The organism is Vibrio viridaestus (genome assembly GCF_003856525.1).
Lineage (GTDB): Bacteria > Pseudomonadota > Gammaproteobacteria > Enterobacterales > Vibrionaceae > Vibrio > Vibrio viridaestus.
Genome location: NZ_RJVQ01000003.1, coordinates 634385 through 692055, shown reverse-complemented (window position 1 = coordinate 692055; position 57671 = coordinate 634385). Strand labels below are relative to the sequence as shown.

At 42.9% G+C, this 57671-nt stretch carries 48 protein-coding genes (1 of these 48 cut by a window edge); 33 read left to right on the top strand and 15 right to left on the bottom strand.

Translation table 11 applies throughout. The features are described 5' to 3' along the window. Positions 1 to 182: the 5' portion of a LysR family transcriptional regulator gene (locus tag EES38_RS10695; RefSeq protein WP_124937168.1), read on the bottom strand. It extends 730 nt beyond the left edge of the window; only the first 182 of its 912 coding nucleotides appear in the window; the start codon lies at positions 180 to 182; its stop codon lies beyond the left edge, outside the window. A gap of 119 nt (positions 183 to 301) precedes the next feature. On the opposite strand from EES38_RS10695, the gene EES38_RS10690 reads away from it, so the two are divergent. The 8 genes from EES38_RS10690 (at position 302) to EES38_RS10655 (ending at position 7279) form a co-directional block, all read left to right on the top strand. Then, positions 302 to 778 carry a hypothetical protein gene (locus tag EES38_RS10690; RefSeq protein ID WP_124937167.1) on the top strand — a complete coding sequence of 159 codons (477 nt, stop codon included), beginning with the start codon at positions 302 to 304 and terminating at the stop codon, positions 776 to 778. Next, positions 775 to 1338 carry a peroxidase-related enzyme gene (locus EES38_RS10685; RefSeq protein WP_124937166.1) on the top strand — a complete coding sequence of 188 codons (564 nt, stop codon included), beginning with the start codon at positions 775 to 777 and terminating at the stop codon, positions 1336 to 1338. The genes EES38_RS10690 and EES38_RS10685 overlap by 4 nt, the downstream gene beginning before the upstream one ends. Positions 1339 to 1348: 10 nt before the next feature. Further along, on the top strand, positions 1349 to 2818 hold the full coding sequence (locus EES38_RS10680) for an NAD(P)-binding domain-containing protein (RefSeq protein ID WP_124937165.1): 1470 nt from the start codon (positions 1349 to 1351) through the stop codon (positions 2816 to 2818). 31 nt (positions 2819 to 2849) lie between these two features. Beyond that, positions 2850 to 3821: a Bug family tripartite tricarboxylate transporter substrate binding protein gene (locus EES38_RS10675; RefSeq protein ID WP_208020428.1), complete on the top strand. Its 972-nt coding sequence runs from the start codon at positions 2850 to 2852 to the stop codon at positions 3819 to 3821. Positions 3822 to 3898: 77 nt separating this feature from the next. Further along, positions 3899 to 4372, top strand: coding sequence for a tripartite tricarboxylate transporter TctB family protein (locus EES38_RS10670; RefSeq protein WP_166434241.1), 474 nt, complete (start codon positions 3899 to 3901; stop codon positions 4370 to 4372). 9 nt (positions 4373 to 4381) lie between these two features. Further along, positions 4382 to 5878 (top strand): tripartite tricarboxylate transporter permease, encoded by a 1497-nt coding sequence (locus tag EES38_RS10665; RefSeq protein ID WP_208020427.1) that lies wholly within the window; start codon positions 4382 to 4384, stop codon positions 5876 to 5878. Positions 5879 to 6011: 133 nt separating this feature from the next. Further along, the gene (locus EES38_RS10660) at positions 6012 to 6587 is read left to right on the top strand and encodes an NAD(P)H-dependent oxidoreductase (protein WP_124937163.1); all 576 of its coding nucleotides are present in this window, start codon (positions 6012 to 6014) and stop codon (positions 6585 to 6587) included. Between the two features lie 338 nt (positions 6588 to 6925). Beyond that, a complete protein-coding gene (locus EES38_RS10655; protein ID WP_124937162.1) occupies positions 6926 to 7279 on the top strand; it encodes a hypothetical protein in 354 nt (117 codons plus the stop codon). Between the two features lie 24 nt (positions 7280 to 7303). Here EES38_RS10655 and EES38_RS10650 read toward each other — a convergent pair whose 3' ends face one another. Further along, entirely contained in the window at positions 7304 to 7744 is a 441-nt protein-coding gene (locus tag EES38_RS10650) for an Lrp/AsnC family transcriptional regulator (RefSeq protein WP_124937161.1), read from the bottom strand. Positions 7745 to 7902: 158 nt separating this feature from the next. On the opposite strand from EES38_RS10650, the gene EES38_RS10645 reads away from it, so the two are divergent. Then, on the top strand, positions 7903 to 8832 hold the full coding sequence (locus tag EES38_RS10645; protein WP_124937160.1) for a DMT family transporter: 930 nt from the start codon (positions 7903 to 7905) through the stop codon (positions 8830 to 8832). A gap of 272 nt (positions 8833 to 9104) precedes the next feature. Here EES38_RS10645 and EES38_RS10640 read toward each other — a convergent pair whose 3' ends face one another. Further along, entirely contained in the window at positions 9105 to 10016 is a 912-nt protein-coding gene (locus EES38_RS10640) for an AraC family transcriptional regulator (RefSeq protein ID WP_439333249.1), read from the bottom strand. 366 nt (positions 10017 to 10382) lie between these two features. Here EES38_RS10640 and EES38_RS10635 point away from each other — a divergent pair, with 366 nt between their 5' ends. The 3 genes from EES38_RS10635 to EES38_RS10625 all read left to right on the top strand — a co-directional run bounded on the left by EES38_RS10635 (position 10383) and on the right by EES38_RS10625 (position 12102). Further along, entirely contained in the window at positions 10383 to 11012 is a 630-nt protein-coding gene (locus EES38_RS10635) for a carboxymuconolactone decarboxylase family protein (protein ID WP_124937158.1), read from the top strand. 55 nt (positions 11013 to 11067) lie between these two features. Continuing rightward, entirely contained in the window at positions 11068 to 11514 is a 447-nt protein-coding gene (locus tag EES38_RS10630) for a cupin domain-containing protein (protein WP_166434240.1), read from the top strand. A 120-nt stretch (positions 11515 to 11634) separates the two neighbouring features. Next, positions 11635 to 12102, top strand: a complete 468-nt coding sequence (locus EES38_RS10625) for a cyclophilin-like fold protein (RefSeq protein WP_243694178.1) — start codon at positions 11635 to 11637, stop codon at positions 12100 to 12102. 35 nt (positions 12103 to 12137) lie between these two features. On the opposite strand, the gene EES38_RS10620 is transcribed toward EES38_RS10625, so the two are convergent. Together EES38_RS10620 and EES38_RS10615 are read right to left on the bottom strand one after the other, a co-directional pair. Then, the gene (locus EES38_RS10620) at positions 12138 to 13931 is read right to left on the bottom strand and encodes an ABC transporter ATP-binding protein (RefSeq protein WP_124937156.1); all 1794 of its coding nucleotides are present in this window, start codon (positions 13929 to 13931) and stop codon (positions 12138 to 12140) included. Further along, positions 13931 to 15667 (bottom strand): ABC transporter ATP-binding protein, encoded by a 1737-nt coding sequence (locus tag EES38_RS10615; protein ID WP_124937155.1) that lies wholly within the window; start codon positions 15665 to 15667, stop codon positions 13931 to 13933. Before EES38_RS10615 ends, EES38_RS10620 begins: the two co-directional genes overlap by 1 nt. A gap of 421 nt (positions 15668 to 16088) precedes the next feature. On the opposite strand from EES38_RS10615, the gene EES38_RS10610 reads away from it, so the two are divergent. Both EES38_RS10610 and EES38_RS10605 read left to right on the top strand, forming a co-directional pair. After that, on the top strand, positions 16089 to 17138 hold the full coding sequence (locus EES38_RS10610) for an NAD(P)-dependent alcohol dehydrogenase (RefSeq protein ID WP_124937154.1): 1050 nt from the start codon (positions 16089 to 16091) through the stop codon (positions 17136 to 17138). A gap of 200 nt (positions 17139 to 17338) precedes the next feature. After that, the gene (locus EES38_RS10605) at positions 17339 to 18658 is read left to right on the top strand and encodes a peptidoglycan DD-metalloendopeptidase family protein (protein WP_124937153.1); all 1320 of its coding nucleotides are present in this window, start codon (positions 17339 to 17341) and stop codon (positions 18656 to 18658) included. 11 nt (positions 18659 to 18669) lie between these two features. Here EES38_RS10605 and EES38_RS10600 read toward each other — a convergent pair whose 3' ends face one another. Continuing rightward, entirely contained in the window at positions 18670 to 19587 is a 918-nt protein-coding gene (locus EES38_RS10600; protein WP_124937152.1) for a DMT family transporter, read from the bottom strand. Between the two features lie 121 nt (positions 19588 to 19708). Then, a complete protein-coding gene (locus EES38_RS10595) occupies positions 19709 to 19984 on the bottom strand; it encodes a nitrogenase-stabilizing/protective protein NifW (RefSeq protein WP_124937151.1) in 276 nt (91 codons plus the stop codon). A 197-nt stretch (positions 19985 to 20181) separates the two neighbouring features. Between EES38_RS10595 and EES38_RS10590 the strand changes: the two genes are divergently transcribed. From EES38_RS10590 to EES38_RS10535, 12 genes are all read left to right on the top strand, one after another. Further along, on the top strand, positions 20182 to 21546 hold the full coding sequence (locus EES38_RS10590; protein ID WP_124937150.1) for an HlyD family secretion protein: 1365 nt from the start codon (positions 20182 to 20184) through the stop codon (positions 21544 to 21546). Positions 21547 to 21881: 335 nt separating this feature from the next. Then, a complete protein-coding gene (locus tag EES38_RS10585) occupies positions 21882 to 23336 on the top strand; it encodes a circularly permuted type 2 ATP-grasp protein (RefSeq protein WP_124937149.1) in 1455 nt (484 codons plus the stop codon). Positions 23337 to 23339: 3 nt separating this feature from the next. Then, positions 23340 to 24308: an alpha-E domain-containing protein gene (locus EES38_RS10580; protein ID WP_124937148.1), complete on the top strand. Its 969-nt coding sequence runs from the start codon at positions 23340 to 23342 to the stop codon at positions 24306 to 24308. Then, complete coding sequence (locus EES38_RS10575; protein WP_124937147.1) at positions 24305 to 27640, top strand: transglutaminase family protein; 3336 nt, start codon at positions 24305 to 24307, stop codon at positions 27638 to 27640. The genes EES38_RS10580 and EES38_RS10575 overlap by 4 nt, the downstream gene beginning before the upstream one ends. A gap of 26 nt (positions 27641 to 27666) precedes the next feature. After that, on the top strand, positions 27667 to 30240 hold the full coding sequence (locus tag EES38_RS10570) for a circularly permuted type 2 ATP-grasp protein (RefSeq protein ID WP_124937146.1): 2574 nt from the start codon (positions 27667 to 27669) through the stop codon (positions 30238 to 30240). After that, positions 30237 to 31118 carry a transglutaminase family protein gene (locus EES38_RS10565; RefSeq protein WP_124937145.1) on the top strand — a complete coding sequence of 294 codons (882 nt, stop codon included), beginning with the start codon at positions 30237 to 30239 and terminating at the stop codon, positions 31116 to 31118. Before EES38_RS10570 ends, EES38_RS10565 begins: the two co-directional genes overlap by 4 nt. Positions 31119 to 31194: 76 nt before the next feature. Further along, entirely contained in the window at positions 31195 to 31815 is a 621-nt protein-coding gene (locus tag EES38_RS10560; protein WP_124937144.1) for a flavin reductase family protein, read from the top strand. Between the two features lie 160 nt (positions 31816 to 31975). Next, on the top strand, positions 31976 to 33487 hold the full coding sequence (locus tag EES38_RS10555; RefSeq protein WP_124937143.1) for a sugar ABC transporter ATP-binding protein: 1512 nt from the start codon (positions 31976 to 31978) through the stop codon (positions 33485 to 33487). Then, a complete protein-coding gene (locus EES38_RS10550; RefSeq protein WP_124937142.1) occupies positions 33484 to 34476 on the top strand; it encodes an ABC transporter permease in 993 nt (330 codons plus the stop codon). Before EES38_RS10555 ends, EES38_RS10550 begins: the two co-directional genes overlap by 4 nt. A gap of 11 nt (positions 34477 to 34487) precedes the next feature. Continuing rightward, positions 34488 to 35444: an ABC transporter permease gene (locus EES38_RS10545; protein ID WP_124937141.1), complete on the top strand. Its 957-nt coding sequence runs from the start codon at positions 34488 to 34490 to the stop codon at positions 35442 to 35444. 27 nt (positions 35445 to 35471) lie between these two features. Continuing rightward, positions 35472 to 36461, top strand: a complete 990-nt coding sequence (locus EES38_RS10540; RefSeq protein WP_166434239.1) for a sugar ABC transporter substrate-binding protein — start codon at positions 35472 to 35474, stop codon at positions 36459 to 36461. A 74-nt stretch (positions 36462 to 36535) separates the two neighbouring features. Continuing rightward, positions 36536 to 37411 (top strand): arginase family protein, encoded by an 876-nt coding sequence (locus EES38_RS10535; protein WP_124937139.1) that lies wholly within the window; start codon positions 36536 to 36538, stop codon positions 37409 to 37411. Between the two features lie 55 nt (positions 37412 to 37466). Here the strand turns inward: EES38_RS10535 and EES38_RS10530 are convergent, their stop codons facing one another. Then, a complete protein-coding gene (locus tag EES38_RS10530; RefSeq protein WP_124937138.1) occupies positions 37467 to 38402 on the bottom strand; it encodes a helix-turn-helix domain-containing protein in 936 nt (311 codons plus the stop codon). 234 nt (positions 38403 to 38636) lie between these two features. Next, complete coding sequence (locus EES38_RS10525; protein WP_124937137.1) at positions 38637 to 39551, bottom strand: DMT family transporter; 915 nt, start codon at positions 39549 to 39551, stop codon at positions 38637 to 38639. 410 nt (positions 39552 to 39961) lie between these two features. Here EES38_RS10525 and EES38_RS10520 point away from each other — a divergent pair, with 410 nt between their 5' ends. From EES38_RS10520 to EES38_RS10490, 7 genes are all read left to right on the top strand, one after another. Beyond that, positions 39962 to 41413, top strand: coding sequence for an efflux transporter outer membrane subunit (locus EES38_RS10520; protein ID WP_124937136.1), 1452 nt, complete (start codon positions 39962 to 39964; stop codon positions 41411 to 41413). 11 nt (positions 41414 to 41424) lie between these two features. Continuing rightward, positions 41425 to 42600: an HlyD family secretion protein gene (locus EES38_RS10515; protein WP_124937135.1), complete on the top strand. Its 1176-nt coding sequence runs from the start codon at positions 41425 to 41427 to the stop codon at positions 42598 to 42600. Between the two features lie 11 nt (positions 42601 to 42611). Then, complete coding sequence (locus EES38_RS10510; protein WP_124937134.1) at positions 42612 to 44105, top strand: DHA2 family efflux MFS transporter permease subunit; 1494 nt, start codon at positions 42612 to 42614, stop codon at positions 44103 to 44105. A 236-nt stretch (positions 44106 to 44341) separates the two neighbouring features. Next, positions 44342 to 44542 (top strand): DUF1656 domain-containing protein, encoded by a 201-nt coding sequence (locus tag EES38_RS10505; RefSeq protein WP_124937133.1) that lies wholly within the window; start codon positions 44342 to 44344, stop codon positions 44540 to 44542. A 2-nt stretch (positions 44543 to 44544) separates the two neighbouring features. After that, positions 44545 to 45408, top strand: coding sequence for an efflux RND transporter periplasmic adaptor subunit (locus tag EES38_RS10500; RefSeq protein WP_124937132.1), 864 nt, complete (start codon positions 44545 to 44547; stop codon positions 45406 to 45408). Further along, positions 45408 to 47480 carry an FUSC family protein gene (locus tag EES38_RS10495; RefSeq protein WP_124937131.1) on the top strand — a complete coding sequence of 691 codons (2073 nt, stop codon included), beginning with the start codon at positions 45408 to 45410 and terminating at the stop codon, positions 47478 to 47480. Before EES38_RS10500 ends, EES38_RS10495 begins: the two co-directional genes overlap by 1 nt. A 135-nt stretch (positions 47481 to 47615) precedes the next feature. Then, the gene (locus tag EES38_RS10490; RefSeq protein ID WP_124937130.1) at positions 47616 to 50168 is read left to right on the top strand and encodes an EAL domain-containing protein; all 2553 of its coding nucleotides are present in this window, start codon (positions 47616 to 47618) and stop codon (positions 50166 to 50168) included. A gap of 2 nt (positions 50169 to 50170) precedes the next feature. Here the strand turns inward: EES38_RS10490 and EES38_RS10485 are convergent, their stop codons facing one another. The 6 genes from EES38_RS10485 to pabB form a co-directional block, all read right to left on the bottom strand. Continuing rightward, entirely contained in the window at positions 50171 to 50734 is a 564-nt protein-coding gene (locus tag EES38_RS10485; protein WP_124937129.1) for a class I SAM-dependent methyltransferase, read from the bottom strand. A gap of 119 nt (positions 50735 to 50853) precedes the next feature. Next, on the bottom strand, positions 50854 to 52044 hold the full coding sequence (locus EES38_RS10480) for an amino acid aminotransferase (protein WP_124937128.1): 1191 nt from the start codon (positions 52042 to 52044) through the stop codon (positions 50854 to 50856). 254 nt (positions 52045 to 52298) lie between these two features. Then, on the bottom strand, positions 52299 to 53696 hold the full coding sequence (gene asnS / locus EES38_RS10475) for an asparagine--tRNA ligase (protein WP_124937127.1): 1398 nt from the start codon (positions 53694 to 53696) through the stop codon (positions 52299 to 52301). A gap of 329 nt (positions 53697 to 54025) precedes the next feature. Then, the gene (locus EES38_RS10470) at positions 54026 to 55381 is read right to left on the bottom strand and encodes an L-serine ammonia-lyase (RefSeq protein ID WP_124937126.1); all 1356 of its coding nucleotides are present in this window, start codon (positions 55379 to 55381) and stop codon (positions 54026 to 54028) included. A 161-nt stretch (positions 55382 to 55542) separates the two neighbouring features. Continuing rightward, entirely contained in the window at positions 55543 to 56148 is a 606-nt protein-coding gene (locus EES38_RS10465; RefSeq protein ID WP_124937125.1) for a CoA pyrophosphatase, read from the bottom strand. 14 nt (positions 56149 to 56162) lie between these two features. Further along, complete coding sequence (gene pabB, locus EES38_RS10460) at positions 56163 to 57545, bottom strand: aminodeoxychorismate synthase component 1 (RefSeq protein WP_243694187.1); 1383 nt, start codon at positions 57543 to 57545, stop codon at positions 56163 to 56165. Positions 57546 to 57671 lie beyond the last annotated feature (126 nt).

Here is a 57671-nt window from a genome sequence, read left to right as displayed (position 1 = left end):
GGACCGTTGCGCTCAAAAACGGGAAAGCCAATCACCGCTTCTAAGTCACGAATCACGCGGGTGATGACTGGCTGACCAATACCAAGTTGTTTTGCTGCTCCTGTCATAGAGCCTGACGCCATTACTGCGACAAATGCCTGGATACCACGAATATCTGGCATTTCATTATTCTTATTTGACATAAATAGCCCCGTATGATTTATTTAAAGCATAATTCATTTTATACATAAATAAGCGCCTACGATGCATTTTAGACATATTAAGTCTTAATATGAAGGTGCAAAGCAAAATGAGAGCCTAAATGACTGATTCTTATGATCCAGTGAACGTGACACAAGAGGGGACTTCGGTTAGTGAGACCTTAACCAAGTTACGACCTGAGTATGCACATGGCGCTATCGCTTGTCGAGAAGCGGTATTAAGACCATCAGATGAGCTTGAACTTTCACAAGAGCTGCGTAGTGCGATTGCCCGCCGAATGGCGATGACTGCAGCGCATCCGGAAGCCTTGTTAGTTGATTTTCCGATGCCTTCTGATGACTCGTTAAAAGCGTTTGCTCAAGGTGATGCGTTAGATGACTCAACGCTATCTACACTGGCCGCTCATGTCGATATGATTGCCAGCTATCCATCAAAGGCGTCTGAGCAGCATCTGATCGATCTTCAGGAAGCGGGTTTTTCGGTGGCGCAGATTATCGCTATTTCTGAGCTTTGCGCTTATGTGTGTTTTCAAATCCGATTGTCACATGGTCTGTCATTACTGGAGGCATCAGCATGAGTAAGCTCCCTCAGATGAAGGTTAAGCCTTTAACATGGACACCGTATTTACCGCCGGTTGAGTTAGAAGATGCGACACCGGAACAATTAGCGGCGATGAAAGTGACGCCTTCCGCGAAGAAGGTATCGCCTTACGTCCGCACGCTTGCGCACGATCCAGAGAGCTATGTGGCACGAACTACATTATTTAATGCCATTATGTATGTAGAAGGTGGACTGCCACGAGAAGATCGTGAGTTGGGCGCATTAGCTGCATCATTAATTAATGGTTGCCAATACTGCGCTAACGTACATGCTCGGCAACACGCGCATATCACGAAGTCGAGCGACGTTATTTTTTCTCTCTACTCAAAGCGACACGATTCTCTGTCTGAGCGCGATAAAGCGATTATTTCATTTGCCGATGCATTGACCGTGACGCCTCCGACAGCGGATAACTCACATATTGAAGCGCTGAAAGATGTTGGTATGAGCCAACTTGAAATCATCGATCTCATTCACGCTGTCGCGATTTTTGGCTGGGCTAATCGACTCATGCATCCACTCGGACATTCTAATTAAAGGCATTGCTATGACTTATAATCAAGAAGGTATTACGACGTTAAACCAACGGGTAGCGAAAGATTTAACGCTACTCGAATTACCATCCAAATCTTGGGTAGAACCGACTTACTTTCAAGAACAACGTGTTTGGGACGTGTTGTTTGTCGGGGCAGGGATGTGTGGTCTTGCAGCAGCGGCTAAACTCAAGTTTGCTGGTGTCGATAATATCGTGCTTTATGATCGCGCGACCCAAGGGTTAGAAGGCCCATGGGAAACGTTCGCCCGAATGGAAACACTTCGTTCTCCTAAAACGCTTGCTGGGCCGTGTCTCGGTATTCCATCACTCACGTTTCGTGCTTGGTATGAAGCACAATGGGGTGAAGAAGGTTTTGACGAGCTGACGCTTGCTCCGAAAGGCGTATGGATGGACTACCTCCGTTGGTATCGCGATGTTTTATCTCTTCCTGTCGTCAATGAGACTCGCATTGTCGAAGTGCAAGATGTCGGTAACGATTTGGTTGCGGTGAAGATTGAAGATAAAGCAGGACAGCGTACTGAATACTGTCGCCATCTTGTGTTGGCAACGGGTCGTTCTGGTATCGGTGGTGGTGCAAGCCCTGACTTTTTAAGCAAAGTTGATCGCAAATACTGGGCGCACAGTGCAGATCCTATCGATTTCAGTGCGTTAAAAGATAAGCGTGTTGTGGTAATCGGCGCGGGTGCGTCAGCAATGGATAACGCTGCAACGGCACTTGAAGCAGGCGCAAAACAAGTGGATATGCTGATTCGCCGTAAAGAGATGCCGCGTATTAACAAGATGACCGGGATCAGCTCTCAGGGCGTGGTCAATGGTATGCGCTATCTGTCTGACGAATGGAAATACAAGTACATCGCGTACGTGAACGAACAGCAGGTGCCACCACCTCGTCTTTCTACATTACGCGTTACTCAACATGACAATGCTCGCTTATTCTTAGGATGTCCGGTTGAATCGGTAGTTGAGAATGAGTCAAACATTTCGGTCCACACACCTTTAGCAACGTTTGAAGCCGACTTCTTGATCTCAGCAACCGGTTTTCGTAACGACTTTCAGGGTCGTCCTGAGTTCTCCTCATTTGCTGATCATATTCGCACTTGGAAAGATGGTATTTACCAGCCATCAATGGGAAAACCTTACTCAAGTATGCTCAACGCACCTTACTTGGGAGAGTCATTTGAGTTCTTAGAAAAAGAACCTGGAGGTTGCCCCGTTTTAGCTAAGATTCACTGTTTTAACGATGCGGCAATGCTCTCTCACGGTAAGCTTTCAGGGGATATTCCTGCCATTTCAAATGGTGCTGACCGACTGATGCGAGGCATCGTTGCACAATTATTTACGAGTAACGCAGAAACCTATTTTGAGCGCTTGCAAGCGTTTAATAACCCAGAGCTTCAGGGTGACGAATGGGAAGACGCCAGCCAAACACTTATATCACAACAAGACCGCACTAGCGGCTGATACGCCTTCATAAAAGGAAAAGGAAATCATCATGATAAAACTAAAACGCTCGCTCTCATGCCTTTTAGGGCTAAGTATGACCGCGCTCAGTGCAAGTAACGCAATCGCTCAGGACTATCCATCGAAGTCTGTGGATGTCTTAGTCGCTTTTGCTCCGGGGGGGGGTACTGATGTTGCTGCTCGAACAATTGAACCTTATATCGAGAAATACCTGGGTGAAGACCTGGTTATTGTCAATAAGCCAGGTGCGGGTGGCGAAGTGGGCTTTTCACTGTTAGCTAACAGCGATCACGACGGCTACACAATGGGCTTTATTAACCTGCCAGCGATGTACAGCTATTCTTACGAGCGTAAGACATCTTACTCTCCAGAGAGCTTTACTGGTGTGGCTAACCTTGTTTACGATCCAGGTGTTATCGTTGTTCGTTCTGACAGCAAACTGAAAACACTTAAAGATTTGGTTAACTACGGTAAAGAGCATCCGGGATCACTACCTATCGGTACCTCTGGTTCTGTTGGTTCATCAGAGCACATCGCAATTTTGAGTGTTGAAGCGGCGACAGGCGCGAAATTTAACCACGTTCCATTTGGCTCAACAGCTCCGTTGCGCACAGCTCTTTTAGGTGGTCATATTCAAGTTGCTGCATTCAACCTTTCTGAAGCGGATGAATATGTTGCTGATGGCTCTATGCGTCTTCTTGGCGTTATGAGTGAAGAACGCAGTGAAATGGCCCCTGATACGCCGACATTTAAAGAGCAAGGCGTTAATGTTATTTCAGGTACATCACGTGGTTTGGCGGTTCCTGCCGGTACCGATCCGAAAATCGTGAAAATCCTATCTGAAGCGGTCCACAAGGCGATGAACGATCCGGAATACCTAGCAAAAGCGAAAGCGGCAGGCGTTCCTGTTCATTATCTGGGCGGCAAAGATTACGAAAACTTCCTAAAATCAGTGAGCAAGTCTCTTGATGCAGCATGGGCTGCTACTCCTTGGACAAAATAAGAACCCAAGGTTTATAAATGGCCACAATCCTGTCTGGATTGTGGCCGACTATTATTTTCCATATTAGGAGCAATTCTATGAGCTTTCGAATGGCCGAATCTCTTGTCGCATTAGGCATGATTGTTCTGGCGATTTTAGGATGGTTCCAAATCCAAGATCTGCCGAATGATGCCCTCATGTTTCCAGCAGTACTACTGCTTATCATCGCAATTTTATCCGCGGCATTATTTGTTCGAGGCTTAATTGGTAAAGCGTCACACTTCAAACAGTACAGTAAAGACGGCTGGCGTTTTGCGATTTCTACCAAGCGTATGTTGTTTGGGTTTCTCACACTTGCCCTGTACTTTTTAACCATCCCATATGTTGGTTTTTTCACTTGTTCTTTCATTCTTATTATCGCTGTTGCAAAAGGTGCTGGTTATCATAAACGACTGCCGCTTGCCCTTTCTGCGTTCGGATTTTGTATCTTCGTATACCTCATTTTTGTCGCGCTGTTTGAACGCCCGCTACCAAAAGAGTTTTTTGTCACTCTATTCGCGAACTCTATCTAAGGACTCATCATGGAAATGCTAAACGCTATATTTCACGCTCTTCCAGAAGTTCTGGCATGGCAAAATATTCTCGCGATGGTCGTGGGTACACTGGCGGGGATGATTGTTGGTTCGTTACCGGGTCTGACGGCCACAATGGCTATCGCTGTTCTTATTCCTCTTACTTTCTCAATGTCACCATTGGTGGCGTTGGGTATCATGGCGGGTATTTATAACGGTGCAATGTATGGTGGTGCAGTGCCTGCCATTCTACTGAATGTACCAGGAACGCCACCTTCAATTGTGACAACGTTTGACGGGCACCCATTAGCGAAGCAAGGCCGCGCTGCACTGGCATTAAAAGTTGCGTGTTGGTCATCTGCTATCGGTGGTGCGTTTAGTGCCATTTCATTGATGGCGCTGGCTCCACCACTAGTTAAAGTCACATTATTGTTTGGCCCTGCTGAGTATTTTTGGCTCGGTGTATTAGGTATGTCATCCATTGCGATTTTGCTGGGTAAAGATCCGATTAAAGGCTTACTGGCAGGCGCTTTGGGTCTGCTACTTGGTACCGTCGGCTCCGATGTGGTTACGGGTGAACAGCGTTTTACTTTTGGTCGTCTTGAACTGATTGATGGCATTAGCTTATTGGTCATCTTGACGGGTTTGTATGCGGTTCCGCCTGCAATCCGCATGATCGAAAAGCGTTTTGCTGAAAATCAAGATCGCATCGAGATCAAGAGCCATCCGGACGATCGCTTTTTCAAATACTTTAAGTATCTGTTACCGACTTGGCTGAAGTCTTCATTAATCGGTATCGGTGTGGGCATATTGCCAGCAACCGGTGGTTCGATGGCTGCGTTTCTGTCTTACAACGAACTGCAACGTACTGCCAAAGACAAAGACAAATTTGGTAAAGGTGATGTACGCGGTGTTGCTGCTGCAGAAACTGGTAATAATGCCGATAACTCTGCCGCGATGATTCCGGCCTTAGTGTTGGGTGTTCCGGGAAGTGGTGTTTCTGCCGTTATTCTTGCTGGATTATTAGTTCACGGTTTACAACCTGGACCTCAGCTATTCCGTGATACGCCAGATGTTGTTTACGGGTTTATGTGGCAGATGCTTTTCACCTCATTCATGCTGTTTGCATTAGGTGGTAATGTCGCCATTCGCCTTTTTGCCCAAGTCATGCGTTTGCCACAGGTTATTCTTGCGCCAATGATCATGTGTTTAACGTTGGTCGGCATTTACGCACTGTCCAATGACATGTTCAATGTTTGGCTGATGTTTGGCATGGGGATTATCGGCTACATTCTTAGTCGTCTTGATTTCCCGCTGGCACCCGTTGTACTGGGTCTGGTTCTTGGCAATATGATCGAACAGAACCTGCGCCTAACCTTGTTAATTAGCCAAGGTGATGTGGCCGCATTGGTGGCATCGCCACTGTCGAAAGGTTTCTTCAGCCTATTCGTTATATTGTGTTTGGTTCCAGTTTATCGATATGCTCGACGAGTAATCGGAAAATAAATGAGAGAGTCAGCTAAATGCTGGCTCTTTTTTTATTAGTATGAATTATTTAAAAGTTCACGTTGTTTTAAAGGTATTCAATTAGGTTAGAGTTTACACTGCATTACTCACCCTGAAATGGACATGTAAGTTCATGAAAAACGTATTAGTCATTAACGCAAACCCTAAAGCGAATAGCTTATGCAAATCGTTAGCTGAGCAGTATATTTCTGTTGCGATGGAACAGAACCACGTAGAGCAGATTAATATTGGTGATATGGATTTCCAAATCAGTTTAGATGAGGGATATGATCGTATTATCGATTTGGAATCTGATCTCGTCGATTTCCAAGAAAAGATTACCTGGTCTGAGCATATCGTCATTGTCAGTCCTGTTTGGTGGGGTACTATTCCAGCTAAATTCAAAGGGGCTATCGACCGTACTTTTTTACCCGGTTTTGCCTTTAAATATACTGCGGGCAAAGCTATTCCAGAGAAGCTGCTCAAAGGACGTACGTCAGAACTGATTATCACCATGGATAGCCCACCTTTTTGGTATAAGTACGTTATGGGGAATGCAATTGATAAACAATTGAAGAATTCCATTTTGGAGTTTTCTGGTATTAAGAATGTGGCTTCGACCTATTTTGGACCCGTGATTAACTCGAGCATCGACAACAGACAAAGCTGGTTAAATAAAGTAGCGAAGTTGGCAGCTAAGAGACAATAAGTGGCAAATTCACATAGACCAGCTCTTGTATGTCCTCAATTGGTTCAATTACTGGCTAAATTAGTACATGTCTAATTACAATTGAGTAAGTCACGGCAATGGTTATCAACTCGCTATTGCTAGCTGACCCAATTGAACCCCACATCAAATGAGTAATCCCTTCCATTCTTTGCCTAAAAATCCAGCCGTCAATTTATAAGCATCAATTTTGGCACAATTAGTGCATTTGCTAACAATGAATTGTTGATAGGCATTGAAACGCCTATAAATGGCTATTCACTTCAAAAGGTAAGTAGATAAACAGCTAGGTTATAAAAATTACAAAGAGAGGAGGTTTCATGATGAAACTGGTGTCTAACGTTCATAAGGCTTTTGTACTAAAAGAAAGTAACAAGCTTTCTGCCTCTATCGAATTAAATCGCAATGCTATTGCCGATTTTTTTGGTATTCATGAACAGAGCAATGAGATGGATGATTTTGTCGATATTGTCGATCATCGACTCACTGAATATTTGCGCTGTAAAGAAACGGTGCAATCACATACTAAGCGGTTTGTGAGTACGATCCGTCAGTTTATTATTGATAGACGTATGCCAAGGTCACTCTGCACCAATACGCGACTCAACGAATTTTCGATCACCGTGATTAACGAAATCATCGAGTATTCAAACGGCTATCGACAAGCGGCGTAGCTGCCGCTCTGTCTACTTGGAAGTCTAACGCTCATCTTTAGACGACTCCATGACGACCAGAGTCGTAATCGAACGGACTTGCGGACATTCACCCAATACATCGGAGTGAAAACGTTTGTAAGCCAGTAAATCTTTTGTCTCTACCCGCAGTAAATACTCATGTTCTCCCGTGATATTGTGGCACTCCACGACTTCTGGAATAAACTGTACATATTCTCTGAACGCTGTCTGCGATTGTTTTCGGTGATCCGATAGACCGACGGAGACATAAGCAACGAAACCGATTTCCAGTTTTTGCTTATCAATCACTGCTCGATACCCTTTTATCACTCCCGTACGTTCAAGTTCCTGAACTCTTCTCAGTGTCGCAGAAGGCGAAAGACCGATGCGTTCAGCTAACTCCACATTGGATAATTTTCCATTTTGCTGCAGTTCTTGCAATATTCTGTCGTTATACCTATCCATACGTAACGTTGTTGTTGAAATTGAATTTAATAGCGCAATATAAGCACAAAATTGCTCCCATTCCTACGTATTATTGTTGTGTCTAAACGATGTTGATAGTCGGATACATCGTCAAGATAACGTTCGAGTAGTACGTGTTTGGGGTAGAGGGGAGTATTATGAACATCACAAAAATCGAGTCACATCGGGCTATTGGTTATCTATGTGCGATAGCCGCAACTGCAATTTGGTCTGGTAATATTATCGTTGCTCGTGGGTTAAACACGAGTATTGAACCGGTTAGCCTCGCATTTTGGCGTTGGGTTGTCGCCGTGGTCTGTGTACTTCCCTTTGGATTAAAGGCGATTATTGTTGAATGGAAAGCGATAAAACGTCACATTATTTATCTTTTGATCACCGCTGTCTTTGGCGTAACCCTGTTCAATACGCTTATCTACAAAGCGGGCCAAACGACAAGCGCCATCAATCTGTCTCTTATCTCATTAACCTTTCCTGTTTTTGTCATCGTGGCCTCAAGACTATGTCTTAATGAGACCATTACGACTAAAAAAGTCTGCGGGATTGCCGTTGTACTCTTTGGCATCCTGATGCTTTTGACGGGTGGGGATTTCGATAAGCTAAGACACCTTAACTTAGCGAGTGGTGATGGATGGATGCTGTTAGCCGCAATGTCATTTGCAATATACAGTCTGTTGTTAAAATTTAAACCGAAAGAACTGAGTGTTTGGTCTATGCAACTGAGTACGTTTGCACTGGGACTGTTGATTCTTACGCCCGCTTACCTATGGACGTCTCACGGTCAACCCAATACCTCTTGGGAGCCGACAACACTGCTGTCTGTCATCTATATCGGTGTATGTGCATCACTTGTGGCTTTTACTATGTGGAATCAGGCGATTATAAATATTGGTCCGGTTCCGTCAGGTATGCTCTATTACTCTTTGCCCTTATTTTCTGGCGGGTTAGCCTTTGTGTTTTTAGATGAGCCCATAGGATTGATACACCTAGAGAGCGCGTTGCTAATTATCGCTGGCATTATGTTGGCGAATAGCCGCCGAACCCGTTTCTGGAGGGGTGAACAAGCTTGAGTGAATGCTATTAAATGAACTAACTTTGCAAAATAAGGCAAGAATTAGAGACGATCAGATTACGGTGTTAACGACAAATATGGCCAGAATAAACTCTTAGAGGTGAGTGTGTGGACGAGCCTCGTCTAAAAGGAGTTTTACTTTTATGTGCCATAAATGTCGTTCTTCATCCCATCAGCACGATAAACCGTCTGATTCGAGCGTGGATTCGCAGCGCAGAAAGATACTCGTTGGAAGTAGTGCTGCTGTGAGACGTGGCTCTATGACAGAATTTATGCTGCATTCGACTCTTTGAGCGCTTTGATATCCTTTGATGGTGGAGCACCAAACAGTCGGCTGTATTCTCTGCTGAATTGAGAAGGACTTTCGTAGCCGACTTTGAATGTGGTAGCCATGGCATCAAGATTCTCGGTCAGCATCAGACGTCTCGCTTCGTTGAGGCGAAGCTTCTTCTGAAATTGTAATGGCGTCATCGAGGTCATCGATCTGAAATGAGTATAAAACGCTGACTTGCTCATTCCGCTATAGGAGGCGAGTTCGCTCACACTCAGTGGTTTCACAAAGTTATTCTTCAGCCAATCAATGGCTTTTGAAATTTGATGACTATGACTTCCGGTTGTTACGATTTGATTTAGTCGGACACCTTGTTCAGTCATGAGCAGGCGATAAAAGATTTCCCGCTTAATCACGGGGGCAAGGATCTTGATACTTTGAGGCTCATTGAGTAGATCCATTAAGCGAATAAACGCATCCTGTAGTGACTCCGATAATTCACCCACCGCTATCCCTTTCTGTGCTTCTTTCTCATGGTTAAAGGTCAATTCGCTATCAACGATGAGCTGAGAAATCTCATGCAGGTCGAGCTCCATGATGAGGCCTAAATAAGGGTGCGAAGGATCGGCTTCAATAATATTGGCGATAATCGGCAAGTTGACGGACGAAACTAAAAAATGATTTTTATCGTATGTATAGCTTTCTTCACCAAGCAGAACTCTTTTTTTACCCTGAGCAATTAAGCAAATACTCGGTTTATGTGTATAGCTAGTTGGCTCTGTAGGGGAAGTCCAGCGACTCAAACGTAGACCAGGAATATCGGTATCGAACTGGTTTTTGTCGCCAGTCCATTTCTGAATTTGTTGGGCCAGTTGTTGTGATGCTAATGGCGCTGAAATGGGTGTATTCATCATCACTCCTGTAAAACAAGTCGTCGAAAGATGCAGCGTTGCTAGGCCTCATTTATAACAGTAATTTTCTCTAAGTAAGACAATTAGGCAATGCGCTGTTTTGCGATATTTGATGATTTGGTCAGAATTTCTTAGGCAAATTATGCTTTCCACTAAACTGTGATTGGAATTTAATTCATGTTAAATCAGTTGGTTATTTTGAAATTTTCTTTTGGCGATTACTTTGCTTAAGTCTATCTTTACGGTTTTCCTTTATCAATGCTTTGGAGTTTTAGGCAAGATTTAGGCATCAATAGGCTAACGAAAAATATCATGAGAGGAGTACATTAAACGTACCGACAACGAGACGACTTTGAGGGCAAAACTATGCAGTCAGAACTGACACAAAATGAACTGGCTATGATCCCAGTTGCTGCAAATGCCGCGAGTGGTGATATTGAAAAGTTAACGAAGAGTCTGGTCAATGGGTTGGATAGCGGACTTAGTATCATGCAGTTGAAAGAAATTCTGGTCCAAGTCTATGCGTATGCGGGATTCCCCAGAAGTTTAAATGCTTTGGCTGCATTGATGTCACTTGTGAACGAAAGAGCCGAAGCTGGCATTAACGATGCGCAAGGAGAACCGGCAAGTTCTTTGCCTGAAGACAGAACCAGTCTGGAGTTTGGTACTGAAAACCAAACAAAGCTCGTGGGTCAGCGAGTTTCAGGGCCTTTGTTTGACTTTGCGCCGGAGATCGACACCTATCTGAAAGCGCACCTCTTCGGTGATATTTTTCAAAGAGAGGTTCTTAGTTGGAAGGAGCGTGAATTAGCGACAATCGCTATGCTCGCCAACATACAGGGCGTCAATAGCCAACTAAAAGCGCACTACGGGATAGCTATGAATAATGGCTTATCTGCGGAACAGCTTAATGAATTTATTTCTGTGCTAAAGCAAGAATGTGGTGAAGATGTTGCTTTCAATGCAAAACACGTTTTGGACGCTGTTTTAGTCTAACAAAACATCTCTATCCATCGCTGGCACAACCAACTTAACGATTATCGGAGCTATTATGAGTACCAAAGCAGACTTACTGATTCCTGAAGAATTAAAAGCAAATCATTATAACGGTTCAGGCATCTTTGCCTTTGGTGAAGAAAATGTGGCGTATGCAGATTACTTCACCGGAACCAGTTATCTATCACTATTGAATACTGAGGGTCTCGTGGTTGCTAACGTGACTTTTGAACCAGGGTGTCGAAACTTTTGGCATATTCATCATAAAGGTGGGCAGATACTACTTGTTACTGGCGGTCGTGGCTGGTACCAAGAGGACGGTCAGGCACCAAGAGAACTCAATGTGGGTGATGTTGTTCATATTGCGCCTGGAACCAAACATTGGCACGGTGCGGCGAAAGACAGTTGGTTTTCTCATGTGGCTTTAGAGATCCCGGCTGAAGGCGCATCTAATGAGTGGTGTGAACCCGTTTCCGACGAAGAATACGATTTACTGAAATAGAAAATAGAAGGAGCGCTGCAATCCACTGCCTGCCAGTGCTCCTTTCCTTTTTGCTTGGGTAGATTTTGGGGCGACCAAACTAAAATCCTTTATCGCTAATCCTCACGGATGGTACGAATAATGTCGAAAGTGAGCTTAACGTTACCGCTAATGGTACTTGCGGCAACTCTATCGATAGCGCGTTTCGCCTGGAGTGAACAGGTAGAAACTGAGCAAATACTAGAAAAGGAGTCTTCTTTGGACATTCGATTTATTTTTGATGACAAAACCGTTAGCGCAACCTTAGAAAACAATGAGATTACTCGGGACTTTATTGAACAATTGCCCCTAACATTTGCGTTAGAAGATTATGCTCAAACGGAAAAAATCGCCTATCTACCGAGAAAGTTAATTACGACTAATGCTCCGAAGGGCTCGAAAGGAATGCGAGGTGACATCTCGTATTATGCTCCTTGGGGAAATCTTGTGGTGTTCTATAAGGATTTTGGTTTCGCCAATGGCTTGATTCATTTGGGGGAAATTAATGAAGGTTTAGAGCGCTTCACGAGGGGTGGTAATCTAACAGTGACAATTGAAGTTGCTGAATAGAGAAAAAGGCCAGCGAGATTGCTGGCCTAGTTGTATTACTTTTCTGTCACTTCCTCTGCCTGAGTTACACGACGCTGTTGCTGTTGAAGTTGATACATAGCACGGTAACGTCCACTTTCTTTAGCCATCAATTCACTATGGGTTCCTTGCTCAAGTAGAGCACCTTTATCCAAGACAAATATGTTATCAGCATGATGGATCGTCGAGAGTCGGTGCGCCACTACAATTAATGTAACGCTTCCCCTTAGTTCGTTGAGCGCGCGCTGCACAATTTGTTCAGTTTCACTATCGATATTAGCGGTGGCTTCATCGAGCAATAATATCTTAGGTGTTCCAGCCAGCGCTCGGGCGATGATAAGTTGTTGCCTTTGGCCTTTTGAAAGCCGCAAGCCTCCTTCACCAAGCTCTGTCTGATAGCCTTGTTCCATTTGCTCAATTATGTCATGCAAATGCGCCTTTTTAGCGGCAACTTTGACTTCCGACTGACTTAGCTTTCTTCCCATATTAATGTTATCGAAAACAGTTGAGGCGAGCACAAACGGCTCTTGCGGAATAAAACCTATCCCATTACGAAGCGCATTAGTTGTGTACTGATTTAAAGAAGAGCCATCGATAGTGATCTCACCATAATCAGGCTGGTAGAAATTTAAAAGTAAGTTGAGTAAGGTCGATTTACCACTTCCTGTGTGGCCGACGATCGCATAGAACTTGCCCCGGTTGGCCTGAATAGAAACAGAGCTTAATACTGGCTTATCTTTTTTATAACTAAAAGAAACGTCGTCGATGACGAGATTACCGTGTTCTATTGTCTCTATTGAGGCTTTGTCGTGTTGTTCTAATGGCTCCTGAAGCAGTTCATAAACACGGTTACCTGCAACAATTGCCTGCTGATAAAGACCAAAACGCTGCGTGATTTCAACGAGGGGTTCAGTAAAACGACCTAAATAATTAAGATATGCGTACAGTACGCCGACTTCGGTTACACCCTGGATCACTTTTAGACCAAAAAACCACACCACGGCGCCAAGAACTAAGATACTAAGTAAGTTAATCGCAGGCCGCAGCAATAGAGAACCGACTACGACTGACTTAAGTCTGGTGGAGTAGTAGTGATGGTTAACATCATCAAATTGGTCTGACTTTGCTTGCTGTTGATTGGTCGATTGAATAACCGCCATCCCGCTAATGGATTCGCTGACCGAGGAATTGATTTCGGAACGATATTGACGACTTTGAGTGACCGCCTTGACGCTAAACTTTTGGTAAAGAAAGATAAGTCCCATTACTGCTGGTATCAGCAACAATGCAACAAGCATGAGTTGAAAATCTAGGATTGCCATTGCAGTAAGAATGCCTAAAAGCATAATAATATTGGCAAGAATATTCGACAGAAACTGAACGTAGATGTCTTTTATCGACTCGGTATCGTTAGTAATTCGACTGACGAGATTACCAGTGCGGGCATAATCAAAATAAGAGACAGGAAGTTTAAGCACATGCTTGAAAACGCGCTTACGAATATCGAGAACGGCATTTAAGGCGATATCTAGAAAACGTAGCGTTTGCTGGTATTTAAGGTAGGTCGCCATCACAATCGAAAGAATAAAGAGTGAAATAACGCCGACGATTGGCCAGGTAGAATAATGCCCAGGCATGATGAAGTCATCAATAAAGATCTTACTTAACATCGGCCCAAGAACATCAAAGCCAACAGCCAGAACCACCATCATGAGGGTTTTTATAAATTTGGTTTTTTCGGCGATAACATAGCCAAACAGAAGCTTTGCCGACCCGGCTCGTCGGCTAGAGGTTGTCTTGATATTGCTCATTACGACATGCTCTCCATATCACGTTCCATTTGCTGGTAGGCGGCCATGCGTGCGTACCACCCGTCTCCTGAAATGAGTTGTTCATGTGTACCTGATTCCGAGAGTTGTCCATGAGAGAGCACTACAATATTGTCCGCACTTTCAATGGCGGATAGTCGATGACACACAATAATTAAGCTTTGGTGCTTGCGGTTACGCAAATGGTCAATGATGGTTTTCTCTGTTTCGACATCAACTGCTGATAGTGCATCGTCAAGAACTAAAATAGGGGCATTACTAATCAATGCGCGGGCGATGGACAAGCGTTGGCGTTGTCCTCCAGAAAGCGTTACGCCTCTTTCTCCAACCAGTGTTTCATACCCGTCTGGAAAACCAAGGATATCGTCATGGATAGCGGCTAATTGTGCAGCCTCTTTCACTTCTTCGTCAGTTGCTGAGCTCCGACCCATACGAATATTTTCTAGGATACTGACGCTAAATAAAAAGGCATCTTGAGGCACATAGGCGAATTGTTGGCGCAGTGATGATAACTGATACTGTTCTATTGGTTGGCCAGCAAATCGTAAGCTGCCATTCGAAGATTCCCAGTAACGCATTAACAGTTGAAGCAACGTTGATTTGCCGGATCCGGTTGGACCTGCAATACCCAGTGTTTTATTCTCAGGATGTTGAAAACTGATCCCATCCAAGACGACATTGGATGATTCCGGATAAGAAAATGAAAGGTCTTTCAATTCAATATCATAGCCGCTAGGAATTAAATTGCCTTTATCTTTTATCGAGTCAGGAAGGGAAAATACCTCTTCTAGTCTTCCAATTGCTGCATTACCGCGCTGCAGAATATTCATCAGCCAGCCAAAGGCAAACATTGGCCAAATCAATTCGACTAAATATAGTGTAAAGCTGGTGAGTTGACCAACGGATAAATTGCCCGATTCGATTTGCCAACCACCGACTAATAATGCGATAAGCATGGCGCTACCAAGACTCAGTTGGATCACGGGTTGATAAAGGGCTTCTGAGCGCTGAACTTTATACGTTGATTGTGCAGCGCGCTCTGCAATTGAGCTAAATTGGTCGTTTTCTATTGCATCTCGTCCCATTGACTTGATCATTCTAATACCCGATACCGCTTGTTGAGTATGTTCATTGAGTGTTGAGAATGCATTGAGTGTTTCTTTAAATTGATGATGGATTCGACTGGATAAACGATAAAAGACATACCCCATAAAAGGAAAAGGAATGATCGCAAGGATTGCAAGATGCCAATCGATAAAGACAAACATCATAATCAATACCAGTATGAACGTGATCATACCGTCAAATCCCGACAGAATGCCTTCACCAGCGGCCATTTCGACGGCATCAATATCATTCGTCGCTCGAGCCATGAGATCGCCAGTCGAGTAATTGTTGTAGAAGCCTTGTCCTTGGTTTAATAGTCGCTCATAGAATTGCTTTCGCAGAATATTGCCAAGCTTGTAGGAGGTACCAAATAGCATTCTTCTCCAGCCAAAGCGCAATAAATACACCATGACGCTAATGGCGACTAACGAGATAAGGTAGATTTCAGATTCGTGGAAGCTTTTTGTTTCTAATAGTTGATCAATTGACTTACCAATAAGCCAGGGTACCGCCATATTCATAACTGAGACACAAAAGAGCATGAGTAATGCAATCGCGTAAGTCGCTTTGTGCTCATATAAAAACCATTTTAAGTGTCGATAAAGCCGCATTAATTCGATCCGGTTGGGAGAAAACATAGACTATGTTGAAATGATGATAGTAAAACCTGCCAGTCTTAGGTTTACTGTCTGGAACTGGGTTTTTGATCCAAGAATGGAGCGTTTACAGTGTAACCCAGCAAGCGTTGAATAAAAACCGAGCAGGGCGCTAAACAAGAATGATATTTGCTCATGTTTCTTTTCGCTTAGCAAACTATCACCAATGTAGAGTAAGAGTATGCAGCTTATGAATACGGTAAATCTAAGTAATGGATATTTCCAACTTATAAGCGGTAACTACACTCGCACCCAAATAGGCAATAATTAAAGATTATCTGACAAGCATATTCTCTGCTAAGTCTATACTCTATTGATATCGGTGTTTTATAACGCCGATATTTCATTTAACCACATAAAGTAAAAAGAGAGTGTTATGAAAACAGTAGGTTACGCAGCACATTCACATGATTCAGAATTAGTCCCATATCATTTTGAGCGTAGAGATTTGCGTCCTAATGACATTGCTATTGAAATCACTCACTGTGGAGTTTGTCACTCCGATTTACATACTGTTAATGGAGATTGGGGACCTCAACCTTATCCTCTTGTTCCTGGACACGAAATTGTGGGAATGGTTACTGCTATTGGTTCTGCGGCAACAAAATACAAAGTTGGTGACCGTGTCGCTGTCGGTTGTATGGTCGATAGTTGTCAGGAATGCGATCAGTGTGAGCACGGAGAAGAACAATTTTGTCGTAATGGAATGACTCCGACTTATGGAGCGCCAGATCGTCAAACCGGTGAAATTACACAAGGCGGCTATTCTAAGCACATCGTTGTGCGCGAAGAGTTTGTTCTTAGTATTCCAGATAAGCTCGATATCACCCGTACTGCACCAATACTATGTGCAGGCATCACAACGTACTCACCACTTAGAACATGGGGTGTTAAAGCCGGTTCTCGAGTGGCTGTCATCGGTTTAGGTGGTCTTGGACATATGGCCGTGAAACTTGCTGTCGCAATGGGTGCCGATGTTACCGTGATTAGCCGTACTCAATCGAAAGAAGAACAAGCTAAAGCACTTGGCGCGAAAGGGATTCTTGCATCGACTGATGAAGAAGCGATGAAAGCTGCTGGAGCGTCGTTTGAGTTGATCATCGATACCATTCCAGCAAAACACGATGTGAATATCTATACGCCATTATTGGATATTGATGGTTCACTAGTGATTGTGGGGCAAATTGGGATGTTGGATGAGCCAATGACCTTACCATTAGTATTTGGCCGACGTCGTGTCGCGGGCTCTCTGATTGGTGGCATTGCTGAAACACAAGAGCTGCTTGAGTTTTGTGCTGAGCATGATGTTTACCCAGAATGTGAGCTAATTCGAATCGAAGAAATCAATGACGCATTTAAGAAATTGGCGTCAGGTGATCTGGCCCATAGGTTTGTTATCGATATGGCGTCAATGCCCGCAGCATAAGTTAACTTATCAAACGTTAAAGCGAGCCATTTGGCTCGCTTTTTATTGAATTTACAAAGAAACTAGATCTTCCTAACAGATCCTTGACTGGATCTATTCGGCACATTCATGATGCGCTACTAAGGTTTAAAAAAGAAGTGGAAACGTATATACTACGGCGTGTTATAGTATAACAGATCGCGAGTTATCACGTTTAGATTATGAATTTTGTCCGACCAGTACTTATTATTATTGCCGTCGCTTCATTTGCTTTAGCGGGTTTGATTACCTTGCGCTTAGAGCCTTCTGAAGAAGTTGTCTCAGTCGAAAGAAGCTCTGAAGAAGAAAATAACGCCGAGTCTACGTCATTTGTAGACGCAGATGAAGAGGCTCCAGTGGTCGTTGAAGCGCCTGTCGAAAAAGCTAATCCAATAGCGAATATTGACGTAGTCGTAAAAAATGGTGATACGCTCAGCGACATTTTCTCTAATCTTAATTTACCCTATATCATTGTTCAGCGTTTACTCGAAGCTGATCTCAACTATCTTAAACTCGATACCATTAAACCAGGTGATCGCTTGGAGTTGGTAATTAATCACGATACCAACGAACTAAAGAAACTGATTTTCCACGAAAGCATCGCCGAACGCTCCATTTACTCGTTGGAAAATGATAATTCATACAGCTATCAGTATGTTGAAGAGCCCGGAGAGTGGAAAGAGAAACTTTATACGGGTGAAGTGCACGGCAGTTTTTCTAAGTCAGCTTTAGATGCTGGGCTGAACATGAATCAGGTCGCCAATATTACTCGAGTGTTCAGGGATAAAGTCAATTTTGCTCGGCAGATTCGTGAGGGCGATAAATTCAATATATTGGTCAAGAGGCAGTTTCTTGGTGATCAGTTGACGGGGAACAGTGAAGTTGAAGGGGTTTCTATCGACCTTCATAATCATGAAGTCGCTGCATTTCTAGCCGATGATGGCCGTTTCTACGATCGTAAAGGAAATAGTTTAGAACATTCTTTGGATCGTTATCCTGTTACTCAGCGTTATAGAAGAATCACGTCTTCCTTTAATCCTAACCGAAGACACCCTGTGACAGGCCGAATTGCCCCGCATAATGGTACTGACTTTGGCACGCCATCGGGTACACCCGTATACTCCACAGGTGATGGCCGTGTGATTGCAATTCGCAACCATCCCTATGCGGGTAAGTATATTGTGATAGAGCACAATAGTACTTATAAGACGCGCTATCTTCATCTGAGTCGCTTCTTAGTGAAGAAAGGCCAGTACGTAAAACGTGGAGAAAAGATTGCACTCTCTGGTGCAACAGGACGTATCACTGGTCCTCACCTTCACTTTGAGGTGTTGGTACGAAATAAAGCCGTTAACGCAATGAAAGTCAGTTTGCCGAATTCAAGACCGCTTTCCAGTAAAGATCGCAAGTCGTTTTTGGCGCGAGTGTCTGAATTCGATAATGTGGTTAAAAAGAACGAAATGGAACAGTCAGAAGGGCCCGCTTTGGCGAGCAATAACTGATGGTTTAATCTTCAGTAACGTTTGTCCAAACCAAGCGGGTTACGCAGGGTAACGCTCTTCTGCTGCGAAATTGCTAAGCCAGAAAATATAAGCACAAGTGCTATGTAAGTGGTGCTTTTTATTGGGTCGTTTAGCAGTATCACACTGATAATCATTCCAAAAACAGGCACAAGATAGTTGTTAAATGAAGTAAAGGTTGCTCCTACCTGCGCTAGCAAATTGTAGAGCAGAAAATATGCCGCACAGGTACAAACAAGCGATAAAAACAGTAAGGCTGAAATCGAACGCAATGTAATGTCCAGTTCTGACGGCGACTCAAAGCTAAATGCAAACGGTAACGAGATTAGGGATGAGCAGATCAGAACTCCGGCAGCGTTTGATAATGGATTGAATTGGGTAACCTTGCTACGTCTCGCATAAACTGATGAAACACCATAGCAGACTGCCGCGACAACTACAGCCAGTTGCGCCCATACATAAGTCCCAAGATCATCCAATGCGTCAACGCCGATAAGGATGATAACGCCAGCACCACCAACAATAACGCCCACTAATTTGGTCATCGATATTTTTTCATCGTCAGTGAGAATATGCGCTGCTAGCATTGTGGCTAACGGGATGAGTCCCATGAGTACTGACGCTAAAGCCGCACTAATATGTTGTTCTCCCCAAGAGATAAGAAAAAAAGGAACAACATTTCCGATAATGGCGATTACCATATAATCTCGCCACACACGCCAATCATTGGGTATTTTCAGCTTAAAGACATTAATTATGACAATCATGGCTAAGGCTGAAATGGTCAAGCGAAATGCTGCCGCACTAATTGGTGTCATGCTTTCCAACACAACTTTTAAAAATGGAAAGGAACTACCCCATATGAGTCCAAGCCCTAAAAGCATTAGGTAGTGTTTGGCGTTAACCTGCATGACATTTCCTTTGTACTGTCACTGACAATCAGTGAAAAATAAAAATCCGTTTAGAATCGGATAATGTAATGCAATTATGCTGAGTGGGATAGTAGGAAGGAAAATAAAAGATAACTTGCAGCTATCTTCTTTGACAGGTTGTACAGCCTCTGCATGCCTGACGCGTGTATTTATCTAACCGAGAGCGCTGTATTTTACAATATGCATTTTTAAGTGCTCTTCTTGCTTCAAACCAGTCGGTCGGTGGTTTGAGAATAAGATAACCATTAAAACGTTTGATCAAGGGTAGGCGATATTCGTCGATGAATGCTTGGTCGAAACTTATGTCAAAATACAGCAGTGCTTCTTCTATTGAACCAAAGCGTTTGATGACGTCCATGATGCCAGGCTTATCCATACCGAATCCTATGTAGAGTTGATGTACTCAACATAGCACTAAGTTTGCTATTTATTATTGTGTTGACTCAAACAACAAGACGCTCTCAGCATTGAGAAGTTTGTTTATATCTCAAGTTTGCAGCGCTGGTTTTTCTTGTCAATATCTTAAAATGCCGACCGTTATTAAAAATCGAAATAATTATAAGGACTTATATTTTGTTTATATCAAGAAAAACAGCGTCGTTAGCATTTCCTATAATCGCTGCCGCTCTACTGAGTGGGTGTGGTGAAAAAGAAGCAGAAGTTAAGATCCCAGATGCTTTAAATATGTTTGTCAATGCCGGACAATTAGAATTTGTATCAGGTGACCTGTATCAATTACCAAAAGAGCAGTATCAAATATACGCGGATACGCTTAAAGAGGCGGATGAAGCTAAAGATATCATTCTTGGTCTTGAATCGGATAGTAAACTGACCTTGAGCGACTTACATGTTGATACAGTAAAAACGGCGGCTGAAGCATCGATAAAAGAAACGTCTGATGCTGTTAGTCAGGCGCAAAAACAGTGGGTTAGCTATCATGAAGAGAAAAAATCAGCGTTAGAGAAAGAAATCGTGACTTCTCAAAATGATATCGACACGTCAGATAAAAACTTCGCGGCTTATCAGGAGCAGATTAAACCTTTCGAACAAAATATAACGGCTCTTGAGAAAAAGGTTGAAGAGTTAAACAATAAGAAAAACGATTTATTACAGCAATATCTTGATGCTACCAATAAAGATATTATGGATTACAGTTTGCCGATTAGAAAACAGACATCTATTAATTTGCGTTATAGCTACTATAAAAAACGCGGAAGTCAGTGCAGAAAAGAAAAGTTTGATGTGATCGAATATGAGGGCAGCTGCTATGCATTAAAACCAGTTCGTACTGAACTTGCAGATAAACCGTCCTTTAAAGTAGGCCAAAATATCATTATCGATACATTGAAAATTAATCAAGAGTTAGGGCCTCGCTTTGGCTCGAAGAATGGCCAGCTTTACTTCAAATTAGATAATGCAAAAAGCGATCTGAAGAAACAGAAAATAATTGCTCAAAACCAGCATCCTTTCAAGTTTGAGCCAAATAGTTGGGCGTATCAGGCTGCTGAAAGAAACATAAAGTCTGCAAAAGAACAACTCAATGAGATTGATAGTAAAGAGGTTAAAGAAGCATTCTTGCGTTCAGAGCTTCGAGAAGAGACAAATAAGCTCGACCACACGTTTGCTGACGTGCTTGAGAAAGTGCGTCAAAACTTGGTTCAAAATGCAGAACACGATACAAACGTCGAATATGCAAAACCAATTACACTTTCGAGCGATGCCAAACGTGGTTTGCTTGTGTATCATTTCAAAACTATGCAGGGTCAACAAAAAGCGTTCCTTGCTCCGTTCGATGCTGAAGTCTTGAGTAAGTCAGAGAAGCCTACAGTGGAAACGTTAGGCGCCAACGGTGCTTATACAATGAGTAGCATCCAAGGTATTGATTCACCTGAGCTGAATAAATTCTTATTCAATCCATCATCGTCATTGGGTTGGTAACGACGCCCCTCTACGTCAATATCAACGTTAATTGTTATGTTTAAAGCGAAGACTCTGGTCTTCGCTTTTTTCTTTTAATAACTGAAGTGTATTAGAAAGGGATATTAGTACGGTTTTTATCATATGCAACAAGTGAAAATATGGCGTAAGATTTGCTATGTATTATTTGTACTTATTCTAAATAAAATTAAATTTTAATAAGTAACTAATAAATAAAGAAAAGTCTCACTTCATTATGATGATTGTTTTTATTTGCCATTCACCAACTTGGAGCACAAGGGAAGTTTATCCTTGCAAGAGACGTTAACCAAGGTTGTTTACAGGATGGAACGCCGATGGAAAAACTTACGCAGAACTATAAGTCAGACGGCTTTTTTGATGAATTACTCGATGAACAGGGCAATCCAAGAAGCGCTTCTTCTCAACTTCTCAATTATCTAGACACTCTCTCCGCTGATGAGCTCGAAAAACGGCGTTTAATGGCCGAGGCAACAATCCAGGAAATGGGCATCAGTTTTACCGTATATACCGAGGAAGGCAACATAGATAGGGCTTGGCCTTTTGATATTATTCCCCGGACTATCGATAGCAAAGACTGGAAAATAGCCGAGCAGGGACTCAAACAGCGACTTATCGCACTCAACCGATTTATCGATGATCTATACCACGAACAGACCTGCATTAAAGATGGCATTATTCCAGAGCACATTATCAAAGAGTCGAAAAACTTCAGACCAGAATGTGTTGGTGTCTCTCCGGCATTTGGAGTGTGGGCCCATATTTGTGGTACAGACTTAGTCCGTGCTGACGATGGTATTTTCTATGTGTTAGAAGATAATTTACGAGTACCTTCTGGTGTTTCCTATATGTTGGAAAACCGAGCCATTACGAAGCGTGTTTTACCCGAGCTTTTCGAAAATGATGACATTTTACCGATTGATTCGTACACATCTCAGCTCTATGACACTCTCGCGGCACTTTCGCCACGAGATATAGAACACCCAGAAATCGTTGTTCTTACTCCAGGTATCTACAACTCAGCTTATTTTGAACATGCTTTCCTGGCTCAACAAATGGGTGTAGAGCTGGTAGAAGGTAGTGACATGTTCGTGGGTGATGACGATGTGGTCTATATGAAAACTATCTATGGACCGGAACGTGTTGACGTTATCTACCGACGAATTGATGATCTGTTTATCGATCCCGAAGCATTTATTCCAGACTCAATGCTAGGGGTACCGGGATTAATTCGCGCATGGAAAGCGGGCAATGTTGCCTTAGCGAATGCACCTGGTGCCGGTGTGGCTGACGACAAAGTCGTTTATTCTTATGTTCCTGATTTGATTCGTTACTATCTGAATGAAGAACCGATCTTATCGAATGTGAAAACCTATCTTTGCGAAGATAAAGAACAGCGTGAATACGTGTTGGCAAATCTCGATAAGTTAGTGGTTAAACCCGCCAACGAATCTGGCGGTTATGGCATGCTTGTGGGACCTCATTCGACGAAAGAAGAGCAGCAGGTGTTTGCACGTCTCATAACGGAAAACCCTCGCAATTATATTGCTCAGCCAACGCTTAAGTTATCGACCGCACCAGCGTTGATCAGCAAAGGATGTCTAGAACCTCGTCATCTCGATTTACGACCTTTCATTCTTCAAAGTGATAAAACCTATGTAACAACAGGTGGATTGACAAGGGTTGCAATGAAGAAAGGTTCCCTTGTCGTCAACTCGTCACAAGGTGGTGGTAGTAAAGATACATGGATCGTGGCGTCGAAGGGGGAATAACAGATGCTTTCAAGAGTTGCTGAACGTTTGTACTGGAGCGCACGTTATTTAGAGCGCATCGAAAATACCGCCAGATTATTAAGTGTGTATGATGATCTGTTATTTGACTTGCCGAGAAATGTGCGTATTTCTTGGTATAACCTGATTGAAATTAATGGCAGTGTGGCACTATTTGGTCGGTTATATCAGGATAAGAAAGAGAAGAGTGTGGTTAAGTTTCTTCTTGCCGATTTGGATAACCCTAGCTCTATGTTGTCGTCTCTAAAAATGGTGAGAGAGAACATTCGTACCACCAGAGATGTTGTCCCCGGAAAAACTTGGGAGTTAGTCAACGAGTTAGACCTCTATGTGAAACGCCACATTCAGAAAGGCATTGACCGTTCTGAGCGCCACGAATTTTTAAGCACTGTTATCGAAGGTTGTCAGAAAATCGTTGGGCTTTTGACCGGAGCAATGAGTCGTGATGATGCGTGGAATTTCATTATCATCGGCCGCCATATTGAACGTGCCGATATGAATACCCGGATTGTCGATTCGGCTGTGACTCTGATTCTGCAGTCGGAAACAGAAGAGCGAATTAAGCTCAGTCAGGTGATATGGTCAAAAGTTCTCAAGTCACAAAGCGCGTATCTCAACTATCGACGTACTGTTCGAAGTGCGATAAGCGGTGCCAAGGCAGTGACGTTTTTACTAACCGACCCATATTTCCCTCGTTCGCAATACTATTCACTACAAGAAATTAAATCAGCTGCTGCCAATTTGCCGCGCTACGAAGGACTTGCCAGTCAGATTGATGACCTCTTGGATAATACGCATGGTATTGAACGATCCGAAGATCTTGATCATCAATTCAGTGTTTATCTCAATGATGTTCAGTTAGCAATCATCGCGCTCAATCAGAAAATTGGGCAGAACTGGTTTCACTTTGAACACGATCAGAATCAAACACAAACTCAGGGAGAGTTGGCATGACAATTCGTGTCGCAATACAACACAAAACGACGTATGAGTTTGATCGTTTGATTAATGTTTCTCCTCATATATTGAGGTTGAGACCGGCTCCTCATTCTCGTACTCATATTCATGGGTATTCACTAAAGGTACTTCCTGAAGAGCACTTTGTTAATTGGCAGCAAGATCCATTCGGAAATTATCAGGCGCGGTTAGTTTTCCCTGAGAGAATGAAAAAGTTGGAATTCTCAGTTGAAGTGATCGCGGATATGACAGTAATCAATCCGTTTGATTTTTTCATTGAAGAATACGCGGAAACCTATCCCTTTCAGTATGCGAAGCAGCTACATGAAGAATTGCTCCCTTATTTAAAAACGGCTGAAGATTGCCCGGAAATCGATGAGTGGATTGAATCGATTGATATGAGTGAGACACCGATAGTCTCTTTTCTTGTCGCCATCAATAGCCAGTTGGCAAAAGACATTGGCTACGGTATTCGTCTTGAGCCTGGCGTTCAGACATGTCAGGAAACCCTCACTTTACGCAAAGGGTCGTGTCGAGATACCGCATGGTTACTCATTCAGGTTTTACGTCGGTTAGGTTTGGCAGCGCGCTTTGCATCAGGTTATTTAGTACAGTTAACCTCTGATATTAAAGCTCTGGACGGTCCTTCTGGGCCAGAGCAGGACTTTACCGACCTTCATGCGTGGTGTGAAGTCTATTTACCGGGGGCTGGATGGGTTGGTTTAGATCCAACGAGTGGACTATTTGCGGGAGAAGGGCATATACCACTGGCCTGTACACCAGAACCTATTTCTGCCGCGCCCATCAGCGGCTTTACCGATGAGTGTGAATGTGAGTTCAGCTATACCAATGAAGTGATTCGTATTCATGAAGACCCTCGAGTAACCAAGCCATATGATGCAACGGAATGGGAAAACATCAAAGCCTTAGGCCACGTTGTCGACCAGATGCTGGAAAAAGAAGATGTCCGTCTTACGATGGGGGGAGAGCCTACCTTTGTTTCTATTGATGATATGGATTCAGGTCAATGGAATACAGAAGCGCTTGGTGCAGACAAACTGAGATTAGCAAAAGATCTTCTGCTACGCCTCAAAACGCAGTTTAGTACCAAAGGCTTGCTGCATTACGGGCAAGGAAAATGGTATCCAGGAGAAGAGGTACCTCGCTGGGCATTGGGCTGTTTTTGGCGAACTGACGGAGAGGCTCTTTGGGAAAATGACCAATGGCTTGCACGCGTTGATAAGAATTATGGTTTTGATCATAATGCCGCTTACGAGTTTGGGCAGACGCTATGTGATGCGCTAGGTTTGGATGAGCGTTATTTACAACCTGCGTTTGAAGATACCCTTTATTATCTATGGCTTGAGCGCTCGTTACCTGACAGTGTGAATCCTAAAAAGGCAACGTTAAAGGATGATCTTGAACGTCGGCGCTTGGCGAAATTGCTGACTCGAGGTTTGGACCTTCCGTCTGGTTATGTTATTCCTCTTCAATGGAATGGCAATCAATGGGAGAGTAGCATTTGGCCGCTTAGAAGTGACGTCATCACGTTAGTTCCTGGGGATAGCCCTATGGGATTTCGTCTGCCTCTCAACTCTCTCCCTGCCGTTGAAGAGGAAGATGTTATACCCGAAGCGGATCCTTTTGCACCACGTGAACCTCTGGCTATTAGAACTGAGTACATCTCTACGAACACTGAATCTCAACCAGTACAGCTACAAAAGCCGCTTGAGAAAGAGACTAAATCGGTGATAAGAACCGCCATGTGTGTCGAGGCAAGAGAGGGGCGACTGCATCTGTTTTTGCCGCCAATGACATCCTTAGAGCACTATGTTGCGTTAATCGCCCATATTGAGTCGGTTGCCGAGCAGTGTGAAATGCCAGTTGTTATTGAGGGTTATGAGCCACCGAAAGATCCTCGGTTACAGAAGTTTTTGATAACGCCCGATCCAGGTGTTATCGAGGTCAATATCCACCCAGCTAGCAGCTGGAAGGAATTGGTCGATAACACGGAAACACTCTATCATCAAGCCTATCTATCTCGTCTAGGTACCGAGAAATTCATGCTAGACGGGCGCCATACTGGCACTGGTGGGGGAAACCACGTTACATTGGGTGGTAAGACGCCAGCTGATAGTCCGCTTCTACGTAAACCCGATTTACTGCGCAGTCTGGTCACCTTTTGGCAGCATCATCCCGGTTTGTCTTACTTATTTTCAGGGATGTTTATTGGCCCAACGAGTCAGGCACCTCGGCCAGATGAAGGCAGAGATGAAGCGCTATATGAGATGGAAATTGCGTTCCAGAACTTTCCTGATGGATTAGTCGATGAGCCTTGGTTAGTCGATCGATTGATGCGAAATCTATTGGTCGATATTACAGGCAATACACACCGCTCGGAATTTTGTATTGATAAGCTCTACGCAGCAGGAACAAGCAGTGGACGACAGGGGTTACTTGAATTTCGTGGATTTGAGATGCCCCCACATGCTCATATGTCGTTAGTGCAAATGCTACTGCTACGTTGTCTTGTTATCCGTTTCTGGAAAGAGCCATATCATCAGCCGTTGGTTCGCTGGGGAACGGCTCTGCATGATCGCTTTATGATGCCATACTATGTTTGGCAGGATATTAAAGAGGTCGTTGATGATTTACAGCGTCATGGGTTGCCATTCAAATTAGAGTGGTTGGCACCTTTTGAAGAATTCCGTTTCCCACATTATGGCCGTCAGAAGATCGATAATGTTGAACTGGAATTGCGTTGGGCGATTGAACCTTGGCATGTGCTTGGAGAAGAGGTGACTCAGTCGGGGACGGCTCGTTATGTCGATTCTTCGGTAGAGCGACTGCAAGTACGTCTTACTGGACTTACCGAAGGACGTTATGTTCTTGCGTGTAATGGCCGACGCGTACCATTGCGTTCTACTGGGAGAAAAGGGGAGTCGGTCGCTTCTGTTCGCTATCGTGCTTGGGCACCGCCGTCGGCTTTACATCCAACCATCGGTGTCAGCACACCCTTGGTATTTGATTTAATTGATACATGGAACGGTATCTCTGTTGGTGGATGTACCTACCATGTGAGTCATCCTGGTGGGCGAAACTACGATACGCGGCCTGTGAATAGCAACGAAGCTGAAGCTCGTCGGATTAATCGCTTTTGGGAGCACGGATTTACTCAAGGCACCTTCACACCACCACCCGAATTTCAGGCTATTAGAGAGTTTTTCCCAAGAGAAACAGCACCTTGTCCAATGAGCCCTCCAGAGGAAGAAATTTCGCATGAATATCCTCATACATTGGACTTGCGAAAGCGTTATACTAGGCTCTAATTAACGATTAGTAGTAATGTAGTGGTATGCAAAAGCCTGCACGAAATACGATGGATGGCCGTCAGGGGACGCCATCCATACCAACGTATGTGAAACCTGAATTAGCTTATGATGAAGTCTATGACGATTCTCGTCAGGCACGCGCACATTGGCAGAAATTGTTATCAAGCTTAGATAGTCTTTCTACTGACGGTATCAATGATCGCCAAAGACGAGCACAGCATATCCTCCGTGATGATGGCGCAACTTATGATCTGAAAAGTGATCCACTATCTCCCAGTGTTTGGTCTCTGGATGTGATTCCTAACGTTATTGAAGAGTCTTTATGGCAATTTATGGAGAAGGGGATAGCTCAGCGTTCGCAGTTGTTTGATCTCATTTTGAAAGATATCTATGGGCAAAGGCTGTTAATCAAAGAAGGTATTGTTCCTGCGGAAATTATCTATAACCATCCAGGCTTTTTACGTCAGTGTTGTGGGGTAATGCAGCCACACAGTAAGCAGTTGATATTTCATGCTGTCGATCTGATTCGTGCGCCTGATGGGCAAATGGTGGTTATTGGTGACAGAACACAATCGCCTTCTGGTTCAGGTTATTCTCTGGAAAATCGCACTGTTATTTCACGTGTGATTCCTGGTATTTTTCGACAGAATCAGGTTCGTCGTCTGTCACACTTCTTTCATGTGATGCGCTCTACTTTGGCTGAACTCGCAAGCCATAGAACAGATACACCAACTATCGTTGTATTAACTCCAGGTGCTTACAGTTCCACTTACTTTGAACACTCATACTTAGCCAACTATCTCGGTTATCCCCTTGTACAAGGAGGCGACTTAACGGTTAGAAATGGCAAAGTCTGGATGAAATCACTCTATGGTCTGACACAGGTGGACGTTATTTTGCGTCGTCTTGATGATCAGTCATGTGATCAGGTAGAGCTTAATTCGGACTCTCTCTTGGGGGTTCCGGGGCTGTTGGAAGTCGCTCGTGCGGGCAATGTCGTTCTAGCGAACGCGTTAGGATCTGGTGTATTAGAAACGCCAGCGTTATTGCCTTTCTTAGATGCGATTAGTGAGTTTCTGCTTGGCGAACCACTTATGCTTCCGAGTGTTCAGACCTGGTGGTGTGGTCACACGTCTTCACTAGAGTATGTAAAGACTAATTTCTCTACTCTCATCATAAAGCAGATATACCGTACTGATAATCAGACCTCTATTTATGGTGGCTGTTTGTCTGTTGATGAGCAAAATGAACTGCTGACGAAAATTGAGAAATCGCCAGAGTTGTATGTAGCTCAAAGTTATATCCCAGGCGCCTTTAGCCCGATATGGCAAGATGACTCCTTCAAGGGGCGCCCGAGCTTACTCAGAACGTTTACTGTCGCAGACGGTGAGCAGTATCAGGTTATGCCGGGTGGATTAACCAGAACGGCGGGCTCTGAACAAGATTATATTGTTTGTAAGTTATCTGGAACGCTAAGTAAGGATACTTGGGTACTTTCTGACAGACCAGACACATCTCATCAGTCACTGTTGGATCGCGTTGGTAACGATGAAGCTCAGCGCTCTAATTTGCCAAGCCGAGTTATTGAAAATCTATTTTGGTTCGGGCGTTATGCGGAGAGAGCTGAAATCAATATTCGTTTACTTCGCACTGTGTTCAAGCAGTTGAATGGGATAGATCCGTTACCAGATGATGCGAAACGCGTATTGTTAGACGCATTATCGTATCAAAGTGGTTGCTTGCCAGGGTTCACCAATCAGGATATTAACGACTCTGCATTTCTTAACAAAGAGCTAGTTGAGCTTGTTACCAATGAAAAACGGATAGGCTCAATTAAATCGAGCCTCTTTGCGATGCTAGCCTGTGGCGAGCAGGTTAAAGAGATGTTGTCTGCCGATACCCGAATCATTCTGAACGAACTTCGGGATCATATTGATGACGTTGATTTGGCCTATAAGAATGGATTACCTTCAATCCCAGAAGAATCACTGGATAATCTGGTCACAGCATTGTTGGCTTTATCGGGCCTCAACCACGAAAGCATGTTACGTGGTATGGACTGGACATTCCAACAAATTGGTCGTAGGACTGAAAGAGCCATTCAAACTGCTACGCTGTTAAAATCGACGTTATCTCAGCCGTTACCTTCGGTATCGCAACAGCAGGTTCTAGAGTCTGTACTATTAAGCGTGGAAGCGTTAATTTCCTTCCGTCGCCGTTACCGCACCCGAACACATGTCGCAAATGGTCTAGATTTATTAATGGTTGATGAGTCTAACCCGCGTTCATTGATCTATCAGTTAAATCAACTCAAAACGTATTTAGCTGAGTTGCCGCTGCGTTCCGTAGCCAGACCCGGTGGATTAACCGATGAGAGTCGTTTATTGATTCGTGCTCTGAACGACGTGCAACTGGCCGATCTTGAAGTATTAGCCAGTAGTGGTAACGATTCTGATATCCGCGAGGAGCTCAATCAGTTAATGCGTTCTACTACCGAACTGCTGGAACAGTTTACGCATAAAGTTAGCGACAGATACTTTGATCATACTGCAGGTCCTCAGCAGCTCATTAAGTCGAAATGGAAGCTAGATATATGAAGTATCGGGTAAGACATACCACTGAATATCAGTACAATGCTCCGGTCACCCTGTGTTATAACATGACGCATTTATTGCCCAGAGATACAACCAATCAGCGTTGTTTGAGTCGTAGAATTCAGGTCTACCCTCAACCGACCTATCAGCGGGAAGGGAACGATTACTTCGGCAATACAGTCTTTTACTTTTCACTTCAGGAAGCGCATAAGCGGTTAACGATTGATGTGACGAGTTACTTTGATATTCAAAAACATAAGTACGAGTCGATTATCGATACCTTTCCGCTGACTTGCGGCGAACTAAGAGAACAGATGGTGTTGGCCTCGACGGCGGATATAAGACTGGCAAAAGAGTATTGTCTTAACTCCCAGCTGATACGGCGCTCTGATGAATTGGCTCAATACGTCAGTGGTTTCTTTACTGATCAAGCATTGGTCTTGAGCGCTACAAAAGCTTTTATGCATCATATCTTTACCGATTTCAAATTTGATGCCACAGCGACGAATGTGACGACTGCGCCTGAACAGGTACTCAAAGAGAAAAAGGGGGTATGTCAGGACTTTGCGCACTTTGCGATAGCCTGCTTACGCTCCGTGGGGATACCGGCTCGTTATATGAGTGGATACATAGAAACATTACCGCCTCCCGGACAAGAAAAACTCGTTGGTGCAGACGCATCTCATGCATGGTTTGCGATCTTTGTTCCTGAGCTAGGTTGGGTAGAATTCGATCCCACCAATGATTTAATACCCGCTGAACAGCATATTGTGACTGCGTGGGGTAGGGACTATGCCGATGTGACGCCGATTCAGGGCGTTATATTTGATGGCGGAGATAGTCAAAACCTCAAAGTATCAGTTGATGTGAGTCGAGTTTAAACACGTCAGGTCGCTTGATTTATAAGAATCAGTGGTGCAAGGTGATGTTACTATTGATTCTTACTTCGAGGTGCCTATGTCTACTGATATCCATTTTTACGAACCTACGAAAGGCCATCAACTCAAGCATAACCCGTTCAAGGCAATCATTGCACCGCGACCAATAGGTTGGATTTCAACACGCAGTACCGAAGGGAAAAATAATCTCGCTCCGTATAGTTTCTTTAATGCATTTTCTGACACTCCGCCAATAGTGGGCTTTGTTAGCTGTGGTTGGAAAGATAGCGTAGAAAATGTGCAGAAAACGGGTGTGTTTGGCTGGAATCTTACGACACGTACTCTAGCAGAGCAAATGAATATGAGCTCCAAGTCTGTCGCAGCAGATATTGATGAGTTTGAATTATCAGGGCTAACGGCTAAAGAATCGAAATTAATCAATGCTCCGATTGTTGCGGAAAGCCCAGTTTCTTTTGAGTGTAAATTGACGCAGTTGATTCGTTTAACGAATGCTAAAAGTCAAGAGATTGATAATTGGCTTGTTATGGGCGAAGTGATCGGTGTGCATATTAATCATGACTATCTTGTTGATGGCGTTTACCAAACAACATTGGCTCAGCCTGTAATGCGCGCAGGCGGGCTTGGTACATACTACGGAATTAATGACGAAGATAAATTCGAGCTTATCCGCCCACAGTAATTTTCTATAAATTTACTTTTGTCCTACCTTTCCTATTTCTTGTCTTAGTTAGACAAGCTACAAAATGATCTACCGCGTTAGTATTTTGTTAAATCAATACTAAACGCCGGTAGACACAATCCAAAATCTGGCTGCCTGGCATGCTCAAAGGATTTGAGGCATGAATAAATATACGGAAGATAATATCATTCTGGATGCTCGTAATATTTCAAAACGCTACGGCGGTGTGTTTGCTCTGAATGACGTGAGTTTTTCTCTAGAAAAAGGAGAAATCCTGGGACTTTGCGGAGAAAATGGAGCGGGTAAAAGCACGCTGGTTAAGATTCTCGGTGGGTATGTCACCCCCGATACTGGCAGTATCAAAATCGGCAGCACGGATATTGCTTTAGGGCAAAGAGTCGACCCATCGTTAATCACAATCGTTCACCAAGAACTGTCAATTCTCCCTCACCTTAGTGTGTTAGACAACATCATGATAGGGCTTAAAGATAATAGCGCGTTCTATATCCGTAGCCGTTATCGTAAAAAAGTGGCTCAGTTACTCGAAGATGTTGGTCTGTCTCACGTAGCCCCAGATCAGTTAGCTGAGACTCTATCTCTTGCTGAGCGTCAGTTGGTTGAGATCGCTCGTGGCTTGGCAAGTGGAGCAAAAGTGCTTTTACTCGATGAACCAACCGCGACGTTATCTGACGCAGAAATTGAAAAAGTGTTCTCAATTATGCGTAAGTTGAGAGACAGTGGCACAACGCTCGTTATTATCAGTCACCGACTCGATGAAGTTTTTGCTATCACTGACCGTGTCACTGTATTTCGTGGCGGTAAGCATATTTTTACAAAAGAAACGGCATCTGTCTCAGGGCCTGAATTAGTGACAGCGATGCTAGGACATGAAGTTGAACGTGGTGTTGTAAGACCTCAGCGTGATCATGGCGAAGTATTATTAGAATGTAAAAATGTCTCAGTTAATCGACGTTATGGACCATTCGATTTCACTTGTCATAAAGGTGAAATTGTTGCGATTGTTGGGCAGTTAGGGTCGGGTGCTGATCTTTTCTTACAAACTTTAGCCGGACTTGCTCCCATCGATTCTGGTTCAATTCTACTTAATAAAAAGCCTATTTCACTCGACACAATTGACGATGCAAATCGCTATGCGATTTCTTATGTACCTGAAGACCGTGCGGGTAAAGGTGCTTTTTTAGATGCGCCAATTGGGGTCAATATTACTTCTCGAGCGCTAGCGGAGTTATCAAACCTCGATATTATCCAAAAAGACGCTGATACCAAGAGAGCTATTGAGTTGGCCGAATCGTTTACCGTTAACTCAAAACGCAATCATGAAGCTGTATCAACACTGAGTGGCGGCAACCAACAAAAAGTGGTGTTGGGTAAAGCTGTTGCAACTAATCCCGATATTCTTCTGCTGAATGAGCCAACTCGCGGTGTTGATATCGGTGCCCGTGCGGATATTTATGATCGCCTGAGAAGTCGAGCAGATGATGGCTTATCAATTGTATTTTACTCAACGGATCTTGAGGAAATTCTCGATTTTGCTGACCGCATAGTTACGGTATTTAAAGGTGAGCTTGTTAACAGCGTAATAAGAACAGAGACAACTCAGGAGCAGATCTTAGAGGATATCCTCCATGGAAAAGGAAAGGAAGCAGCATGATAGGGACAGTAAGCGAGAAAAGCATGATCTCCAAATTGAGCTTTAGTGGTTCAGCACTTTTATCTCCAACAAGAATACAAGCGACATCTGTAAGAATAGCGACGCTAATCGTGGCACTATTTGCCTGCTTCTTTGTTCAGGGGTTTGCGACTACTCAGAATATGAGTGCAGTTCTGTTTTCGACTGTATCTATAGGTATTGTCGCTTGTGGCTTAGCGTTAGTTACGATTAGCGGTAATCTTTTTATGTTGTCTATCAGTGCAACAACGTCGATTTCGACCATCGTGTTTGCCAGTACACTGTCATACGGTGTCACTGTTGCTACCTTAGTCACCTTATTTGTCGGCTTGATATTTGGTGTTATTCAAGGAGTAGCCGTTGGTAAGTTAAAAACCAATGCGATCATTACGACTATCGCAGCTTCATCGATTATCACAGGGATAGGCTCTTGGTATTCAGGTGGCAGAACCATTAGTAGTGAAGTCACAGTTCCATGGCTTGGTGTTGGTCATATCATGCCGGGTGTACCAAATCAGATTATTATCCTAGCGTTAGTAGCAATCGCCTGTGAATTCTTTTTGTGTCGCATGCGTTTGGGGAGAGAAATTCAGTTAAACGGAATTAATCCACAAGCTGCGAAACTGTCAGGTCTGCGTACCGGTATGGCGATTACTATTGCCTATGTGATTGCGTCTATGTCCGCTTCATTAACCGGAATACTTATTTCATCACAAACATCTCAGGGTAACTTATCGCTGGGTGCGGGTTTGGATTTTAGCGCGATTGCGGCGGTACTGGTTGGTGGTATTGCGATCAATGGTGGTCATGGAAAGATTATCGATGCTGTCTTTGGGGCGCTCTTTCTTTCAGTTGTCGGTAACGTTCTTCTGCTTAAAGGATATTCGCTCGATGTGCAATTGATGGTTAAGGGGGCTGTTGTGATTATATCGGTCATTTTAGGCGCGTTATTAGTGAAGAAGCGTAAATAAGGAAGCGTATTATGAAACAAAAATGGAATACATCCGAAGTTATTCGCGTATCACTGTTTATCGCGATTCCAGTTATCTTCGCTTGTGTAAACACCTATTTTTTAACCAGTGGCAATCTATTTGCCTTAATGCAAAGTTTTGCATTGGTCGGTCTCGTTGCGCTTGGATTAGCATTGACGATGATTGTTGGCGAGTTTGATTTATCGGTCGCACCCATGGTTGCAGTTGGTGGGCTGATTCTGGCTAAAACTGGAGGAGACAGTGCTATTGTCGGTGTTCTCTGCGCTGTCGCATTTGGCCTTGCTGTTGGCCTGATTAACGCACTTATGATTATAAAACTCAAAGTATCGTCATTAGTCAGCACACTTGGCGTGATGGTTCTCTTGTCCGGTTTTGCATACTGGATCGCGGATGGCAATGTTGTCCCTTACTACAACTTTGATGCGTCTGACGTGTTGGATGCACAGTTCTTCTATCTTTTATCACCGAGAATTCTGATTACGATTGCTGCGATTGCCGCTATCTATTTGGTGCTGAATTTTACTCGACTAGGGCGTGATATTTACGCGACAGGTAGTCATCGCCAGTCAGCCATTATGAGTGGTGCGAATACGACGGGCGCATTGCTATTTTCTTTCGGTATGTCGGGCTTACTGGCTGCTCTAGCAGGTGCTCTTATCTCGATCAGCTTGGCAACTGGCTCTCCAACACTTGGTGATACGCTTCTAATACAAGCTGCTTCTGCTGCGATTCTTGGCGGTGTCTCTCTGGGTGGTGGAGTCGGACGTATTCCTCAAGTGGCTGTAGGTGTCTTTATCCTGGCTGCTTTGAATAATGGCTTGAGTCTAATGGGTGTTAGCTCAGCAACTACCTTGTTGGTTAACGGATGTGTGTTAGGTGCTGTCGTAGTGATTAACGGCGGATTGGGTGATTTGAAAATTGCTCGCTCAAAACGAGTACATGGATAAGAATTTATGACTATGGAGAAGTCTAAAATGAAAAAAAATCTATTTATAAAAAATGCATTATCAGTAGTGGTTTCTGCGTCGGCGATATTAGGCGCGTCAGCATCAGTCGTGACAGCGCAGGCGGCAGACCAGAAGTCAGTTATTTTACTTCAGCCGACTGAAGAGTGTACTTACTGTTCTGATTACCTACGTTTCTTTAAAAAAGAAGCAACAGCTGCTGGATTGAAATTCGAAACAACGACCAGTCCGTTTGACCCAGCTAACCAGGCTAATCAGGTTGAACAGGCGATTGCTAAACATCCTGATGCCATAATCTTATGGCCTGTTGATGCAAATGCGTTAATTCCATCGATGCGTAAAATTAAGAAAGCTGGTATTCCGCTTATCATTAGTGATGCGATGCCAGCCAAACAGTCTGAAAAATATTGGGATATCTATACGGGTGGTAATAGTGAAGAAATTGGCCGTGAATCAGCAAAAGCGATGGTCGATGGATTTGAAGCAAAAGGTTATGGCAAAAAAGGTGAAATTTTTGCTATCACAGGTACACCGGGTGCTCCTACATCTATTGGTCGTATGAAGGGGTTTAAAGAAGAGCTAGCCAAACTTGCACCAGACATCAAGATCGTAGGTGAGCAACCAGGAAACTGGGATCAAAACGTTGCGATGACAGCAGCATCTTCTCTTTTTACTCGATTTGGCGACCAGGTCGAAGGTGTTTACTCGGTTGAAGATCTAATGATGGCGGGCGTGATCGTTGCTGCTGAACGTGCTGGTATTGATGCTAATAAACTAGCGTTGGTTGGTGTGGGTTGTGAAGTTCAGGGCTATAAGAATATCAAAGCGGGTATTCAATATGCGACGGTACTTTCAGATGCCTATTCAGATGCAAAGTACGCAGTTGATGCGGCTGTAAAACTTCTCAATGGCGAAAAACAACCTAAATATACATACCTGCCTAATCCAATTATCACTAAAGACAACTTGAACGAATGTAAAGGTATAGAAAACCTTTAATAACCAATAGTATTAAAAATTAGCCGGAAGAGTTTTTTCCGGCCCAATGAAATGAAATGAAATAGGTAAAAACTATGTCTGTTGAAAATAGTAAAACTTTACGCCTGCACATCCCTCAATGGCAGGGGGGCAATAATCATGCTTATCATTTTGGTGCGCAAATGCTTGCGTGGCTCGCACCAAAGGCAAAGGGACCGGTTGAAGAAGTGGATGTTTCCTTCGACGAAAACAGACAATTAGAAAATGAAAATGGCATTGTTGGTCGTTCTGAGATCATTCCGCAAATTGAGCAAGCTAAAGCGATTATTGCAAAACACCAGCCTGACAACTTGGTTATCCTCGGAGGAGACTGTTTAGTCGACCTTGCACCTTTTGCTTATTTACAAGAGAAGTATGGTGACGATCTTGGTATTCTTTGGGTTGATGCACACCCTGATATCATGACATCAAATGAGTTTGAACATTCTCATGCATCTGTGCTGAGAGCATTGATGGGTGAAGGCGATAGCGATCTTACTCAATTCGTAAATACACCAATCAAACCCAACAAAGTCATGTATGCTGGTGTTAATGACGAAAGTGAATTCGAAGCAAACTTTCTCAAAGAGCGCAACATGCGCGTATGTCGTCCAGAAGAAGTGAAATCTGATATCATCTCTATCCAAAAGTGGATTGAAGAAGAGCAAATTAAAGTGCTTGCGATTCACCTAGATCTAGATGTTCTTAGTATCAGTGACTTTGGTTCACTATTATTTACTAACCCTAATGTGCCTGCTGATGCCTATGAAGGTATTGCTCAAGGTAAGTTGACGATGTCTGAAGTGCTTAAAGTGATTAAGGTAGCCAGCGAAAATACCAAAGTTGTCGGTATTGGGGTTGCTGAACACTTACCATGGGACTCTTTGAATCTGAAGCAAATGTTAGAAGAGCTGCCATTAATTGGTGATTAAGTGACAGCTAAGCTGTGTTTGTATGAAAAGGATAAGTTCGATGACTTATCCTTTTTTATTTCATCAAATCTTTCGGTGAGCAACCATAGCGCTGCTTAAAGGAGCGGCTGAAATGTGATAGATCTTTGTAGCCATACGTTAAGGCTGCTTCAGTTACGTTAGCAACTTTACGATTAATCAAAGCATCGTATGCAGCACATAAACGCTGGGTTTGAAGCCATTGTCTTGGGGTTTCACCGACCTCTGCAAACAGTCGACTCAACGTTCTGAGTGAAATATTATTGTCCGACGCAACACTTTCTAACGTTAATTCTTCATCGGTGATGTTACGACGAATGAACGCTTTTATTTCTGTCAGCAGCTTACCATGAGAACTGTGCTCAAATCCAGAAGAGCCTTCTGTCGATCTTTGAATCGCTGTAGTGAGCATATCCAAGGTTGGGACTATGAACTGGTTATCACCGACTAGCTCGGGATCCGATGCTAAAATCGATGTGTCATTGAGCAACGACTTAATCAAGCGAGCGTAAGAGGAATTGCTTTTTAGAATGGTTCCACCAATCTGATCTAAATGAGATACTTTAGCTTGTACAAGTGGACGAGGAATTCGCAACAACATAGCATTGTATGTTGATGTGTAATTGAAAGAATAAGGCTTCGCGGAATCGTAAATCAAAACATCTCCTGAACGATGGGCGACTTGACGATTGTTTTGTTCAAAATACCCTTCACCAGAAACCATAACAGAGACGAAAATGTCCTCGCGTGGAATCGCTCTGAGATCCGTAGCTCTTCGGTCGTAGCGAATACTATCTGAAAATACACTGCTTAATTCACTGACTCCAAGATTGTGAACAGTGGTTGTCGCAGAAAAATTATTTCTATTATCGGTGAGGCCAAGGCATGGTGCGTAATGCTTTGTGACCACGTCGTTCCAATAGTTGAATCGGTCTTTCTGGGAAAGTGTTTCAGTGGAAAATACGTTGCTCATAATGGTCACCTTTAAATAAACTGCTAGTTAAGGTGAAGCAATAATAATGCCATAAAATAGGGCAATGACCTAAAATTGATCGAAGTATATGTTACTTTAATTATCTGATAAATAAGGATAATAATAGAGGTAGGTGAGATAGGACAATATTGGGCAAGGATCTTTATAAGATCTTGCACCCATTTAGACAAAACGCACTAAATGGGTGCTTTGTGGATCGCGTAAAACGTTTATTTAATTTTCTAATTCCAACTCTGCAATATCTGACGATACTTCTTTGGATTCAGATAATAAGATTGATGCGGTCACCATGAGTAATGCGATTCCGTCAGTCATCGATAAGCTCTGATTAAAGAATAGAATAGAGAAGAATGTGGATGCGACTGGAATTACCGCAAAGGCCATACCTGTTGCGCTAGCCGGAATTTTAGTTACACCGTTAAAGAAGCAGAAGTAGGGTACTGCCCAAACAAGAATACCGTAGTAGATCATCGTCAACGTATTTTTAGTATCAAATAGAGTGGTTATATCGAAGCTATTCGATTCAAGGATGAACATTAATGGAGCGGTGAAGATCAGCCCAGTAAAACATACGCCTGTCGCCATAGTTAGTGCTGGCAACTGTACGTCGTATTTTTTTGCAGCAATAACACAACCCGATGTTGATAAGGTAGATAGAGCCAGCAATAAAATGCCATAAATGGAGCTGCTGCCTGATGATTCGGTCGTTGGAATCGTTAGTACCAATACTCCAGCAATAGCTAACCCAATAGCGATCCCTTTCTTAAAGCTCAGCTTTTCTTTCAAAATAAAATAAGACAGAGTCAATACGACTGCAGGAGCGATACTGGTAAAAATAGAAGCTGAAATTGCACTCGAATATTCGAAACCAAATAGCAGAAAAGCAGTGTATAAAACGGCGCCTAAAAGAGACTGCAAACTGATGATAGCCCACGTTTTGATGCTTAAAGAAAAAATAGCGGGTGCGCCCGTTGCTCTGCCTATGATGTATAGAAACACAAACCCGATTGCGAAGGTTATCGCTATAAATGTCCATACGGGAATGGCATTCATTGAGTCTGCAGCGATTGGGTAACTGATACCAACCAATAAATAACACATTATTACGTTTATGTAGCCCATGTTCATGTTGATTTCCTTATTCCTTGGATGAGCCTTTACTTTGTCCGAGTATTGGGAAAAAAGCTTGGCAGGTTGAGCCAAGGATTAGTAAAAATAGGACATGTGTGACGGACTTCTTTGTTAGTGGTAGGTGAAATCGGGAATCGTTATTGGCAAATATAGGAGTATTAAAGGAGGATTTATATTACTAAAAGAAATAACATTTGAGATTATACCAAAATATAAATTCACTAACTCAATTATCTATAAATAAAATTAATATCATTACGTGTTTTATTTCCTGTGTATATTAACGTTCATCATAATTACACTATTGATGAGTTAATTATTGATTAATATATCTTTGTCGTCATAATAAAAGTCCTACTGAACACTGTTTTAAATTCTTTTTCATCACGTTGCGGGAGCATAAATATATGCATCATAAGGTTGTTTACTTATTGTTTTCATCAGGCCTTATTTTGTCTGGTTGTTCGGCGCCTGATGATATAAAACCGCACAGTTCAATGGCGACGAATAGTGTTCTCTCAGCGAGTCATAATCTTAATGATGAAGGTAACTATAAAGCTAACTGGCCAGAGATGGGATGGTGGGAGCAATATGGTGATTCACAATTATCAGAGTTGGTCGTAAAAGCGCTGGAAAACAGCCCTAATATTCAGTTGGCTGATGCGCGCCTAAATCAAGCGCAGGCATTTATTATGCAAGCAAATAGTGCTCTTGACCCCACGCTTAATGCAAGTGCGTCGTACAGTCGGGCAAGATTATCGCGGATTGAAGATTACACTATGCAGGGTAATCGGTATTCCACCTCTCGTTCTCTGGGACTCGATTTTAATTACTCGTTTGATTTATGGGGTGGTAAAAAAGCGCAATGGCAGGCAGCGGTTAACGCCGAAAAAGCGGCAGAAGTTGAACATCAGGCAGCCAAAATAGAATTAGCAAGTCAAGTCGTTGCTCAGTATATTCAGTTAAGTAACGCCTATGCTTTGCTTGATTTAGCTAACCACGATCTTGAACGGTCTCAGCGGATTGTCACCATATCGAAGAAGCTATTTACTCATGGCTTAACGTCGGAAGAAAAATTGTTCACGGCTCAAAGTGGGGAAGCATCGGCAGAACGTGTTAAAAAGGAGCGGGCACTGGCTGTTAAGAAACTCAAAAATGCATTATCTATCCTGACAGGAACGGGGACGGACGCTGCTGCTTCTATTTCACGGCCAGAATTAGCAACGCAAAAAGATGTCGAGCTGCCCGATAATCTTACTGCGAATTTACTGAGTCACCGGCCAGATATCACGGCAGCTTTATGGCAGGTTAAAGCTGCCGTTCAAGATATCAAAGTGGCTAAAACTCAGTTTTATCCCAATTTCAACTTAAGTGCGATGGCAGGATTCAAATCAATATTAGGCGATGCAGTATTTGGGTCTGTTAGCCGCAGTTGGAATGTCACTCCAGCTATATCGCTACCGATCTTTACTGGTGAATTAAAAGCGAATCTTTACAACAAGACTTCTCTCTATGATCAGGCTGTTGCTCAGTATAATAAGACTCTGCTGACGGCATTAGGTGAAGTTGTTGATTCAATTGACACACTCAAATCGATTAAACAGCAGCTAGTAGATGCACAGCGTAGCGTTGAACTTGCACAAAAAAGTTATCACATCAATGAAAAGAAATTTGATGCTGGTATGGGAAGCCAATTAGAAGTTTTGATGTCGGAACAACGTTTGCTTGATGCAGAAGCGGCGCTTATAAACTTAACAAATCAACAAAAATTGGAAAAAGTCACGTTAGTTCGCTCATTGGGTGGTGGGTTTGAAGACTCATCTGGTTCTGCAGATGTGAATAATAAGAATGATAAGTGAGGGAATGAAATATGACGTCGGAGCAAAACAATAAGGTGAATTCTCCACGACAGAAATCACGTAAAAAGGGACTGACTATTTTTGCTTTAGTGCTTGTCGCACTTGCGGTAGTTTGTTCAGCTTGGTACTGGATGTTTAAGGCTGGTAAGCAAGAAACTGAAGATGCCTATGTGCAGGGACATATTTTACAGGTATCTCCGCAAATTTCAGGTACCGTAACGCATGTTTATACTGACGATGGGGCATTTGTAAAAAAAGGTCAAACTCTGCTCGAGCTTGATGCTAATGATGCGAATATTGCTTTGGAACAGGCAAAAGCGAATCTTGGGCAAACAGTACGACAAGTCCGTACGCTGTTTAATAATGTTATTCAGGCAAAAGCCGTTGTTGCACAGAAAGAGATCGCTTTAAACAAAGCAAAAACAGATTACAGTCGCCGAAAAGATATGGTTTCAGCGGGTGGGCTTTCTCAAGAAGAATTGAGTCATGCCAATGATATGGTTGAAGCTGCGCAGAAAGATCTCACTGTGTCAGAGCAGCAACTGAAAGCCCAACAGGCAAAGATTTATAACACAACTGTCGAAACTCACCCTTTAGTTCAAGAAGCGATAGCAAAATTAAATCAGGCTTATTTAAATCAGGTAAGGACCAAGATCGTTGCACCAATGGATGGGTTTGTAGCGAAGAAATCCGTTGAATTAGGGCAAAAAGTGGCACCCGGTTCGCCACTAATGGCGGTTATTCCGCTCAACTCTGTATGGGTCGATGCAAACTTTAAAGAAACGCAGCTTACCGATATGCGCCTTGGGCAGAAAGTCACATTAGTCTCTGATATTTACGGTGACAATGTCACTTATCATGGGCGTGTAGAAAGTTTAGGTATTGGTACAGGCAGCGCATTTTCTTTACTACCCGCTCAGAATGCTACTGGAAATTGGATTAAAGTGGTTCAGCGCTTACCAGTGAAAATCACTATTGAACCAGATGAGTTAGAAAAACATCCTCTGAGAATCGGACTGTCTATGACTGTGACCGTAGAAACAGACAGCCAGTCAGGAGACGTTCTACCAAAAGCATCAGAGTCAGAGAGTCCTTTAGTCACGACAAACGTCTATGAAGACCAATTATCCGGAGCGGATCAGTTAGTATCCGAGATTTTAAAAGCGAATGACATTGGTCAAGAGTAAGGGGCTGATTAATGCAAGATGAGCAACAATTTAAGCCTGCAAATCTTGTCCTTTGCACGCTTGCGATCTCGCTTGGTGTATTTATGCAGGTGCTAGACAGTACGATTGCGAATGTGTCGTTACCAACGATTGCGGGCAATATGGGGGTGAGCCTAAACCAAGGGACATGGGTAATTACCTCATTCACGGTGAGTAATGCAATTGGTCTTCCGGTCACCGCTTGGTTAAGTCGAAAAGTCGGTGATGTAAGACTGTATGTGTGGTCACTGGCTCTGTTTGTCATTACCTCGTTCCTGTGTGGTATTTCTCAGACAATGACCGAGTTGGTTACGTTTAGAACGTTGCAAGGATTCGCTGCCGCTCCGTTATTTCCGATGAGCCAAGTATTGTTGCTATCGGTCTTTCCCCGCAGTAAACGCAGTATGGCACTTTCTCTCTTAGGAATGGTCGCCGTCGTTGGTCCAATTGTGGGACCAATCTTGGGTGGTTGGTTAACGTATGATTACAGTTGGCCATGGATATTTTTTATTAACATTCCTATCGGTATTTTTACGATCGTCGTCATTTTGAATCAGTTGAAAGATAAACCTCATGAACCTGTTCATTCGAGACTGGATATCATTGGTTTTACTGCTCTGGCACTAGGCGTAGGCGTTCTTCAGGTAGTGCTTGATAAAGGCAATGATCTAGACTGGTTTGATAACAGCTGGATTGTCGCAGGCAGTATTTTTGCAGCCGTGATGCTCGTTTTTATGGTGATATGGGAGCTGACCGACGACTACCCGATTGTGAATTTACGCTTATTTAGCAATCGTAATTTTTGTATTGGTACAATACTTTTGACCTTAGGATACGCTGGGTTTTTTAGTATCAATCTGATTATTCCACAATGGCTACAAAGCCAAATGGGGTATACCGCATTATGGGCAGGTCTGGCCGCAGCACCAATGGGGCTCATTCCTGTCTTTCTGACACCTGTACTTGGTAAGTTTGGCAGCCAGTTAGATATGAGGAAACTGGCGGCGCTCTCTTTTTTGGTTATTGCTTTTAGTTGTTATTGGAGGGCGACATTTAACTCTGACGTTGATTTCGCTAGCGTTGCGTTGGTGCAATTGTTTATGGGTATTGGTATTTCTTTATTTTTCATGCCCATGACCACGATCTTACTCTCCGATTTAAATGGTCCAGAAGTGGCCGATGCGGCTTCATTATCAACGTTTGCTCGTACATTGGGGGCAAGCTTTGCCTCTTCGCTAACGTCGTGGATATGGGCAAGGAATTCGAGTATTCATCATGAGATTCTGGGTGAGCATATCACGCCTTATAACCCGTTGGTGACAGATACTGGAACACAGTCCCTTGCACAGATGAATCAATTGATCAATCAACAAGCGGTGATGTTATCGACGATCGATTTATTTGAAATATTGATGTGGATATTTATTTTTATTACACCATTTTTGTTTTTCACTCGCTACAACGTGTCTTCGATGGGGCGTCACTAACTATTTAGTCTATATTCACTTAAGCACAAAGAATGTTTATGCTAGAGATATAGCTTCATATATTCATTAAGTTAGAGAGGCTAAGGTTACTCACTAACAATCATAACTTTCATTCAATAAATGATATTGCTTTATACGTAAGTTTCGGCCATGACGTATGGCTGAAGCCAGTATGAGGTTACATTGAACCATTGGCCGACAATTGCATAAAAATGGCCACAAGGAGAGCTAATACGATGTTTCAAGAGATAGCTATCGGAGGACTACTGTTCAGTCCGTTAGTCCTTTTTATACCGATGGCTCTGATTTTGTCTTACCTAATGCGTTTAGTCATGTACAAAACCGGATTGTATTCTAGGTTCTGGAAACCAGCCTGGATAGAGGTAAGCCTGTTTGTCTTTATTTTATTTTTTATTATCCGGATTTTAGGGGTTTAAGCATGAAGCAAAGTATGCGTATTTTACTTACAATCGCTATCGTCATCGTAGCGATTATATGTGGTCGCTGGGTATGGGATCACTACCTGTATTCGCCATGGACTCGCGATGGCCGTGTGAATGCTCATGTCATCACTATTGCTCCTGATGTTTCAGGCTTCGTCACTGACGTAAATGTCAAAGACAATCAGCAAGTACAGAAAGGCGATGAATTATTTAAAGTTGATGCGACTCGCTATGAAGTAAAAATTCACCAGCTTGAAGCCACAGTTGAAAATAAACTGTACTCCTGGGAATTAGCAAAGCATCGCTATGAGCGCCGTAAGAATCTGCCGAGTAAACAATCTATTAGTACCGAAGATTTAGAAACGGCGCGCATCAATACCAATATCGCAAAAGCCAACTATGAATTGGCAAAAGCAGAGTTAGAAGAAGCGAAGCTAAACTTAACAAGAACCTCTGTTATTGCACCTGAAGATGGTGTGGTTATTAATCTAACCCTTCGCCAGGGTAACTATGTTAACCAAGGGACTTCAACACTGGCATTAATTAAAAAGAACTCATTTTATGTCACAGGTTACTTTGAAGAGACCAAACTTCCACTTGTACATGTAGGACAGAAGGCAGAAGTTACGTTGATGAATAGTAATAAGCCTCTAGAAGGTCACGTAGTGAGTGTGGGTAGAGCAATAGCAAACAGTAATACCAATGCGAATAATCAATTGTTACCACAAGTTCAACAGACGTTTAACTGGGTTCGGTTAGCGCAAAGAATTCCTGTCGACATCACGCTAGATGACATCAAGCAACAAGATCAATTAAGTGCAGGTATGACGGTTTCAATTAAGTTAATAGATGATAAGTAATGAGTGCTAAATTACTCGCAACGTCGATATTCAAGCCCGATAAAGCGGCCGTTGTATTCGCCATAAAAGGCGTTATCGCAATGGCAGCCTCATTGTATATCGCTATGTACTGTAATTTGGAGAGACCTTATTGGGCGCTGGTTTCAGCGGTATTTCTCCAGATTCGCCCCGAGAGTGGGCTGGTCATCGAAAAAGGTTTTTGCCAGATAATAGGGACCTTAATTGGCGGCATTGTCGGTATTTTAATTCTGGAATTCTTTATTCCTTATCCGGCGTTGGCGTTTTTCTTTTTAAGCCTTTGGATTGGTCTGAATGCTTACTTGTCCGCTATGGTCCGGCGGACTAATTTCATTTATGCCTATGCGATGGCGGGTATTACCGCAGTGTTAGTCGTGGTATTGGTTATGGTTCAACCTACTACCGCGAGCAGTGCAACTATTTTCGATGTGGCGCAAGCCAGGGTCAGTGAATTGATTGTTGGCTCTTTGTGTGCAACGGTAATCAGTCAGCTATTTTGGCCAGTTAAAGTGAAAGATGGTCTTCAACTGCATGCCAGAAAAGTAATAAATGATTGTCTGGAATACCTGTCTTTGGAAATTTCAGATTCCGGTACACATGAAAGCCGTCATAATAAAATTGATGCAATATTTGACTCGTTGACGATACTGACAGACGATTCGAGTGCGGTTAGCTATGAGGGACCAAGAGGGCCAGGGATATCACGAGCGGCAGTCTTACTATGTAATAAAATCATGTCACTCTTGGCCGTTATTCAAATATTTGGTCGGCTAAAACGTAATCATCCAGAACTGATGACCTCAACCATCATTACTATGATTGGTGAAATGCAGTCTTCTTTTGATCGCCTCAAAGAATCATCTTCATACGACGACTGTTACCATATTGCTCAGGAATTACGTCGCACGTTGTTGAGGCACAAAAATAATCACGTTGCATCGAGTGCACTTGAAACTCGCTTAATCAAAGTGGCGATGGAAGTCGCAGCAGAACTGGTCCTCATATTGAAAAGCTTTAATGCGATCAATGAGCAGGGCGATATCCTGCTTAATGCTAAAAACTTCAAGCCGTACAAAAATCCGATGATAGCCCTTTCTGTCGCTGTACGTACGACGACGTCGTTTTTAGTCGGCGTGGGGCTTTGGATTGGTACGGGTTCTAATGCCGTTGTTATGATGATGATTCTGCCAGTCATCTTTTCCATCATGATGGCCAGATTACCTTTAATGATCGTGAGCGTTGTGCTTAAACGTATTGTTATTGGATCTGTTGTGGCAAGTTTTGTAGCGATTTTCTACGCACTCAACTTACTAGCTCAGAGCTCAGGGGATTTTCCTATTCTGGTTATGGTACTTGCTGGTCCTTACTTTCTTGGCCTCCTCGCCTTAGCCGTTAGACCAACTTTGCCATATGGCTTGGGATTTTGTATTCCATTCACCATATTAGTTCGTCCTGCATCAGATATGAGCTACTCTTTCCAGATTGACAGTACAGTCAGTAACGCCATGAGTATTGCTGTTGGTGTGACCGTGCTTTACTGGTTGTTCCAATTAATTACATCGCCAAGTGTTAAGTCGATCCAGAAAGATTTAATTGCAGAAACAGTCCGAGATCTAAAACGCGTATCAAACCAAAATAACGCTGTTGATTGGTTTAACGCTAGAATGGGTGATCGGGTACTTCGCATCGTAGCATTTGATAAAGCTAAGCCGACTGCTGATAGAATCATGACTGATATTGCCTTAACGGGACTAAATTTGGGGCATATTCTCATTCGGGTAAACTCGGTGTTTCGTTCACTTGAAACGGATTCCAATGCGAAAGAAGCCTGGAATAAATGGGTTAAAGCTCTTTCTCGGGCGTATTCAGAGTCAGCATCAGGTCTGGATTGTATTGAGTTTGGGCAGGCGAATGAGGCGTTTCTTAACTACCTTAAAGAAAATAGGATCAGTTCAGAAAATTACGAAATGTTCAAAGGTATGTGTGAAAGGATTACGCTGACATTCAAACGAATTGCCGCGTCGGTTGTTCACCAAAAGGATGCTCATTTATAACAAAGACACTATATCTATTTGATTATTTTCTCATTATTAATACCGTTCTGGTCGCATGTGGCGGATTGTGTGCTAAAGTATCGTCAGTATAAGTCGTTAGCATAGTAAGTGGTATTTAGGAGTGACTGAGGCGAAATGGATAATCTGACTGTTTTACTTAACAAAGATAAGCGGTTATTGCGTTTTATTCAGCTCGCTCCATTTGCCGTTATTGCTTTGGTTTCACTTTCTCTCATTGTCTATATCTATCAGATTGAGCGTAATAAATTTAATGCAAATGTTGAAGCATTACGCTCTAGCTTTATTGACGTTGAAGAGAGTATGGTTGAACAGAAAATCAACTATATTCAAAAGCAGATCGAGTACAACCACAATAATGTTTCGACTGAGCTTCGAGATGCAGTTAAAGCTCGTGTAGAGGACGCATATCAGATTGCATCCCAAATTTACAAAGCCCACACGGATGAGCCAGAAGACGTTCTAAAACAGCATATCATTGATATTCTCCGGCCGTTTCGATTTTTTGATAACCGTGGTTACTATTTTATCTTCACAATGGATGGCACAAGCGTTATGCATCCATTGGTTCCTAATATTGAAGGAACCAATCAGATTGGCGCTATTGACCTTAAAGGTACGCCAATACTCAAAGAGCATATTGCTCTGGTAAAAGAGCATGGTGCTTCTTTCTATCATTGGTGGTATCCAATGCCAGGAAAACCGCTCAATGTACAATTTGAAAAAATCGGTTATGCGAAAGAATTTAAGCCTTTTAACTGGATGATAGGAACGGGAGAATACGTAAAAAACTATGAGCAAATAATGAAAACCAGTACGATAAAATGGTTTAGCCAGTTTGTTCACAATGTTAATTCAGTTAAATCCAATCCGACCTATTTATTGATGGATAATAGTGGTCAGGTTATTGCAGCTACTGACGTGAATTTTCTCAGTAAAGAGCTTTTCAATATTGAACTGCCACATCAATCTTTGAACTGGAGTAATTTTAAACATCAGACTAGCTCCACGGTGAAACTAGAAGGCCTGTTGAGTTTTGAAGGGGGAAAAACCCTCACGATAGGACAAAGCCATATTATCTATCGGCCATTACCATACTGGGGGTGGTCAATTATTACGACAATTCCCAACGCCTACTTCGAAAATCTACTTAAAAATCGCTTTGAGCAGCTAAAATCCCAACAGAGTGATGATTTATTAAACCTAGTCTATTTTAGTGTTCTGTTCTCAATCATTGTGCTTTCTGTATCCCTGTATATAGGTCGATTGGTTCAAAAGAGAATCATTCGTTTACAAGCTAATATTCATGCTCATATAAACGAGCTTGAAGAAGCGAAAAACCAAATGCAGTACATGGCTATGCGTGATGAACTGACAACGTTGCCCAACAGAGCGACATTGGTTAAGAGAGTAGATTCAGAAATCGCTCAGGCAAAGAAAACGGGTGATATGGTTGTGATAGTTTTTGTTGATTTGGATGACTTTAAGAAGATAAATGATAAATATGGACATTCAATAGGTGATCAACTCCTCGTGAAAGTCGCTGCAGAGTTTGAACAGCGAATAGAACCCACAGATTTAGTTGCTCGCTTTGGCGGCGATGAATTTGTTTTTTGCTTGTCTAATCTTCACTCATTTGAAGAGGCTAGAGCCAGAATTCATAATATCAAAGGTGTATTTGAGCAACATTATCAACTGGAATCGCTGCGAGTTAAAACGGGATTTAGTTTGGGCGCTTGTGCGTTTCCAAATGATGGTCTCGATGCCGAATCATTAATAAAAAATGCCGATATCGCATTATATCGAGCGAAAAATCACAATCGTGGTGACGTTGTCTTTTATGATGAAAATATTAACAATGAAATTCAATATCTTATCAGTGTCGAAGAGCATATACATACTGCGATTATTAACGAGGAGCTTTCTGTTGTTTATCAGCCTCAGGTTGAACTTGAATCACTCAATGTGGTTGGTGTTGAAGCATTAGTTCGCTGGAAGAACAGTCATCTAGGTTTTGTTCCACCAGACGTATTTATTTCCGTGGCTGAAGACGCAGGAATTATTGATAACATTGGGATGTTTGTATTCCGCCGAGCTTGTAAAGAGATCGTGTCAATTAGTCCTAATGGTAACGATGCGGTCCAATTGAGTGTGAACATTTCACCGAAACAGATCCTAGCGGATCGATTTGTTGAGAATTTACTATCAATCATGGACGAGGTTGGTATTGATTACCACCGAGTGCAGCTCGAAATCACCGAAGGTGTGCTGATCAAAGATTTTGAGTCCGTTAGCGATATTCTTAATGATTTACGAAATAAACAGATTGGTATTTCACTTGATGATTTTGGGAAGGGGTATTCGTCACTCAGCTACCTCAATCAGCTGCCCATTAACGAAATCAAAATCGACAAAAGCTTTGTTCATCAAATGATGGATAACGCGACAAGTCGTACACTGATCAATTCAATTTTCGCGATGGCGAAAGTTTCTGACCTTATCGTCGTTGCTGAAGGTGTCGAGACATATGAGCAGATGTATGAACTGAAACAGTATCAAAATTGTGTCGCTCAGGGGTACTACTTTGATAAACCATTAACTATTGACCAGTTAATGGTGAGGTTAGGTCAGAGGTACACTTTGCGTCAGCAAAGCGATTACAGTATCTGATATTATTTGATTGCAACCGCTTCAATAACATGTGCTTTTCTTGTTTCATTTTTCCCAAGTTGCAGATACTTATCTGACTCTTGTAAGTAACTGAAACTCAAATTGCACAATTCGTTACGTAGAACCGACGCATTTATCCCGAATTCGCCGGTTCCATTGGCGGAATCTTTTTGAGTCAGCTCTTCTGTTATAAAAATACCTTTGTCTCTTAGTGCTTGAAAAACTCGGTGGTGAAAAGCTTGTCGGGAGGCGACGGGTAACGATCCATAAAAAGAAAGGATAGCTCCCCAGTCATCTTTGCCTAACTCAAAACTTCTCAAAGTTGAGTGAACAAAATTAATCTCGACCTTTTGGGCTTTTCCTCTTCGATTCGCGTTATATAAATCTCTTTTGCTACTACAAAGCGCTGTTACGTCGAATCCCATTTTTGCCAAAAATATCGAGTTTTCATATTTTTCGTCCGAAACAATCAAGACCTTGGGCGAGGGGATACGCTGGTAGTGCCGCGATAGGAGAGAGTTAAATTGTGGAATCGTCGGTTTGTTTTGTTGGGTGAAATGGTCCATCGCATCCTCGCATTAAAATGAAGTCCATCGATTTAAAGCTAGCATACGATTTTTATTTCAGTAGATAAAAAAAGTGCCCAAATAGGGCACTTTTCCTTACTTATTGATTCGCTGAGATATTAAAGAACAGCAGCGATTGCTTTACACAATGGACCCATATTAGATTTTGTCATACCAGCAACACTGATACGGCCAGAGCCAACAATGTAAAGACCAAATTCGTCTTTCAATCTGGCAACTTGATCTTTGCTTAGACCAGAGAAAGAGAACATACCATTTTGGCGAGAAATAAAGCTGAAGTCAGAAGTCACACCTTCTTCTTTTAATGTTGCAACGAAAAGATCACGCATCTCTTGAATGCGGTCGCGCATTTCAGCCACTTCTTTTTCCCATTCAGCGCGAAGAGATGGATCACTTAAAACGTAAGTGACTACTGCTGCACCGTGTGCTGGTGGGTTTGAATAGATAGAGCGAATGATGGCTTTAACTTGAGAGAATGCAGATGTAGCAACTTCTTCAGATTCTGAAACCAATGTGAATGCACCAACACGTTCATTGTATAGGCCAAAGTTTTTCGAAAATGAGCTCGCAACTAAAATCTCTTTATTGTATTTAGCGAAAATACGCAGACCTTGAGCATCTTCTTCTACGCCTTTAGCAAACCCTTGGTAAGCAAAATCGAATAGAGGCAGTAGACCTTTTTCGGCTACTAGTTTCGCTAAAACTTCCCATTCTTCTGCTGTAGGGTCGATACCTGTTGGGTTATGACAGCATCCGTGTAGTAATACTACATCACCTTCTGATGCTGTTTTTAGATCCGCTACCATCGCATCGAAGTCTTTGTCTTTTGCTTCTGCGTTGTAATATGAGTATTGAGCGATTTCTAGGCCAGCCGCTTTAAATACGCCGTTGTGGTTCGCCCACGTTGGGTTACTGATCCAAACTTTTTTGCTTGGAAGTTGACGTTTGATGAACTCACCAGCAAGACGCAGTGCACCAGTACCACCCGGCGCTTGAGCTGTTTTTGCAAGTTTGTTAGTCACTATGTTTGAATCTGCACCGAACAACAGTTTTTGAACTGCTAGACCGTATTCTGCGGTACCTTCGATTGTTAAATAAGATTTGGTTTTCTCATTTTCTAACAATGCTGCTTCCGCTTTTTTTACCGTTGCTAAAACAGGAGTCTGACCTGATTCGTCTTTATAAATACCAACACCAAGGTTGATCTTTTCAGAGCGAGGATCTTTTTTAAACTCTTCAGTCAAGCCAAGAATAGGGTCAGCCGGAGCGGCAACAACTTTTTCAAACATAATGCTCATCCATGTATTAAATTGGTAGGGGAAAAATTCAGTTATGAACCTGGCGGGTTCATGTATTTATACCTTTATGCTGACTTTGTTACAACCGTCGCAGAACAAAAAACCGAAATTATTTTACGAACATTGTTAACACCTTGTAAACGTCTTGATGTATAGAGTTTAACAGGGTTTATTAGTGTCACTTCAGCATATTAAACGTAAAAAAAATGCCACTTAATCAAGTGGCATTTTTGCAAACACATTAATCAGAAATTTGCAGAGCGTGGTGTACGAGGGAAAGGTATTACGTCACGTACGTTGGCCATACCTGTAACGTAAGAAACCAAGCGTTCGAAACCAAGTCCGAATCCTGCGTGTGGCACTGTGCCGTAACGGCGTAAATCGCGATACCAGCTCATGTGCTCAGGATCAATACCCATTTCAATCATGCGAGCATCTAACACGTCTAAACGCTCTTCACGCTGAGAACCTCCGATGATTTCGCCAATTCCTGGAGCCAAAACATCCATAGCCGCAACGGTCTTACCGTCTTCGTTCATACGCATATAGAATGCTTTGATGTCTTTTGGATAGTTCTTAACGATAACTGGTGCTTTAAAATGCTCTTCAGCAAGATAACGTTCGTGTTCTGAAGAAAGGTCAATTCCCCATTCAACATCAAATTCGAACTCTTTACCTGATTTAAGAAGAATATCGATTGCGTCGGTGTAATCCACTTGAGCGAAGTCAGAAGAAACAAATTGCTCTAGACGAGTAATGGCACTTTTATCGATGCGTTGTGCGAAGAACTCTAAGTCGTCACGACGCTCGTCTAGTACTGCTTTGAAGACATATTTCAGCATATCTTCAGCAAGTTTGGCTACATCATCCAGTTCAGCAAAAGCGACTTCTGGCTCTACCATCCAGAATTCTGCTAAGTGACGACTGGTGTTTGAGTTTTCTGCACGGAAAGTTGGACCAAACGTATAAACTTTGCTTAAAGCACAAGCGTATGCTTCCGCATTCAATTGGCCCGATACTGTTAGGAACGTTTCTTTACCGAAGAAGTCTTCGTTGTAATCAACAGCACCTTTATCTGTTAAAGGTAGGTTATTCATGTCGAGTGTCGATACACGGAACATTTCGCCTGCACCTTCTGCATCAGATGCAGTGATCAGTGGCGCCGATACCCACATAAAGCCATTTTCATGATAGAAGCGATGAATAGCTTGAGATAGGCAGTTACGTACACGAGCAACGGCACCAATAACATTGGTGCGTGGGCGTAGATGTGCTACTTCGCGAAGATATTCAATAGAATGACGTGTTTTCGCCATTGGGTAAGTATCGGCGTCTTCAACCCAACCAATGACATTAATAGCTTCAACTGCAAGTTCGAAGTCCTGACCTTGCGCTGGCGATTCAACAACCTTACCAGTTACTTCAACAGAACAACCCGTAGTCAGTTTTAAGACATCTTCGTAATTATTCAATGAATTTGGAACCACGGCCTGAATCGGGTTGAAACAAGAGCCGTCATAAATGGCAAGAAATGAAATTCCAGCTTTGGAATCTCGACGTGAGCGAACCCAGCCTTTTACTGTTACTTCAGTATCGACTGAAAGCTTTCCGCTTAATACGTCAACTACAGGCACGTAAGTCATGTTTATTTAATTCTCCATTGAGGTATTCATTGAACTCAATATACAAAAGTCAGACAAATTCTGAGAGATAAAAGTGATTGAGTTAAACATTATTTCTTATTCAACGGCACAGTTTACCTGTGAAATTTCTAGCTTCAACCTTTAATGTCGTTTATGGCTGATAAAACCTCAGTTTGTAGCAGGTTTAATTAGCTATACACAGATAAACGCGCAAATAATGACGTGAAATCGCTGATTGGAGTAGGAGATTGTCGCAGATGGATGAAGTTCGTCGAAGAGTAACTGGGGGTAACACATAAAAAAGCCTACTGTGAGCAGGCTTAATCGAATTAACAAATTACCTTGATGGCTAATCCACCCTGAGAAGTCTCACGGTACTTAGCATTCATATCTTTACCTGTTTCAAACATCGTTTCAATAACTTTATCCAAAGATACCGTGGGTGCCGAAGAGCGACGCATCGCCATTCGCGTTGCATTGATCGCTTTTACAGCCGCAATACCGTTGCGTTCAATACAAGGCACCTGCACCTGACCTGCAACCGGATCACATGTAAGACCTAGGTTGTGCTCCATTGCAATTTCTGCAGCCATACAAACCTGCTCTGGACTGCCGCCAAGCAGTTCGGCCAATCCTGCTGCTGCCATAGAGCAAGCAACGCCAACTTCACCCTGACAGCCAACTTCCGCTCCGGAAATTGATGCATTTTTTTTATATAGTCCACCAATTGCTCCAGAGGTGGCTAGATACTTGACGTAATCTTCCTGATTAACTGATTGAACGAATTTATCATAGTAGGCGAACACCGCAGGAACGATACCACATGCGCCATTGGTTGGCGCTGTAACAACACGGCCCCCTGCGGCATTTTCTTCATTGACCGCGAACGCATACATATTAACCCAGTCGACGACAGCCATCGGGTCATTCGATGTTCTCTCGGATGCCAGCAAGTGTTGCTTAAGTGCAGCCGCTCTGCGAGGTACGCGCAGTGGGCCAGGTAGGATACCTTCTTTCTTTGCTCCTCGCTCAATACAACTTTTCATCGTCTGCCAGACATTCGTGCAATGTTGGATGACGTCTTTTTCACTGCGTAACGCTTTTTCATTTTCTAGGATGAGCGTTGATATAGATAGACCATTCTCTTTACACAACTGAACTAACTCTGCCGCGCTATCAAACGAGTAGGGTATGGTTTCCAGTACTTCTATAGATTCACCAAAATGAGCTTCATCAACAATGAATCCACCGCCTATAGAGTAGTAAGTGTTCTCGAACAGAACGTCTGTACCTTTCCACGCAGTGATAGACATGCCATTTTCGTGCATTGGTAAGTTGGTTTTGTGGAACGTAAGGCCACCTTCACTCGGAAACGAAATGACTTGATTGCCGATGTGCAATTCTTGTGTAGATTCGACTTGCTTAATGGTATTAGGAATTTGCTCGATATCGACATGCTCTGGGTCGTTGCCTAATAGTCCCATAATAATAGCAATATCTGTATGGTGCCCTTTGCCTGTTAGCGATAGAGAGCCATATACATCGACACTTATTTTTGTGGTTGATTCGAGTAATCCTTTACTCTTGAGATCATCAATGAAGAGCTTACCTGCTTTCATCGGTCCTACAGTGTGAGAACTAGATGGCCCAATGCCAATCTTGAAAATATCAAAAATACTAATCATACCCATGACCTTAATAAGGACAACCCACCAAATCACTTAGTTATTACGAAATGATCGTCTAAAATTCGGCGTAGCATACAGAACTATGAACGGCTAGGCTATAAGCAAATCATTTAACTGAGTAATTTGTTGTTCGTTACTGATAAATCTATTAAAGATTACTATGAAGTGAGATTCAAGAATTGCCGTTGCAGAGCATCGATTATCTGACCGGTTACTCCCCAAATAAGATGCTCTTTGTAGGGAAGAAAAAACAACCGATGTTGTTGTGATCTTACAACCAGCTCTTTTACTAGCAGATTTTGCCGATCAAATAGGTAAGAGCCAGGTACTTCAAACACATCACTGACTTCATTTGTATCGATCGTGACGCTGAATGTATCGTCCAGCTTGGCAAGGACAGGAGTAACAGCAAAGCCGCTAATGGTAGTGAGTGTTGGCAGCGTACCGAAAACATGAATTTTATCTGATGTGACGCCCACTTCTTCTTCAGTTTCTCGTAATGCTGTTCTAATGACGGCACCATCGTGCTGCTCAAATTTACCACCAGGAAAACTGACTTGCCCAGGGTGATGTTTCAGATGAAGTGCCCTTTTAGTGAAAAGCACGTGGGCTTCATTGTTTCTTTCTACAAAGCCGATTAAAACTGCGGCTTGTCTTAGTTTCGACGAAGTTAAGTGAGACACTCTAATCAGTGACGTTTCGTCGTAAGGTTGTGGCTCACTAAGCTGAAATGAGCACATAATCTCTTCGATACTAAGACTCATGCGTATGCCAATTATTATGACGACAGAATGGGAAGAATTTTAGACAATTTATCATAGGTTTCCTGATATTCACTACCGACTTTGCTATCGGCAACAATCCCGCCTCCGGCCCACACGTATAGCTGAGAATCTTTTGCTATCAACGTTCTGATGGTGATGCTGGTATCCATTCTTCCATGACGACTGATATAGCCGATACTTCCACAGTAGACACTCCGTCTGTGCGGTTCCAGTTCTTCAATTATTTCCATGGCTCGAACCTTCGGTGCACCAGTTATTGAACCGCCCGGAAAGCAGGCTCTTAAAAGATCGGTCGCTGACTTATCATCATCTAACTTGGCGGTGATGGTACTCACCATATGATGAACAGCAGGAAAACTTTCGATGTTAAAAAGCTTCGGTACACATACTGAGCCCGGTTGGGCTACTCTGCCGATATCGTTACGCAGAAGGTCTACAATCATCAGATTTTCTGATTGGTCTTTTGCAGAGTTAGCCAGAATCTCTGCATTTATCAGATCGTCTTTCGGAACTGATGATCTGGGCATTGTGCCTTTAATCGGCTTTGTCTCAATACAACCGTCATTTAGTGCGATAAATCGCTCTGGCGAAATACTGATAATTGCATGATCGTCTAGACGTAAAAATGCGGAGAAGGGGGCCTTATTATTGTCTTCCAGCAATCGATAAGCTTGCCACTCATCACCGCTATAAGACGCATTAAAGCGCTGCGTGAGGTTGATCTGATAACAGTCACCGGATTGCAAGTAATCTTGGATGGTATTAAATTTCTCAGCATATTCGGATTGCGACATGTTCGACGTCCACTCAGACGTCACAGCGAAGTCAGTTGAGTTATCGATATGTTGTGATTTTACGGACTCTAACCAGGTATGAACTGCCTCAATACCAATACCGACGAGGTTGGCGACTTGCTTATTATGATCAACGATCAGAGCCCAATTATAGAGTCCTATTGCCATGTCCGGCAGAGAAATATCATCTAGTGCGTTTTCGGGAATTGACTCAACCTGCCGACCCAGGTCATAAGCAAAATACCCCAGTGCCCCACCGATAAACGGATAGTCAGCCCATGCTTGATTATTCACATGTGGTACTAACGAATCCTGTAAGTCCGCAATAATAGAAAAGGGATCACTATGACTGGATGTTTCTTGACCTTCCATGCGGATGCGGGAATGTTTCCCTTTCGTTTCTATGGTAGCGATAGGATTCGCAACCAAAATATCGTAGCGGTTATCGCTATGATCGTGAGCTGGGGAGCGCAATAACATGGCCCAAGGCTTATGTTTTATTGCTTCGAAGTAGTTTAAAGATAGCTCAGGATGATAAACAAGGCTGATAGTATTTATATCGGTATTTTTATGGTTTGCCATTTCTTTAAAGTGTGACGCAGAATGAATTCGCCGCATAGCGTGTTGTTGATTGCAAGAGTATCATAAAAATCAAATGAAAAGCTGCTATCTAATGGATTAGATCATGGTATGGTGCGTTTTTTTCCG

Excerpts from the sequence above, each read along its gene's own strand:
- EES38_RS10575 (WP_124937147.1), top strand. The coding sequence starts at position 24,305 with ATGACAATTCGTGTCGCAATACAACACAAAACGACGTATGAGTTTGAT.
- EES38_RS10625 (WP_243694178.1), top strand. The coding sequence starts at position 11,635 with ATGTCGAAAGTGAGCTTAACGTTACCGCTAATGGTACTTGCGGCAACT.
- EES38_RS10665 (WP_208020427.1), top strand. The coding sequence starts at position 4,382 with ATGGAAATGCTAAACGCTATATTTCACGCTCTTCCAGAAGTTCTGGCA.
- EES38_RS10595 (WP_124937151.1), bottom strand. The coding sequence starts at position 19,984 with ATGGATAAGCCTGGCATCATGGACGTCATCAAACGCTTTGGTTCAATA.
- EES38_RS10615 (WP_124937155.1), bottom strand. The coding sequence starts at position 15,667 with ATGCGGCTTTATCGACACTTAAAATGGTTTTTATATGAGCACAAAGCG.
- EES38_RS10580 (WP_124937148.1), top strand. The coding sequence starts at position 23,340 with ATGCTTTCAAGAGTTGCTGAACGTTTGTACTGGAGCGCACGTTATTTA.
- EES38_RS10495 (WP_124937131.1), top strand. The coding sequence starts at position 45,408 with ATGAGTGCTAAATTACTCGCAACGTCGATATTCAAGCCCGATAAAGCG.
- EES38_RS10640 (WP_439333249.1), bottom strand. The coding sequence starts at position 10,016 with ATGAATACACCCATTTCAGCGCCATTAGCATCACAACAACTGGCCCAA.
- EES38_RS10525 (WP_124937137.1), bottom strand. The coding sequence starts at position 39,551 with ATGAACATGGGCTACATAAACGTAATAATGTGTTATTTATTGGTTGGT.
- EES38_RS10570 (WP_124937146.1), top strand. The coding sequence starts at position 27,667 with ATGCAAAAGCCTGCACGAAATACGATGGATGGCCGTCAGGGGACGCCA.
- EES38_RS10480 (WP_124937128.1), bottom strand. The coding sequence starts at position 52,044 with ATGTTTGAAAAAGTTGTTGCCGCTCCGGCTGACCCTATTCTTGGCTTG.
- EES38_RS10565 (WP_124937145.1), top strand. The coding sequence starts at position 30,237 with ATGAAGTATCGGGTAAGACATACCACTGAATATCAGTACAATGCTCCG.
- EES38_RS10670 (WP_166434241.1), top strand. The coding sequence starts at position 3,899 with ATGAGCTTTCGAATGGCCGAATCTCTTGTCGCATTAGGCATGATTGTT.
- pabB (WP_243694187.1), bottom strand. The coding sequence starts at position 57,545 with ATGGCAAACCATAAAAATACCGATATAAATACTATCAGCCTTGTTTAT.
- EES38_RS10535 (WP_124937139.1), top strand. The coding sequence starts at position 36,536 with ATGTCTGTTGAAAATAGTAAAACTTTACGCCTGCACATCCCTCAATGG.
- EES38_RS10690 (WP_124937167.1), top strand. The coding sequence starts at position 302 with ATGACTGATTCTTATGATCCAGTGAACGTGACACAAGAGGGGACTTCG.
- EES38_RS10660 (WP_124937163.1), top strand. The coding sequence starts at position 6,012 with ATGAAAAACGTATTAGTCATTAACGCAAACCCTAAAGCGAATAGCTTA.
- EES38_RS10470 (WP_124937126.1), bottom strand. The coding sequence starts at position 55,381 with ATGATTAGTATTTTTGATATTTTCAAGATTGGCATTGGGCCATCTAGT.
- EES38_RS10650 (WP_124937161.1), bottom strand. The coding sequence starts at position 7,744 with ATGGATAGGTATAACGACAGAATATTGCAAGAACTGCAGCAAAATGGA.
- EES38_RS10530 (WP_124937138.1), bottom strand. The coding sequence starts at position 38,402 with ATGAGCAACGTATTTTCCACTGAAACACTTTCCCAGAAAGACCGATTC.
- EES38_RS10605 (WP_124937153.1), top strand. The coding sequence starts at position 17,339 with ATGAATTTTGTCCGACCAGTACTTATTATTATTGCCGTCGCTTCATTT.
- EES38_RS10500 (WP_124937132.1), top strand. The coding sequence starts at position 44,545 with ATGAAGCAAAGTATGCGTATTTTACTTACAATCGCTATCGTCATCGTA.
- EES38_RS10655 (WP_124937162.1), top strand. The coding sequence starts at position 6,926 with ATGATGAAACTGGTGTCTAACGTTCATAAGGCTTTTGTACTAAAAGAA.
- EES38_RS10515 (WP_124937135.1), top strand. The coding sequence starts at position 41,425 with ATGACGTCGGAGCAAAACAATAAGGTGAATTCTCCACGACAGAAATCA.
- EES38_RS10675 (WP_208020428.1), top strand. The coding sequence starts at position 2,850 with ATGATAAAACTAAAACGCTCGCTCTCATGCCTTTTAGGGCTAAGTATG.
- EES38_RS10685 (WP_124937166.1), top strand. The coding sequence starts at position 775 with ATGAGTAAGCTCCCTCAGATGAAGGTTAAGCCTTTAACATGGACACCG.
- EES38_RS10520 (WP_124937136.1), top strand. The coding sequence starts at position 39,962 with ATGCATCATAAGGTTGTTTACTTATTGTTTTCATCAGGCCTTATTTTG.
- EES38_RS10485 (WP_124937129.1), bottom strand. The coding sequence starts at position 50,734 with ATGGACCATTTCACCCAACAAAACAAACCGACGATTCCACAATTTAAC.
- EES38_RS10545 (WP_124937141.1), top strand. The coding sequence starts at position 34,488 with ATGAAACAAAAATGGAATACATCCGAAGTTATTCGCGTATCACTGTTT.
- EES38_RS10550 (WP_124937142.1), top strand. The coding sequence starts at position 33,484 with ATGATAGGGACAGTAAGCGAGAAAAGCATGATCTCCAAATTGAGCTTT.
- EES38_RS10630 (WP_166434240.1), top strand. The coding sequence starts at position 11,068 with ATGAGTACCAAAGCAGACTTACTGATTCCTGAAGAATTAAAAGCAAAT.
- EES38_RS10465 (WP_124937125.1), bottom strand. The coding sequence starts at position 56,148 with ATGAGTCTTAGTATCGAAGAGATTATGTGCTCATTTCAGCTTAGTGAG.
- EES38_RS10620 (WP_124937156.1), bottom strand. The coding sequence starts at position 13,931 with ATGAGCAATATCAAGACAACCTCTAGCCGACGAGCCGGGTCGGCAAAG.
- EES38_RS10490 (WP_124937130.1), top strand. The coding sequence starts at position 47,616 with ATGGATAATCTGACTGTTTTACTTAACAAAGATAAGCGGTTATTGCGT.
- EES38_RS10505 (WP_124937133.1), top strand. The coding sequence starts at position 44,342 with ATGTTTCAAGAGATAGCTATCGGAGGACTACTGTTCAGTCCGTTAGTC.
- EES38_RS10680 (WP_124937165.1), top strand. The coding sequence starts at position 1,349 with ATGACTTATAATCAAGAAGGTATTACGACGTTAAACCAACGGGTAGCG.
- EES38_RS10555 (WP_124937143.1), top strand. The coding sequence starts at position 31,976 with ATGAATAAATATACGGAAGATAATATCATTCTGGATGCTCGTAATATT.
- EES38_RS10645 (WP_124937160.1), top strand. The coding sequence starts at position 7,903 with ATGAACATCACAAAAATCGAGTCACATCGGGCTATTGGTTATCTATGT.
- EES38_RS10600 (WP_124937152.1), bottom strand. The coding sequence starts at position 19,587 with ATGCAGGTTAACGCCAAACACTACCTAATGCTTTTAGGGCTTGGACTC.
- EES38_RS10510 (WP_124937134.1), top strand. The coding sequence starts at position 42,612 with ATGCAAGATGAGCAACAATTTAAGCCTGCAAATCTTGTCCTTTGCACG.
- EES38_RS10610 (WP_124937154.1), top strand. The coding sequence starts at position 16,089 with ATGAAAACAGTAGGTTACGCAGCACATTCACATGATTCAGAATTAGTC.
- EES38_RS10540 (WP_166434239.1), top strand. The coding sequence starts at position 35,472 with ATGAAAAAAAATCTATTTATAAAAAATGCATTATCAGTAGTGGTTTCT.
- EES38_RS10585 (WP_124937149.1), top strand. The coding sequence starts at position 21,882 with ATGGAAAAACTTACGCAGAACTATAAGTCAGACGGCTTTTTTGATGAA.
- EES38_RS10635 (WP_124937158.1), top strand. The coding sequence starts at position 10,383 with ATGCAGTCAGAACTGACACAAAATGAACTGGCTATGATCCCAGTTGCT.
- EES38_RS10560 (WP_124937144.1), top strand. The coding sequence starts at position 31,195 with ATGTCTACTGATATCCATTTTTACGAACCTACGAAAGGCCATCAACTC.
- asnS (WP_124937127.1), bottom strand. The coding sequence starts at position 53,696 with ATGACTTACGTGCCTGTAGTTGACGTATTAAGCGGAAAGCTTTCAGTC.